The sequence below is a fragment of the Shewanella goraebulensis genome (genome assembly GCF_030252245.1).
In the GTDB taxonomy this organism is placed as follows: domain Bacteria; phylum Pseudomonadota; class Gammaproteobacteria; order Enterobacterales; family Shewanellaceae; genus Shewanella; species Shewanella goraebulensis.
The window spans coordinates 2,537,548-2,595,218 of the sequence record NZ_CP126972.1; the positions used below are offsets into that span (position 1 = coordinate 2,537,548).

The following is a 57,671-nucleotide window of genomic DNA, read 5'->3' on the forward strand; positions in this document are numbered from 1 at the left end:
GATTGAAATAGCCCGAATTGCTCGTGAAAACGGCGCTGCGGTTATAGGTATTACTGCTCGTAACTCCCCTCTTTCTCACGAATGTACGCTTCCAGTGACCATGGAAGTACCAGAGGACACTGACATGTATTTACCCATGGCATCACGTCTTGCACAGCTAGTAACGATAGATGTACTTGCTACAGGCTTTACACTTCGTCGAGGCCCGCGTTTCCGTGATAATTTAAAGCGTGTAAAAGAGGTTTTGAAAGAATCTCGTGTAAATAAAGACCTTACTATTTAAATATTGCTTTAAAATGACAGGTCTAAAAAGCCGAACAGTATTGACTGTTCGGCTTTTTTTATTCTAAAGATCGATTCTGTCACAAAAATAAAACACAAAAAGCGATCATTTTGTTTGTAACTTTCCTACATAATGACGAAATCTCTGTTAATATAGTTTCATTATTTGTACCGAATTCTTTTTCTTTAAATTAACGGAGTATCTTATGTTCCGCAGAACTAAAATCGTTACTACACTTGGCCCAGCAACTGACCGTGATGACAACCTACGTAAAATCATCGCAGCTGGTGCAAATGTGGTACGTCTCAACTTCTCACATGGTTCACCTGAAGATCACCTTAAACGTGCAACAGACGCTCGAAACATCGCTAAAGAGTTAGGTGTTCATGTTGCTGTATTAGGTGATTTACAAGGTCCTAAAATCCGCGTTTCTACTTTCAAAGATAACAAAAAAATTCAATTGAATTTAGGCGATACCTTTGTATTGGATGCGGCGCTTGGTAAAGGTGAAGGCGACGAAAAACAAGTTGGTATTGATTACAAAGAATTACCCCACGATGTTGCTATCGGCGATATTCTGATGCTTGATGACGGACGTGTACAACTACGTGTCGATTCAGTAGATGGCCAAAAGGTCTTCACTACAGTGACTGTTGCTGGTCCTTTATCAAACAATAAAGGCATCAATAAGCAAGGTGGTGGTTTAACCGCTCCTGCATTAACTGAAAAAGACAAAGCAGACATTTTAACTGCCGCGCAAATTCAAGTTGATTACTTAGCTGTTTCTTTCCCACGTACAGGTGCTGATTTAGACTTAGCACGTCAACTTGCAGAAGACGCTGGTAGCTTCGCGTTAATTGTATCTAAAGTAGAGCGTGCTGAAGCCGTTGGTACAGACGAAGCAATGGATGATGTGATTAAAGCATCGGACGCTGTAATGGTTGCACGCGGTGACTTAGGTGTTGAAATTGGTGATGCTGCATTAGTTGCAGTTCAAAAGAAACTAATCAAGCGTTCACGTCAGCTGAATAAAGTTGTTATTACAGCGACGCAGATGATGGAATCTATGATTTCAAGCCCTATGCCTACTCGTGCTGAAGTTATGGACGTTGCTAACGCAGTACTTGATGGTACTGATGCAGTAATGCTTTCAGCAGAAACTGCTGCAGGTGACTTCCCTGAAGAAACTGTATTAGCCATGAGCAATGTATGTAAAGGCGCTGAACAACATCCATCAGTGATGTCTTCAAAACATAGATTGGATCAAAAGTTTAATACTATAGAAGAAACTATCGCCCTTTCGACTATGTACGCAGCTAACCATCTTGAAGGTGTTAAAGCAATTATCAGTTTAACTGAATCAGGTGAGACAACTAAGTTAATGTCTCGTATCAGTTCTTCACTACCAATCTTTGCTTTATCTCGTCACCAAAAAACATTAGCCAAGCTTGCGTTATTCCGTGGTGTTATGCCAGTTCAGTTTGATTCAACAGCTGTTGCTGCTGATGCATTAGCAACAGAAGCACTTAAAGCTGTAGCAAAAGCTGGTTACCTTAAATCAGGTGACATGGTATTAATGACTAAAGGTGATGCTATGGAAACTGTGGGTGGCACTAACACTTGTAAGGTATTAGTCGTAGCTTAAAGTTGTGATATTTTTACTTTAACTTTTAAATTGGTTATTCACAATTTATTGGTTATAAAAAAACCACCTCATTGAGGTGGTTTTTTATTGGGTGTGTTTTAAATAATTTTTAGCCTAAGTCACTTGGTGCAACTATGCCCGAATAAAAACTAACGTGGCGATTACATAGCGTGTAATCAAAGCTAGCAATTATAAAGACTCGAAATCATTAACATGAATAGCAGCTAAACGTTTAGCGTCTGCATCAATCAACAAATCATACTCTTGTTGGTTAATAATATTGTTTTCTAATGCTTCACTAAATGTCGCTAACGCTGGTAGTTTTGGTGTTAACTCGCCAGCCTTCTGCGCTTTTCTAATACGAGCATATAACTGTTTACAGTTAAGCTTTGCAAGAAATGCATTTTCAACTTCAGCTATTCCACTCTTATCACCTTCAAAATCAGCACATAAGAAAGTAATTCGATCACGGGCTGGTGAAGACTGCAGGAAGTTATCAGCTAACGTCGTAGCCTGTTTATCCGTTGGCGCATTGAAATGGTTACCAATTGGGAAAATAATAACTTTAAGTAAAACACCCACCATTTTATTAGGAAAGTTACGAGCAGCCTCTTCCAATGCCTTAGCAGCGAGATGTAAACGCTCTGTCATCACATAATGAACAATGGGTAAGTCATCTTGTTGACGGCCATTATCTTCAAATTGTTTTAACGTAGCAGACGCCAGATATAATTGGCTTAACACATCGCCCATTCTTGCAGAGATCATTTCTTTACGTTTTAAATCGCCACCCATAATGAGCATTGATAAGTCGGTCATGATAGCTAAACCAGACGAAAGACGACTCATATCTTTGTAGTACTGTTGAGTTGTGCCACTAACTGGTGAAGCATTGGTTTTACTTGCCGTTAATGCATTAAAAAACGCCATCACACCATTTCTAGCAGCATACCCCATATGACCCATTAACAAAGAGTCAAAACGATTTATAGCCGCTTTTTGATCTTCCATAGCTGCTGTTTCCATTTCAGCAAGCACATATGGATGACAACGTGTGGCACCTTGACCAAAAATCATCAATGAACGAGTCAAAATGTTAGCACCTTCAACCGTAATCGAAATTGGGCTAGACATGTATGCATGTCCTAAATAGTTTTTAGCACCTAGCTGAATACCTTTACCTGATTGGATGTCCATCGCATCCTCTACCACATCACGACCAAGTTCAGTCATGTGATATTTCGCAATAGCCGTAACAACAGACGGTTTCACTTTTAAATCGATTCCTGTTGTCGTTAAGCAGCGAGCAGCTTCAAGCTGATAAGTGTTAGCAATAATACGTGCTAAGGCTTCTTGCACTCCTTCAAACTTACCAATTGGCATACCAAATTGTTGTCTAACATAACTGTAAGCTGTGGTTGTTTTGGTCGCCATTTGTGCCGATGCCGTTGCTAAAGCAGGTAATGAAATACCACGACCAGCAGACAAACATTCAACCAGCATACGCCAGCCTTTACCTGCAAACTGAGGACCACCAATAATCCAATCTAACGGAATAAAGACGTCTTTACCGCTTGTGGTACCGTTCATAAACGCCATCATTAATGGATTGTGACGACGACCGATTTCAACACCTTCATGGTTTGTCGGGATTAGCGCACAAGTGATACCGATATTTTCTTCATCACCCAATAAACCATCAGGGTCACGCATTTGGAATGCTAAGCCAAGTACAGTGGCAACAGGTGCTAGCGTAATATAACGTTTGTCCCAGGTTAAGCTTAAACCTAAGGTATCTTCACCATTAAACTCACGGCGACAAACAACGCCTACATCTGGAATAGCGCCTGCATCTGAACCAGCTTCAGGTCCTGTTAAAGCAAAACAAGGTAACTCTTCACCCACAGCTAATGGCGGTAACCAGCGATCTTTTTGCTCTTGTGTACCATAGTGAGTCAGTAACTCGCCTGGACCTAAAGAGTTTGGCACCATCACAGTCACAGCTGCACTAATACTTCGGGTAGCTATTTTACTTACAATCGTTGAATTGGCATATGCAGAAAATTCACGGCCGCCAAACTTCTTAGGAATAATTAGGGCAAAAAAACCTTCTTTTTTAAAGTAATCCCATAACTCTGGCGGTAAGTCTTTACGATGATGAACAATGTCATAATCATCAATCATAGTGAGTGCTGTCATCACTTGATTATTGATAAAATCTTGTTCTTCAGCCGATAGTGTTGGCTTACCGTAATTATGTAAGGTATTCCAATTAGGATTCCCTCTAAATAATTCACCTTCCCACCAAACATCACCCGCTTCCATTGCTTCTTTTTCAGTGCTAGAAAGTGGCGGTAATACTTTCTTAAAGAAACTAAAAATAGGACGCGTGATAAAACGCATCCTTAAATTACGTACACCAAATAACACTATTAGTGCTATTAATACTAGTATTAGGACAGTCATGTTAATCCCTTATTCCTTTGCTAAAATGGGTACTGAAACGCCAGCAGCCATATAAGGTATTACTTTACGAATAATTGCTTCTGTATCGTTGTGTTCACCGTAATCCGCAGCAGCAATCTCATTTAATGCATCAGCAGAAGCCATAGTGAAAACAATTGTTCCTAAGGTAAAGTGTAGTCGCCAAAACATTTCAGCTGGAGGAATATGTGGCGCACTTGCTGACACAGCTTTTACAAACGCTTCAAGGTATTGACCATAATGCGTGGTAATAAACCATCTTAAATGGCCTTGGCTCTCGATATAGCCACGACCTAGTAATTGTAAAAAGATAGTCGTGCCGCCTTGGCGAACTTGGTTTAATTCTAGTAACGGTTTAATTAGCGATGAAAATATTTCATTCAAATTTGCCAGTTCTGGATTTTTAAACAACCTTTGTATTTCAGCAGCTGCACTCGGCATGAATACATCTAAGTATCTGGCAAGTACGGCTCGAATTAGTTCTTTCTTTGAACCAAAATGATAGTTAACAGAAGCTAGATTGACTTCCGCTTTGCTAGTTATTAATCTTAACGATGTTTCTGAAAAGCCTCTTTCGGCAAATAATTTTTCAGCGGCATCAAGAATTCTTGTTTTTGTATCTGTTCTGCTTGCCATTCCATGACCCATTTCAATTTAAAACACTCGTTTAAATTAAACATTGAGCGCACAGTTGTCAATCTTATTTACCTAAGTTGCACTAAAGAAACCATATGATTCCTAGTACCATAGCTAGGTAGTTTAACAAAAATGCAATAAACACCTTATTTATGTAAACTGACGACGACAATAAAAATAAGGAAACCTGTAAGATGAAACACCCTTTTAAACAGCCGTCTAAAATTGCTCTTATTATTTCAATCGCATTAGGGCTTACAGCTTGCCAGCAAGTTGAAGAAGAAATCATCGTTTCAACAGCAAAAGTAAGTGAAACAACAAATGCATCAGCTGCTATTGATAATGCCCCTATTGACTCGAACTCAGCGATCAACTTTATAAACAATGCAGAAGCCGAGCTTGCAAAGCTTTCCGTGGAAGGCGCAAGAACAGAATGGGTTTACAGTAATTTTATTACTGAAGACACAGCAGCACTTTCCGCTGCAATTGGTGAAAAAATAACTTCTCGTTCAGTGAGTTTTGCAACAGAAGCGGCCAAATATGCCAATGTAGCATTGGATCCTGTAAATGCACGAAAGTTGCACATATTGCGCAGCAGTCTAGTGCTACCAGCGCCATTAGATCCGATTAAAAATGCTGAACTAGCTCAAATAAGCTCTGAATTAAATGGCTTATACGGTAAGGGGAAGTATTGCTTTGATGACGGACGATGTTTAACACAACCTGAACTTTCTACATTAATGTCTGAATCTAAAGATCCTGCAGTGTTGCTTGAAGCTTGGCAAGGATGGCGTGAAATAGCTAAACCTATGCGCCCTTTATTTGAACGTGAAGTTGAACTTGCTAATGAAGGTGCAAGGGATCTTGGTTTTGCTGACTTGTCAGAATTATGGCGAAGTCAGTACGACATGAAACCTGATGATTTTTCGGCAGAATTAGATCGATTATGGGGCGATATAAAACCGTTATATGATTCATTGCACTGCTACGTACGTGGCGAACTAAATGAGCAATACGGTGATGATGTAGCACCTAAACAAGGCCCTATTCCCGCGCATTTACTTGGTAATATGTGGGCACAACAATGGGGAACCATATATAACTCAGTCGCTCCTGCTGATGCCGACCCAGGTTATGATGTCACCGCCCTATTAGCTCAAAATAATTATGATGAAATAAAGATGGTTAAACAAGCTGAAAGCTTTTTCTCATCACTCGGTTTTAATGAATTACCAGACACATTTTGGACTCGTTCTCTTTTTGTACAGCCTAAAGATCGCGATGTAGTGTGCCATGCTTCAGCTTGGGATTTAGATAACGAAGATGATATTCGTATTAAAATGTGTATTCAAAAAACCGCTGAAGACTTCACTGTTATTCATCACGAATTAGGCCACAATTATTATCAACGCGCTTACAAGAACCAACCTCACCTGTTTAAAGGTTCGGCTAATGATGGCTTCCACGAAGCCATTGGAGATACGATAGCACTATCAATTACACCAAGTTATCTAAAACAAATTGGATTACTTTCTGAAGTTCCTGATGAATCAAAAGATATTGGTTTATTACTCAAGCAAGCATTAGATAAAATTGCCTTTATGCCTTTTGGTTTAATGATAGATCAGTGGCGCTGGAAAGTATTTAATGGTGAGATCTCGCCTGAGCAATACAATCAAGCATGGTGGGATTTACGCGAAAAATATCAAGGCGTTGCAGCTCCTATTGAAAGAACGGAAGCTGACTTTGATCCAGGTGCTAAATATCATGTCCCAGGAAATGTGCCATACACGCGTTACTTTTTAGCTCACGTACTCCAATTTCAATTCCACAAGGCATTATGCGACATTGCTGGCAACGAAGGGCCTGTTCACCGTTGTAGCATATATGGAAACAAACAAGCAGGAGCAAAATTGAACCAAATGTTGGAATCAGGCTTAAGCCAACCTTGGCCTGAAGCGTTAAATATTGTGACTGGCACTAAATCAATGGATGCAAAAGCGGTACTTGATTATTTTGCGCCGTTACACGTTTGGTTAGACCAACAGAACAAAACAGAAAATCGTCAGTGTGGTTGGTAATCTTATAAACTATTTCATTCCAAATATCTGATATATCAAAGAGCATCTATCTAGCCAAGTGGATGGGTGCTCTTTAAAAGTTTAATGATATTTATTAACTCGCAATTAATCTTAGAAACGTCAAATTACCCACACTTAACGCAACAACAACACCAAACAAACACTCTTAAAACATCTTATTAAATAGTCGCTAACGTCAAAAATATAACACATGTCAAAATTCTCTCACTCGTGATCCAGCTCACATTAAATCCACTTTCTGTGATTAAAAAATATGATAATTTACGCCCGTACACAAAGTGAATGGAGTTACTTGTACCGTTATTTGTATTTAATACTCGCAAGTCAAAGTTGTCATTGAGATTGTTTCCGTAAAGCTGTTTCGTATCTAATTTAATCAAACAGCGCGATTTCTTTCACCTTTCTAATTGCTCTATAAATACACTCTTCATCATTTTTGTATAGCTTCTGAGTATTCATGAGGCTCGGGAGTAAACTATGAAAAAAAGAAATTATAAGAAACTAAGAAACGGCAGAGTTAAACGGATCCGTAAAAGTTCAACGTTAAATTACAACACCAATAAAAATACTATTCATTTTTTGTTTATTGCTATAGCCATTTTGTATTTTGTCATGTGAACAATAAACAGACTGCACAACCCGATCAGTTATAGTCAAACGTTAGCCAATACCTAATTTGTATCAGACAAGCTAAAACCCAATCAAGTAACTGTTTAAAAACAATTTATTAAAGTCTTTAAAGTTTTTATTACTATAATTTATTTTTCAAAAAATTAATTTTTATAAAAAGATTCTAAGCTCACAATTACGATCAAAACTTAGTTCTTTTTACGAATAGAAATGACAAAGTAACTTCTTTATCAACAAAGCTTGCTAACAACAGGATCTATAAACTGTTACTGCACACATCAACAAAAATTAAATTCCAATCACTCGCTGGAATTACAACATTTGTAAAAATGATGAACTGTGATAATTGATATTAGATTTTTGTAACATCATCTATTAGTTCGGTTTTCTTGGATGAAAATCAAGGCATCATATGAAAAAAAGTAGTTATATAAAACATCGAAATGAACGTTCAAAACGGCTTAATAACGAAATAAGTCCAAGGGATAATAACTTACCTACTGTCGCAATATTTGTCGTATTAATTTTTGTTCTTGCATATTTATTGATTTAGTAAAATACCCGCAAATCTGGCCTTTTTCACTATCTCAATTTATATCAGCTCTCCTTGATTTGAGGCATTGTTATTTGTGAAACACACTAGATTTTTCATTTATAAGATTATCGAAAGCCACTACCTTTACGGTTGGTTTCGCTTGAAATAACTCTTTGTTGATCATTTTTAACTAACATAACAAACAAAGCGCCTGTTCCACCTTGTTCACGGGTCGCACTATGAAATGCCTGCACTTGCTCTAATTGAACTAACCAAGTATTCACTGCAGATTTCATTAGGGCTGGAAATGGCCGACTTTTAAACCCTTTACCATGAATAATGAGTAAATTGCGCTCACCTCTTTCATAAGCCAATAGAATGGCATTTATCAGCTCTTCACGCGCCTTTGATAATCTATAGGCGTGTAAATCTAAGGTTGTTTTTGATTTATATTTCCCAAGACGTAAATGACGAAACACTTCCTCTTGAACGCCATTTATTTTATAACTAATGATTTCTTCTGGTTCTACTACAGTCATCATGATTGGATCAATTGTTAACTTTTGTAAGTACTCGTTCTGCGCTGCAGCCGCTCTTCTTGCTAATTGTCCCTCTGTAACAGACTGGTTTTGAATATTAAAATGATTGTCGCTTGCCTTTAATGGCTTTACATCGGCCATTTCTGCTAAAAATAAATCATTATCTTGTTCCTGCATAAACCACTCCTACACACTTTGTAAAGATTCGTTGCTTTTGATACTTGATGGAATAATTTATAGTGTTATCCATATTATGAAGTGCACCTGCATTCATTTAACACGCATTATATTTAAGAGCATTCTATTTGCATGAGCCATATCAAACTATTTTTTATCAGCTTCTTCTCTTTTATGAGCTTTTTCGTATCTGCCGATCAATTATCGGATAATGATGTAATCAATGCTAACTATAAAGTCTTCTCTAGTGGTTTCGAAAATTTAGATCTTGATAGTATTGACACCATTTACGCTGATGATGCTGTTTATATATCAGAAACACTAGATAAAGAGATAGTGACAGGTAAAGACGATATTCTAGCGCTATATAGCGTTTTTTTTAAGAAAATCGCTAAAAAGTCGGCTCATATTGATGTTGATTTTAGAATCATCAACCGTAAACTCACTGAGAAAACCGCTACTGATGTTGGTTATTACCTAGTTCGCTTTCACCCTCGTAAAGAAACCGGTGAACCTACTAGCGTATTTTCAGGAAAGTTCGTTTTAGTCTCACGCAAAGTGGGCAAACAACAATGGCAGTTTATTGTTGACTCAAATACCAAGGCTAATCCAGACTTTTATTTCACAGCAAAACCAGTATCCAATCTATATTACGGTCGTCAATTTAATCCAAAGCTTAATCAATTAAACGAATCAGTAAATAGTGTTGAAGTGGAAATTGATGTTCATAATGAAACAGATAGCCATAATCATTAATCACAAAATTAAATCTTTAAAACATAAATCGAAAAATGAAAATAGAAGTTCAAAGTCCATGCCCTTGTGGCTTAGCGAAACAATATCAATATTGCTGCCAACCTTATCACCTAAAAATTCAATCAGCAGACAACGTAGAGTCACTGATGCGCTCGCGTTATTGTGCCTTTGCACTGCAACAGTTTGAGTATTTAATTGAAACCCATCATCCTCAATTTTTAAATGGGCTAACCATCAACTTGCTTGCACAAGGCGCTGATGATACTCAATGGTTAGGTTTAGACGTTGAACAAACTACAGAGAACTATAACGCTCAAACGGGAACTGTCACGTTTAAAGCTTGGTATCTAAATGGCGGCGAGATTGATGCAATATATGAATGTTCGCAATTTCAATATTTAGATGGTAAATGGTATTACACAAATGGAACACAAAAGGTTGCACAATTACCTAAACGAAACGATAAATGTATTTGTCACAGTGGCAAAAAATTTAAAGCCTGTTGCATGAAAAAGATGGCCTAGTGACTTGGTAGACTAATGAATTAGTGGACCACTTCATTTTGGTCAAAAATGAACTTTGAAAACTCATTTTCTCGAATAGCTGGACTATACAAATAACCTTGAGCATGGTGACAGCAGCTATCTTCTAAGAACACTTCCTGCTCTTTAGTTTCAACTCCTTCTGCAGTTAATGAAATGTTCAGTGCTTTTGCCATGGCGATGATAGCACTGACAATTTCACGACTTTCATGACTTGTCGTTAAATCAGAAATAAACGAGCGATCGATTTTTAATTTACTGATTGGAAATTGCTTTAAATAACGCATAGAACTGTAGCCTGTACCGAAATCGTCAATAGCCAGTCCGACACCTAAATCGGCCAACTCTTGGCATAAACGTGTCGCATGGCGGATATCGCCCATTAATTCAGTTTCAGTAATCTCCAGTATTAAACTTTGCGGCTTTAAACGATAGCGAGTGACTAAATTCCAAACTTGTTCAAACAAATTACCACTGAAAAACTGTCTTGCAGCAACATTAACATGCATAACGATATCAACGTTTTTGTGTTGCCATAAATTAAGTTGTTTACAAGCAGCCTCAAGCACCCAATCGCCAATAGCGTTTATCATCCCAGATTGTTCTGCTATTTCTATAAAAGCACCTGGGTATAGCACGCCTTTTTTAGGGTGGTGCCAACGAATAAGCGCTTCTGCACCAATAAACTTATGGTTTTTTAAATCCATTAATGGCTGATAGTAAAGTTCAAACTGTCTGCCACGAATTGCAGACATTAAATCACGTTCAATATCTGCATTATTTTTGAATGTAGCTAACAAATCATCATTAAAGATTTGATAATTCAACATAGCCTTCTTTTTAGCATACTGCAGAGCAATATCGGCACAAGATAAAGGCGAAAACTGTTGGGCAACAGCGCCAACATCTACAACAGCAATAGCAGCTTTAGGATCCACTTTCTCACGGCCAATGACTGATGGTACTGCCAGTTTTTGATATAATTTAAATACCTGCTCTTCAAGAATATCACTCGAAACTATTTCTGGCAGTAATACTGCAAATTCATCACTACCAACACGTGCCACATCAATAGCAGCATTGCTTTTCGCAAAATGTTTTAAGCGTCTAGCGACTTCAGTGAGTAGTGCATCGCCTTGTTCGTGACCGCTGGTATCATTAAAGCGCTTAAAGCCCATTAAATCGATAAGAAACAAAACACCTGAGGTCGCACGTTCGAGTTGCTGGGTAAAATGAAGTCGATTATGTAATCCTGTTAATGAGCAGTTCCATGCTAAATTTTCTAACTCATTTTTATGGTATCGTTGTTCTGTTACATCAATACAAGACACCAAGGCATAATAATTCCCTTGTTGCGTAACAAACCGGCTTGCTTGATATTGAGCCCAATATTTAGTGCCATCAATTCTTTCTAATTCAGCTTCGCCTTGAACCATATCACCAGCTATAAGTTTTTCAGTTAACTCATTAGCTAACTCTCGTTTACCTCTAAAAAAATCTAAAGTAATCAGTTCATTATCTTGCACAACGTGACGACTTAAACCAGTCATTTTTTCGTGTGCAGGATTAATGTACTCAATGATCTGTGTTTTAAGGTTCACTAACATCAATACATGCTGTGCTTGTTCAGTAGCACTATGAAATAAAGTTAAACGTTCATCATTATCATAGGCATAACGAGTAGCCAATGTCAGTGCAAGCTGATCAGCAAATTGGCAAGCAAATTCAATTGTTGGAATAGATAATTCAACATGACTGTCAAATTCAATACATAACAAACCCTCGATATGACCATTAATTCGAATGGCAACATCGAGATTAGATTGAATACCTGATTGTTGATAATAATCTGAGAAACAGCTGAGTCGTTTGTCAGTAGCAGAGATACTACTAGCGATATGTCGGTAACAACGAATTTCTTCTAAATAACTTTCTGATGTTAAGTGATTATGTCTTAGTTGCTTAATAGCATCACTAACCTCAGCATTAGGAGACAGACAAGCAACAACCTTTTGCTCTAACGCTTCATTGCGTAATGAAATAACAGATACACTAGTAGCATTAAAATATTTTAGTAACAATTTACATGCTAATTCAGAGGTTTGGGTAAAATCCCCTTTCTCTTTAGCCACGGAGTTAACTATCAACTCTAATAAATGTTGTTGCTTACTTTGTTTCATTATTATTCCCAACAAGACTGCTCAGCAATCGGGTTGACCTCGTTCTTTGGAGGTTCTATCGCTCAAAATCAGGGTAAATAAATTTTACCCATTTAAAATGACAGTAAAATACTGCAATAGAAACAAGCAAAATAGCTCATTTCAAAAAAACTTCTGTAACGCAGGTTACACTTACAACGAAAAAATGCAAGATGTAACCATCAAATACACATAATAATCAACGGCTTTACTGTCTAAAGACTATTTTCTAACTGGAATATCATTTTCTCAGCTGTAAATTCGAATTCAAGAAAAATCGTATAATGCTTGTCAGATTTATCAAAGCTTGTTTTCACTGACTCGAAGCGTTGTTGTGCTTTTTGAATAATATTTTGTGTATCAACATCTGCGTTTTCACCTTCTACTTGAAGGATTAAATGCGTATCCTGCTCATCAATCACAGTGCCAATATCCACGAATGAACCGCAGTCGTTGCAACTATCACTAACTTGAACTTCTTGCTTAGTAATTGTTTTAATCATCTTAATCGCCTTTCACTGCTATAAAGCGTCAGCATAACGTAAAAACTGAAAATAATTAATTAGCTAGTTCACACAATTAGTAGAGCATGATATTCAACAATTGTGACAGCCATGTTTTTTATATTTTAAATTATCAAGCAACTGCATGAAGTTGACTTGCTAAGGTTTCACTTATTTTACGCTGAGTGGTTAATTGATCTAAAAAGTGGATTTGATTTATCTCAGTGATTTCAGGTACAGACTGCTTATGTTTAAGTTTGGTTAACTCATCACAGTTGGCCAATACTCTTTGCATGTCATCTTGATACTGACCACGGGTGACTAACGCTTCAGGTCGTAGTGCTTGAGTTAAATGAAATTGCGATGCGCCACCTCGCTGAAACTCTTCTGCATTATTAATTGCTTCTTGTTGTGATAAGTCACAAACCAATTGCTGCTCTTTAGGTAACTCAAATGTTTTGTGCAGTTTTTCATCTATATTGAGTTCTTTATCTAATTGAAATTGAGACATATCACGTGCATCAATAGAGAGCATAGATAAAAGAAGGCCAAATTCACCACGACGATCATGCTCAATCGCATCATTTAAGCGATTGCCAAGTTGTAGTTCATTGACTAAAGGAAACTCAATTTGCATATAAAAACATCATTAAATACTGCGATTGTTATTTTATCGACCACTTGAGCAAATACTTGAGAGTTATTTTCGATTTTGGCTTTACTTATATTTAATTCGTGACTATTATTCTCGCCGCAATTGAGGAGGGGTTCCCGAGTGGCCAAAGGGATCAGACTGTAAATCTGACGGCTCAGCCTTCGAAGGTTCGAATCCTTCTCCCTCCACCATTTGCACCATTGATAAATATACCGTTTCGTGGAGGGGTTCCCGAGTGGCCAAAGGGATCAGACTGTAAATCTGACGGCTCAGCCTTCGAAGGTTCGAATCCTTCTCCCTCCACCATTTATCGGAATGTTTATCATTAAAAAATATATTGTTGTGGCCAACAATATAAGCAGTAAAAAGTAAGAAAATGTGGAGGGGTTCCCGAGTGGCCAAAGGGATCAGACTGTAAATCTGACGGCTCAGCCTTCGAAGGTTCGAATCCTTCTCCCTCCACCACTTCTTATTTTTATTAATGAATTCTTCAATACAAGAAGTCATTAATGATTAACTCCGCTATATCCTTCAATCTTTAGATTTAATCTTCCCCCTATTAAGTATTGCTTATTTTATCTATCCAAATTTTCTAAATCTGTTTATCAAACAATAAATTATCTTTACATACAATTTTCACTGTTCGGTTTTAAGCAAACAATTAATTGTTACCTACTTGTAAATTAATGATTTTTTACATTAATAGAGATTTATGCCTCTTTAAGCAGCTTATAAATAAGACTATGATGATGACCTCTTTTCTAGTTAAGGTTTCATTATGTCCAAGCAATGGGTTAATCAAGCAATCGCCAAAATCGAAGCTGACTTCCAGCGAAGCGCTGACACACATTTAATTAAATTAGACCTTCCTCAGCTTGCTGGCATAGATATTTATCTAAAAGATGAAAGTACGCACCCTACAGGTAGCCTTAAACATCGTTTAGCACGCTCATTGTTTCTATATGCCTTATCTAATGGCTGGGTAAACGAAGAAACAACCATTATAGAAGCTTCATCAGGAAGCACTGCCGTTTCAGAAGCGTATTTTTCTCGTTTATTAGGACTGCCATTTATTGCAGTTATGCCCTCTTCTACTGCTAAAACCAAAATTGAGCAAATTGAGTTTTATGGCGGACAATGCCATTTTGTAGATCACAGCTCTAAAATATATGCTGAATCTCAACGTTTAGCGGACGAATTGAACGGTCACTATATGGATCAGTTTACCTTTGCTGAACGCGCAACCGATTGGCGTGGTAACAACAACATTGCTGATTCCATTTTTAATCAAATGAAAAAGGAGCCACATCCGATTCCAGCTTGGATTGTGATGAGCCCTGGTACCGGTGGCACCTCTGCGACTATAGGTCGTTATCTTAATTACCAGCAACTCCCCACTCAATTATGCGTTGTCGACCCTGATAATTCAGTGTTTTTTGATTATTTCCATCAAGGAGACTTATCAATTACTTGTGAGAATGGCAGTAAAATTGAAGGCATTGGTAGACCAAGAGTCGAGCCTTCATTTATAGCAGGTGTGGTTGATGACATGATAAAAATTCCAGATGCTGCGTCACTAGCAACAATGAATTGGCTTGCTTCTTTAATTGGCCGTAAAGTGGGGCCATCTACTGGCACAAACTTATTCGGTGTATTGCAACTTGCTTGCAAAATGAAACAACAAGGTCAGCAAGGTTCTTTAGTGACTTTGTTATGTGATTCAGGTGAACGCTATTTAGATACTTATTATAATGATAGCTGGATTGAAGAGAATATTGGTTCTACAAAACAATATGATGATTTACTGAAAAAATTCAATGATTCAGGTTGTTTGAAATAGCTTGGTAACTTTCTAATAAGTAAAAAAACCGCTATTACAGCGGTTTTTTATTGTCAGTAATTTATCAGCTATTAAAACAAATGCTTTAGTCTATATCGAGATATTTATGTGTTTGAATTGATAAACGCCAATTTCTTGCGATGCAGGTCTTCATCGCAAGTTCAGTCGCCCTTGCTTTTTGGCTGATAGGTTGCAAGCAAATAGTCTTATCATTGATATCAATTGGTTCAAGAAGCATATCAAGCTCATCAATATGTTTTTGAGTTGCAATCGGGTGCTTAATTTCATTTGCACGCACCAAGGCTTGTTCAAGAACGGCATAGCCCCCCTTCATATTAACTTTAGGTGAAACTGTCACCCAAACATCTTCGTGGCAAATCACTTCAAACGTTCCACTTGTTTCAATCTGAATGTCATATCCGGCAGCGATAAAGTCGTTAGTCATTGCTGTAAGATCATATAAACAAGGCTCGCCACCAGTTAACACAATATGTTTTGCAGTGAATCCTTTTGCTTTAAAAGCAGCAATTAAGCTTAAGCCGTCATGTTCAGACCAACGACCAATTGTGCCATCCACTTGAATAACTTGTTCTTGAACAACATGGTTTTCTGCTAGTACTTCCCAAGTTTGCTTAGTATCACACCAAGAACACCCCACTGGGCAGCCTTGAAGACGAACAAAAATAGCCGGGACACCAGTAAACGTTCCTTCACCTTGAATTGTTTCGAATACTTCGTTTACAGGATAATTCATTGCCTAGCCTTATTGTCAAAATAGCACTTTATCAAAAGCATACTTGTTAAATTAATAGATTTAAATTGAAAGCGCCTCTAACCTAGCTCGCTTCAAGGGCGCATTTATAGATGATTTTCAATTCTGCTGCAAGTTTTTGCTATCAAGACCTGCAATAAGATAAAATATACTAATATTGATAATTATTTGACTCATAACTGTTTAATTTAACAACTCTGAGTGAATACATCCCTCAGCAGCCAACAGTTATGATTTTTACGGTGAAATTAATGTCCAAAGCAATTGTTGTATTTAGTGGTGGCCAAGACTCCACAACTTGTTTAATTCAAGCACTTACTCAGTATGATGAAGTCCATGCTATTACCTTCGATTACGGCCAGCGCCATCGTCAAGAAATTGAAATTGCACAATCATTAGCAAAACAATTAAATATTGCGAGTCATAAAGTCATGGATGTCAGCTTACTTAATGAACTGGCTATTTCATCCCTTACCAGAGACGCAATACCAGTATCCCATGAACTGATGGACAATGGGTTACCAAGTACTTTCGTGCCAGGCCGAAACATTTTGTTTTTAACTCTCGCGGGCATCTACGCTTACCAATTAGGTTGCGATGCTATTATCACCGGCGTTTGTGAAACAGACTTTTCTGGTTACCCAGACTGTCGAAATGAGTTCATTAAATCTATAGAGCAATCACTAGTTTTAGGTATGGATAAACCACTTAAAATTGTGACGCCATTAATGTGGCTAAACAAAGCTGAAACATGGGCTTTGGCTGATAAATACCAATCTCTTAAATTAGTCACTGAAGAGACATTAACTTGTTATAACGGCATTAAAGGAAGTGGTTGTGGTGACTGCCCAGCCTGCCATCTCAGGCAACGAGGTTTAGATGATTATCTTGATAATCAGCAAACAATAATGAATGCACTAGAATCAAAAATGTAAATACGCCCATTAACTTGCAAGATTCTTGATAACAAATTAAACGGATTTTATTTATGGCACGAAGTAGCCGAAGCAGTGCAAGTACATATTACTTTGCAATTTTGATTAGCATTGCTTCCTGTGTAATGTTTTTCATGTCGTTGACACCACTAGGTGCTAATAATATCGACAATATTTTAAGTTATCGCTATGTCAATATTCAGGCTGGTGAGTACTGGCGGATTATTACAGGTAACCTGCTTCATACTAATTTGTGGCATTTATTAATGAATTTAGCTGGCTTTTGGGTAATTTTGTTTCTTCATGAAACGCATTACAAATCCCAAGCCAGCCAATTCATTGCCTTATTCATCAGTTTATGTATTTTGGAAGGACTCGGGCTTTATTGGTTTTTCCCAGAACTAAAAGGTTATGTCGGCCTTAGCGGATTATTGCATGGCCTTTTCACCTTTGGCTCGCTTTTGGATATACGAAAAGGCTACTTTTCTGGTTACCTTCTTTTGCTCGGAGTGTTTGTTAAAGTTGGTTACGAGATGTATTTTGGCGCTAGTGAAAGTGTTAGTGCCATCATCAATGCCAGAGTAGCCACAGAATCCCACTTTATTGGGGTTATCAGTGGATTGCTTTGTGGTCTTGTCTGGATACCTTTGATTAGGTTTATCAAACAGCAGAACAGATCAGCTAAATAGCATGACAATAGTTGTCCTACATATCGTCAATTAAAAAAGGGAGCATTGGCTCCCTTTAAATATTAGTCCTTTTTAACGTAAGCTAGCATCATCAACAACGCCAGCACACCAATCAGACCAATCGGTAACCAAGTGTTAATTTGCAGTACGGTATCCACGCTTGAGCCTGTATGGATGCCCGTTGAATTGATAAATCGTTCTATTTTATTCAGGCCTAAATAGTCACTCCAAATACTGATTAAACCAAGTATCTGAATACAAGAGATAATAAATAAAATCTGATTTTGACGACGATTAGCTTGCTCAGCTTTTCTTGCATAAGCTCGCTCAAGGTAATCTTTAAAAAAACTAACGTAAGTTTTAGCATGCTCAAGGCTGCTTTCAACATTCCACTTACTTTCTATTTTTTGATAAACATCTTCATTGTCAGACTCGATAGCCAGCTTAAAGTTTTCATTATTCATCCGTAACAATTCAATTTTATTAATATATTCATCAATAACATTACGTTTTGAATTGAGTGTTTTCTTAGAATCATTAGCCAGAATATGACTATTTAACTTATCTAAAACACGGCTATAAAAACTGACATAGTACCAAGTCGATTGAATATGATGTTGAATAGGCGCAAAACGATAATATCGACCAATATCTTTAGTGATGATTGTGTGAAATCGACTAAAGAAAGCATAATGAACACAGTCATTATCAATAATGGTGGTGTTATTACCCTTTACTCTTTCAGCTATTGCATTGCATTTTAAGAACTGCTGTTTAACCGCTTTTTTCTGTGGGCTTTCATCCACAAAAAAAGTGAGATTTCCAGAGTTATTACCAATATAAGCAAGCGGACGTGCGCTTCCACGTAAAGAAATATGGCTGATGCTTTGAATTTTTTTACACACAGCTAAACGCACTGCATTGCCCCACTCGCTTAACTGCGAGTCATCATGCTCTTTGACTAAAAGGTTTCTTAATGTGTTGTAAAAATCTACACCGCCTTCAACTAAATCAGTCGCTAAAATTTCCTCAATTTTTTCATCTGGTATAGCTAAATGCAGTTCTACAACTAGTACAAAATTAAAAAAACGCTGGTCGAAAACCAATTCATATGTGGTATTTTCTAAATCAACATATTCACTTATGTCATGTTGACCATTCACTAAAAATCTTTGTTGTGTTAAATCATTTTTAAGTAATTCATTGGAAATTTTAGTGTCTTGAGCACCGTAGATACTTTTATAGTTTGATAAATCTCGGTGTAATTTATTGAATTGTTGTAACCACTCAATTTTGAAGTCGTTTTTATCAAAAGTACCAATTAATCGGCCTATACGACTCTTTTTACTGATGAGCTGTTCATACTGCTCTGCATCAACCTCAATAGGCTGAACGCACATAACACGTAATTTAGGCATATCTTGTTCTTATTATTGTAGTGATTGACTGTAAGATTATAAAAATTGTTTCTCAGGATTCGTTAGGTAATCATCCGATAATTGTTCTTTTCGATAATCAATCGTTAACTCATCACCGATAGCAATATCACTAAGTGTCACTAACCTCATAGGGTGATATCTAATCTCAGTATTCGGCGTTCTAGAATGGTTAATATAACTGTATTTGGTTCTAAAATTTCTTACCAAAAGCGTTTTATTGTTAAGGTAATTACATTCCATAAAAATATAATTTTTATAAGGTTCAATTTGTTGAGCCATCAAGTTTTCTATTTTTTCATAATCCTCAATCGATACAACTTGACCATCAAATAGATAAAGAATTTGCTCGCTGTTCATTGTGCCAGTGGCAAACAAACCAAAACCATGAAGATCACTTTGTTGAATATCCGTTTTCGCTATCGTGTTTAATGTTGCTGCTTTTACGAAATCTAAATCTTGAGTTTTATCTACCAATTGAGAAGCTGACATATCGTAACCTGATAAATTATTTAACATGTTTAATAACTAGTTAGCATACTGTAACGGATCAATTGATGCTTTTAAATATCATTAGTTTAGATGCAGAAAAAACAACCAGCTTTATTGATAACTGACATTAAACTAATTTGATTATGGCTGTTGATTATTGGCTGTTGATTATTGAGAGTTAACTATTAGCAGATGGGAGATAGAGATGTGTTGGTAGCTCTAGCAGTTATAAGAATTAGCCTTTGGTAATGGAATAAATATTAGGCTGCCAAATCTGCATTAGAATTTCTGGATTATCAATAGGTAAAAAACCAAATTGAGCATACAAACCATGTGCATCACTGGTTGCTAGCATCATTCTTCTCAAGCCGGTAGTTTCAGGATGACTGACAATAGTCTCAATTAACCATTTACTTAATCCTTTACCTCTATGCTCATCCACAACAAATACGTCCGCCAAGTAAGCAAATGTCGCCTTATCTGTAATGAGTCTGGCAAATCCTACCTGTTGATTATCTTGTGCTAGCACACTAAAACATAACGAGTTTTTAATTGCTTTTTGCAACACGTTAAGCGGAATGTTTTTTGCCCAATAGGAAGATGCAATAAAATGATGAACAACCTTGATATCAATACACGTTTTGTCAGTGGTAATATTGTAGCCATCTATGGCATTCACATTGTCAGTTTGAAGGTTATTAGTACTTTTCATCATTTCATTACCATTGTATTCCAAAATGTGTCAGTTATTTTATCTATGTCGTTTGGTATAAGCTAACAAGGCTTTATCATCAAATCGTTGAGAAAGTGATAATCCTGTAATAACACCTTGTTGATCGGCATCAGATCTGTGTTGCCCAAGTTTGAGCTTTCCCTCTATTTCAGTGATGGTAATTTTAAAGCCAATAATCGCTTTCGATAACTTATCTTTGTAATCTTCCGGGATAAAACCTTGTTGCTCTGCATCTGAAGCATCTAACGGTGTTAATAAGTTTGATTCGTAAGTTTTGACAGTATCAGTCAATATTTGCAAAGTAGTCTCTTCATCAGTCAGGGTCACTTCACCTTTAATATGAACAGCTGCATAGTTCCAAGTCGGCACCGCAGGATAAGAGTCATACCATGTAGGTGATATATAACCATGTGGGCCTGAAAACACCACCAGTAACGTTTGCATATCCATTGACTTCCAATGGTTATTGGCTTTAGCAAGGTGACCATATAAGGTGCCAAACTCGCCTTCTTCACGTTTTAACAGTAATGGCAAATGAGATGCTGTTAAATCTGCGGTTGTTACCACGGCAAAACTAAATTCATCGATAAAGTCGTGCATCTGTTCAACTGATTGAATCGCCAACTTTTTGGGTATATACATTGTGCTTCCTGCTTATGTTTATTGGTTCGACAAAGACGATTTATATTGGATTCCATTCTCTTTGGGCTTTGCTTCAAATTGCTTTTGTCAAAATCTGTGCTTATCAAGCTTAAATGTCGCTAATAGTCTCAAGATAAACCCTCAACCGTTGCTGTAAAGGCAATATCGCTTCCTCACATTGCAGATACTCAGCAATTGGCATCAGTCGCCAATATTGTCCTTCGTCGCCAAATTGAATTGACTCAATTTCTTGTTTATTAGCTTCAGCTACGTAGAAATATGACATACCATCTGCTGTCTGATTAGCTCCACCTTGTTTATATATCAATCTATCTTGCGTCAGCGCAATTGAGAATTCTTCATCCAGCTCTCTTAGTACACATTGCTCAGGACTTTCATTTCCTTCTCGCCCGCCACCAGGAAAGTCCCACAGGTTTGGAAATGGGATTGATGAGATATTGTCTCTGCGATACACCACTAATTGGTCATGAAACAACAATGCCAATTTACAGCCAGTAAACAATGGTGAGCTCGGATTCTGCAGAACTGTCATCCTTGTTATCCTCTAAACAAAAAACCAGTGAAAAGCACTGGTTTTATTTATATTTCATTGATATATGTTAACTCAACATTATCACGCAATAACAATGAATCCTATGAAGGTTATTACTGCTGCGATTAGTGTATAAGGTAACTGTGTTACGGCATGACTTACTAAGTTACATCCAGCACCTTGAGCAGCAAGCACAGTAGAATCACTGTAAAAACAAGCCTGGCTACCAAATGATGACGCAGAGAGCAGCGCACCGATAACTAAAGGAATGTCAGCATTAACAGCTTGAGCCAATGGCATCACAATTGGAATCGACACAGCGAATATGCCCCAACTTGAACCGGTTGCAAAAGCAAGTAGCGCCATGGCGACAAAGACTACAGCAGGTAAAAGAGAAGCAGTCATATAAGGGCTTAAGCTTTCGATCACAAATTGCGGTAGCAGCAGTTGATCGCAAACATCTTTAAAAATAAATGCAGCAATAACAGTGCCGATTGCAGGTAGCATACTTTTAAAACCATCGATCATTTGCTCCATCATTTCTGCGAAAGGCATTAATTTTTGTACGGCATAATAAGGAATCGTAACCACCATTGTAGCCAATAAGCCGAGCCATACATCAATATCAAAGTAAACGGTAAACCCCACTAACATGACGATAGGCACTAAAAAGTTGTGCAGCTTACCTTGATGGTCTGCAGTCTTAAATTCATCTTCGATCGCTTTCACAGCGTAATCATTACTAGTTTGAATGTCAGTAGATTCGTCAACGGGTATTCCAATCCCTTGCTTCGCTTTTAACTCAGCCTTTTTCATAGGTCCAAATAGAGGAATAACTCCCATCACCACTAACGGCACCATAATTACAGCAACCCAAGCGTATAGCATGTACGGTATTGCTGACATATAAACCGAAATAGCTTCGCCCGTACCTGCGATACCGTTATCCACTAGCAAGCCTCCAAAGAACACAGCCCAAGTAGATAAAGGGACAAGTACACAAATAGGTGCTGCAGTTGAATCAACAACGTATGCCAGCATTTCACGGGAAATACGAAACTTATCAGTGACACGTTTCATCGTTTCACCAACGGTTAATGCATTCAGGTAATCGTCGATAAATATCGCGACACCCAATACATAGGTCATCATCAAAGATGACTTAGGTCCTTTAGCGATTTTTAAAGCATTTTTACCAAAAGCAAAAGCGCCACCAGTTCTCACCAGTAGAGCAATCAAAGCGCCAAAAGTACCACACACTAAAATAAGCCAACCAATGGTTTCGTCAGCCATCACTTTTAATGAAATTTCTGAAAAGTTATTCAATGCTTCAGTAGGATCGAGCATTAATAAACCCACAACAGCACCTATCACCAAAGCGAGGATAGGTCTTCTTAATAATATTGCTAATATCAAAACAACCACAGGCGGGATCAAGCTGATCGCAGATGGTTCTGTCATGACGTCTTTCCTTGTTTAAAATAGAGTATGAAAATGGATGTGCAAAATAATGTCGTTATGTCATTGAGTCAACATAAATTAAACATGAACAAGAAATAAAATAAAAATTTTTGACAGATAAATCAACTTTGAATATTTCAAGATGAATCATTTAAAGAATAATCAGTCTCATTAAGCGCAAACATTAGAAACCTGTTAGTTTGGTTACTTTTCAAAACAACAAGATTATAATCCATTCATTGGAAGCAATAGCTCATTGCAAGCAACACTAAAAGGTCTCGCATGAACGAACTGACACTAGATAAAATCGATTTTGCGATTCTTACACACTTACAAGAACACGGCCGATTATCAAATCAAGAACTGGCTTTAAAAGTTGGATTATCCCCTTCACCTTGTTCTCGTCGGGTTAAAGCTTTAGAAGATGCCGGGTATATTGCAGGTTATTCAACTTTACTCAACCCTGAGCACTTTAATTTAGCATTAACTGTTTATATCCAGGTTCGCTTAGAAAAGCATACCAGTGTAATTTTAGAAGCATTTGAGGCCGATATTACGCGCTATGAGGAAGTGCAAGAATGCAGTTTAATCACAGGCAGTGAGGCTGATTATCATCTTAAAGTGCTGGTTAAAGATATGCAGGATTACAAGCTATTCTTACTCGACAAACTGACAACTAACTCGCATATCGCTGGGGTTCACTCAAGTTTTGTACTTAAGAAAGTCAAAAGTAGCACTGCGATACCACTAGGTTAAATGTGCACTTGATCAAACTTTACTATTCAAGGTTTTAAAATATAAGATTGCGCAAACCGTTCACATGGTTACTCTTAGCAGTTTAAATCTCAATTAAAACCCTATTTTTGAGATTTAATTTCACTATAAACCAATATAACCATGAGTTATCCCACTAAAAAAGCCTAACCCGCAATTAATCATTATTGACGAAAGTTCTCAAATCACTATTATTCGCGCTCTTTTACATTTCTAACTCATCAGAGAGTCATAATGAGCGCACAAGCAGACGGACATTTCAGTTCACGTATCGGATTCATCATGGCGGCAGCGGGTTCTGCTGTCGGTGTCGGCAACATTTGGGGATTCCCTACGCAAGCGGCTACTCACGGTGGCGGCGCATTTTTATTAGTGTATGTGCTGCTGATTGTATTATTAGGCTACCCAATGTTGATGGCTGAGCTTATGGTCGGTCGCCATGGACAAACCAACCCTGCTGATGCTATGGCAAGACTTGGACATTCAGCTAAAACAAAAAATATCGGTAAAGTTATAGGATTTATTTCAATTATTACCGCGACGTTAATCTGTACCTTCTACAGCATTTTATCGGGTTGGTTTATTAGTTTTGCTATAGCACCAGTTGCACAAATAGCAAACAAGCCTGAAATCGCCAATTGGTTAACTGACTTCTCTGTTTCTCGTAATTTTGTCTTTACCCTAGTGTTTATTGCCTTAGTGATCCTAGTCATCAGACAAGGAGTACAACAAGGCATCGAGCGTTGGTCAAAACGTTTAATGCCCATGTTATTACTTATGCTAGTTGGCGGCGCGTTCTACATATTAAGTCAGCCAGGTGCGATTGAAGGTTTAAAAGTGTTATTGGTGCCAGATTTTTCAATGGTATTTCATACCGATGTTTTAGTCGGCGCATTGGGCCAAACCTTCTTTTCTTTATCCGTTGGTACCGGTGCCATGATGGTGTATGGCGCTTACTTACATAAGCAAGAAAGCTTAAGCAAATTAACGGCATTCGTAACACTTACAGATACTATGGTGGCTTTTCTAGCAGCGTTAATGATCATTCCTGCAATGTACGTAGCACAACATAATGGAGTGCAGATATTTGCAGAAGATGGCAGTTTGCTTAATTCAGACACTTTAGTTTTCAGTGTTTTACCGGCATTATTCGACTCGATTGGCGGTGTTAGTCAATATATTTTAGCTATTGTGTTTTTTGTATTAATGACGATTGCAGGACTGACATCTGCGATGTCGATTGTCGAAGTTCCGACCAGCTATATCGTTGAAAAAACATCAGTGACTCGCAGTAAAGCAACCCTTATGGTTGGCGCTGTGATTGCGGTAATTGCTTCAGTAATAGTATTTAACTTCAGCAGTTTATTTGGCTTAATTATTACTCTAACGACAGAGCGTGCACAACCTTTAATCGCCTTAGGCATTGCTATCTTTATGGGCTGGGTATGGCATAGAAATGAATTACTTGCAGAAATTGCACAACAAGATGGGGTTAATCAAAATAGCTTATTCTGGCGTATTTGGCCTGTGTACGTGAAGTTTGTCTGTCCGTTCTTGATTGTTGTAATTATCATGCAGGTTTTTAGCTAAGCTAAAAAAGTACGTTTAGTTATAAGTATTAGCTAAATAACTTGAATTTAACCTGTAATAGTCACATTAGTGACTATTACAGGTTCATCGACTTGTTTTGGTTATTTAAAGCTTTTACTTAATAGCCTTATTTAACTCTTGTGCTGATCCATTTAGACATGGGCTTTGCTGAAACGCCATGGACAATTAAACTAATAAATACAGTACAAATCACCGTCATCGCCATAAAGTCGCCACCAGGTAAATCTCGTTCAAGCATAATGATGACAAAAACAATTGATGCTAATCCACGTGGGCCAAACCAACCAAGAAATATCCGAGTTGGAATATTCTCCCCCTTCCTGCCTAATGCTAAAAATATCGGCAACATTCGTACTAAGGTCAAACTCAGTAATGCGTATATCAACATCGTCCATGTAAAGGATTCAAAAGCAGAACCAATAACAATAGCGCCAAATAACATCCAAGTAAGTAGCGCTAAGATTTCACCTATACCTTCAGTAGGCAAAATCATTTTGTGCTTAACGTCTTTCATCAAGTGTCCAAAAAGCAAGCCACCTGAAAATGCTGCAATGTATCCACTTCCATGGAGTTCTTGTGAAATAGCAAAACAGCACAAAGCTAAACTGAGTACTATATTTTGACTCCAAATATCGGTAATCCAGTTTTTTTGATAGCTATATTTTATTAATTTAGCCGCAATAAAACTGGCTGACAGACCAACCATTAAGCCAATGCCTAATTCTTCAAGTAAATAGGTAAATGCAATATGTGACACTTGCCCTTCTGCAACACTACCTGCTGCTAGTGCCAAAAAGACAAACAAAATCGGCACACAAATACCGTCATTTAATCCACTTTCAATGTTTAAACCTTCACGTAATTTCGATGGCACAATTGGACTTGAAACCACAGCCTTACCCAGAGCAGCATCGGTAGCAGCGAGCATGGTTGCTAAGGCTGCTATCTCATAAACGGTTAAATTAGGAAACAGGAGATAACCCACCAAGACCCCCAAAGCGATAGCGCCTGGTAAACCATACAAGAGCATACGAGTAGGAATGCTGATATATTTTTTTAAAACAGATAAATTACTGTTTGACGCATCACAAAATAACACGACTGCCAAGGTTAGATCGGCAAATACTCGCATGCCGTTATTGCCAAACTCACCACCTAGCCAGCCAAGCACAGATGGGCCCAAAATGAATCCAACAACCACAAATACCATTGGTCCTGAAATCATTGAGGTTTCTACGCGGCCTGCAATTAAACTGTAACTAAAAGCAAAAACTGCCAAAATGGCCAACTCTAAATACATTGCTCAATCTCCATATTGAGTAAATGACTCACTTGCTACCGTGATATCGAATTTATTAGGTGATATCTCATTATTTACTACGGATTTAATAAAGTATATGTATTAACAACATTAAAACTTAATACGTCATAAACCCAGACTGAATTATTTGCCCTCCCGTTCACTGACTTGTCGTTTTTATTCAATATTACTTTCTAGCTAATCCTTAAAATGAGCTCCATTAAAGCAACTTAATCCTATGTATGGGATTAAAAACATCAAAATTAGTAATATGAACATAAAAATCAGACAGTACCGAGATACAGATTTAGCAGAAGTCATGGCTGCTTGGGAAAGTGCTTCAAAAGTTGCTCACCCATTCATGAACAAGGATTTTTTTGAGCAAGAGCGCCATAACATCCCTAGCCTCTACTTACCTAACGCTGATACTTGGGTAGTTATTGATGAAAATAAAGTGGTGGGGTTTATCGCACTCATTGGGAATGAAATTGGCGGGCTATTTGTAGATGTTAACAGTCACCGAAAAGGGTTTGGCAGAGCATTAATGAACAAAGCCGAACAAATTCATGGAGACTTACAAGTAAAGGTCTTTAAACAGAACATAATTGGACGTAAGTTCTACCAATCATACGGTTTTGCATTTGACAGTGAGTTAACATGGCCTGCAACTGGCGATATTATTTACAAATTGAATTATCTAACCCAATAAACTAATTTTTACTCAAAAACAGGCATTAATCATTAAAGGTCAATTTATGCATTCTTCACCTCTTTCGTTAGCACAACTAGGTTGGCGACCTTATTTTCAACAACAACTTTCGTTAGAAGAGGTTGAATTATTGGTTTCGAATTCAGCGAACGAACGCCTATACCTTGGAAGAGTTATTGAGCAACATCGAAGTGGTGTTGTCGCAATAACAGAAACTGGTGTTTTCAAATTGTCACAAACGCCAATTCAAGCTTCTGAAACGGATAAACTTTGTGTCGGTGATTGGGTAATATTTAATCATGAAAATAGATTTATGCGTTTATTAGATAGGCAGTCTTTATTTGAGCGAAAAGCACCTGGAAGCAAAGTTGATACTCAGCTTATCTCATCTAACGTCGATAGCTTATTTATTGTTTGTTCTCTAAACCAAGACTTTAAATTAAATCGAATTGAACGATACCTTGCGTTAGCAAAAGAAGCCGAAGTTGAGCCTATCATTGTGCTGACCAAAGCTGATCAATGTATCGACTCAGATGATAAACGCCAACAAGTTCAGGCTCTTGATCCTTTCATGATGGTTCATGCACTAAATGCTTTAGATACAAGCGATTTAACTGAACTCAGTGGTTATTGCAAACAAGGTAAAACTATCGCACTGCTAGGCTCGTCAGGCGTGGGCAAGTCTACCTTAGTGAATGGGTTAATGGGTGTAGATACGCAGCTAACAAGTGCAATCCGTGAAGATGATAGTAAAGGACGCCATACGACAACTTCCAGAGCATTAAGATTATTACCACAAGGTGGTTTAATTCTAGACACCCCTGGTATGCGAGAACTGCAACTAAGTGCTTGTGAGCAAGGCGTAAGTGAAACCTTTAGTGAAATCACAGAACTAGCAACACAATGTCGTTTTGCTGATTGTCAGCACGGTGATGAACCGGGTTGTGCTGTTCAAAAAGCGATTCTGCAAGGAAAAATAACCGAAAGGCGTTTTATAAGTTATCAAAAACTAATGAGAGAACAAGCTTTTAATAGTGCAACTTTGGCGCAAAAGCGTGCTAAAGATAAGGCCTTTGGGAAAATGATCAATACTGTCCAGACAGAATCACGTAGCCGCAAAAAAGGCAGTTATTAACCAGCGTTTTACCCTATGGGCTGGCGAGTAAGCCAGCCTTTAACTCTCTGCATGAGTCGTTAATCATAATGTTTAAATAAGAAATATTGTTCAGGACAGCCTGGAAAACCAGGCGCGGTGCCGATGATAGTAAAGCCATTCTTTTGATAAAAGTCAGAAGCTTGGAATGCCAAAGTATCAACTTGTGCAGCACGGCAGCCTCGCTTTCTGGCTTCACTTTCAGCGAGCTCCATAAGTTTATAACCTAGCCCTTCACCTCTTAGTTTTTCATCGACCCACAATACATTAATCAAAAACTTATTATAAATTGTTCTTCCAGCTAACCCTGCAATTACATTATCTTTGTCATCTTTTATAACAACAGTCAGCGGCTTTGATGTTTCATCCCCCATATGCTCATGATTAAATGAACGCACACCTGTAATCAACTGCTCAACAATTTGCTCAGCTTCTGTATTTATCAGTTCAATCTTCACGCTTATTTCCTTCAACATTCAGTTTGTCATTGGCGCCTGCAATTTGTTAATAGAGTCGCTATTAGGCAAAAAACACATACTAAAAATAAGCACATTTAAAGTTGAATATTTTTCACTATAAAAACATATTGCTTCAGTTCACTAATGAATAAACCAACAAAAAGACCGCTAATTAAAGAGCGGCCTTTAAATTTCTTATATGAATTAAAATCAACTTACCTTTAGAAATCGATTAAAGGTATTGCTTAAGAAAAACCAAATACTTATTTGAAGCACTAATTCGATTATCCTTTTTACTGAATCCATGACCTTCATCATCAAAAATCAGATAATCAACATGAGTTCCACCAGCACGAATAGATTCAACCATTTCATCACTTTCGATTTTTAATACTCTTGGATCATTGGCCCCTTGCACTACTAGAACAGGACTTTTAACTTGATGACCAAAAAATACTGGAGAGATGTTGTGTAATCTTTCTCCATCGATTGCAGGGTCGCCTAATTCATCATATAAGCTTTTTCTGAATGCTTCCCAATATGGTGGAATGCTTTCTAGGGTTCGAACCCAGTTGGTTACACCAAAAATATTGATCCCAACTTTAAACTCATCGGTGAATGCCATTGCAGCCATTGTTAAATAGCCACCATAACTGCCACCCATAACGCCGATTTTATCAGCATCAACCCAATCTAAGCTTTGTAGGTACTTTTTGTTATATACCACATCTTGTAAATCATCTTCGCCATGGCGTTTATCATCTAAGTGAAAGAATGTTTTACCGTAACCGCTTGAACCACGATTATTGATTTTAACGATCGCGTAGCCATTATTGACCAAATGCTGAACTGTGGCAGAGTAGCCCTTACGTGATTGCCCTCCTGGCCCGCCATGTATATAGATTAACGCAGGCACTTTGGTAAACTCAGCTTGTTTAGGCTTATATAAAATAGCAGGGATCTCAACACCATCGAAGCTTTTGAATCGAATCACTTCGCCCGCCACTAAATTTTCTTCTTTAATCGCTGGATTGCCTGAGTTAGTCAGGCGCAATACTTTATCAGTGCCTAGTTTATGACTATATAAGTTAGATGGTGAGGTGTCAGAATTGATATAGAACACCATTGATGAGGAGTCTTGAGAGAAATTAACTCCACGTAGATCGCCACTAGGCAACGCAGGTAAAGACAGCGCTTTATTATTACTCACATCAGTAATGGTTAACTGTGTTTGAGCATCAGCATTGATACCGGTAATTTGATAACGGCCATCTTTAGAAAAATAGCTAAAGCTGACGTCCCAATCTGCTTTATAGTTTAACTCACTTTCACCTGTAGCAATATCATAGGTCCAAGCTTGGTTAAACTCGCCAAACTCATTGGTCGCATATAACAGCTGCTTATTATCTTTGGTAAAGGTATAGGCATAATAAGAAACATCACCAGTATGCTCTGTGATTAATCGAGGCTTAGACATCTTTAAACGTAAATCTACTAAATATAAATCGGTGTTGCTATTAGAATGATTTTTACTTAAAGCGATAAAACGTCCATTAGGACTTATGCTCTCTACAGTGAAGCCAGAATCATTTTTGTATATTAACGAACGACTATATTCAGCTGTATTATATTGATAAACATCAAAATATTTTGGGTCACGCTCATTAGTCATTACAAAAAATGACTCATCACCTTCATGCCATGACAGCATCATTGCTTTAAGACCTTCACCAGGCGTCAAATCTATTTCTGACCCATCATAGTCTTGAACAAATAAATGGTTTAGTTCATCTCCACCTTTATCAGCGCTATAAAGAAAACGATCATCTTTAGGAAACCAAGACTCAACAAAGATTGACTCTTCTGTGGAAAAAGTTAATTGAGTTGTTTTTGAACCGTCTACAGGCACCTTGTAGGCATTAAAAATACCGCTATCATCATTACTGACCAGCACAGCACTACCAGAGTGATTTATCGACGAACCAAATACACTGGTGGTTTTATAGAACTCTTCTGCGCTATAACTTTTAAAATTGCTTTGTGCGGGAGGTGAAATTTGAGGGGCTGTTTGTACTTGTTTATCTGCAGTGGAGCAACCTGTCAGCACTAGCGCAATAACTGCGCTACTCATCAGCGTCTTAAGCATAATATATCCTTATTTGCTTTAAATTGATTTTCTCAATAAATTGACAACTCAACAGCTTACTAAGAAGTTGAACACAAATTAAACTAACATTTACATGGTTTAATGGCTAATGTGTTTACTGTTTAAATTCCGTTAAATTGTAACGCTTTAATTTGCTGTATTTCATCACTGGTTAATGCTTGATACCCTCTTGGGTATGGCCAACCATAACCCCATCGATAGGTCGTAGGGAAATAAGGGCTTCCACCAAGCCTAACACCTACAAGCATAATGTTAGCAATATATCGCTCACCAACTGCATCTACACATTGTTTCAAACGTTTATCAGATTCAAGTCGCTGCTTAAACGTCCCGCCTTGCCAATAATCATAATCATGGGCGGTACAACACGCTAACCACAATTCGTTTTGAGCAAACGTACCATCAGGAAAAACACTACAACCATCTGACGTAAATGGCTTAATCTCGTTAGCATTAACACCGAATGAAATAAATAATAGCATTGAAATTAAGATTAAACGCATTGATTAGCCTTTAAATAAAAATGTGAATTGACTGTGCTATCAAATTTATTTTCAGGTACGTGATAATCAATTAATACAGCAATGACAAACATCACTAAAAAAGTCACAGTAAGTGCAGCAGTAACAATGGCAATAAAGCGAAAAAAAGTGGACATAGTCACCCTAATTTATATCAAGTGTCGATTCATTTTTATCAAGCTTGCTAGGCTTTAACAGCCTAGCGAAAGGATACTAAGCTCACCAAAATCATGAATGGGGAATGCCCTAAAAAAGAGGCTTGCGCCAAGTTTTGATAAACTCACAGTTAGAGCAATTATATAAGAATATTCACTCTCACGCTTAACATGCATTCCAGTTTAATTATCATTAAATTCTGCTATGCGTTCTATACGAAACAGCGCATCTAATTGGGATTAATACCCCCTTCCAAAGTGCTCAACCACCTGTGTTTTTTACAATTTATTATGCTAATTTTATAACACAAGAAGAGTATTAATTTTCTCACACAATCATAGAGTTACTTGGGGGGCATAAAATTAATCATACTTACAACTTTGCATATATCTTACTCATATGACATGGCTGTGACAAAGAATACACCAATATTAAAGCTAAAACTTTGTTTAAACCTTTAAACACTTTAAACCTTCTTTCCCCACATCATAGCGTCGGGTAAGAAAATATCTGGCTGATTTTTGATTGCTAACAACATGGCTTATTCGCCATCCAGTGCTGTTATGATTTTATAAGTGTCATTTGAAATGTCATTTTAAAATGCAATGGTGAAATTTAACTAGAGAATAAAGAAAATAAAGAGCGTGTTACGTTAACCTTAAAAGTAGCACGCACTAAGGTATTTAATACAAAGCCAGACTGCTGATAATATATCGCTGGCTTATCTTTTTTGTCTTAATTTTTTAGCTTAGTTATTTAGCTTAGATTTGATAGCTTCAATTAAATAGCCTAAAAATTCATAATCTCGACAGTACTCTGATTAAACTCAAATCGATTGATTTTACCGCATTGAGCAACATGATTACTTGATTGATATGGTGTATTACTCTGATTAATATCAGCTTCCCAACCTTGGCCATTTTTAACAAACGCTTTTACTTCAAAATAACCTGACACCGTTTGGCTGCAATCCATCACTATATCTAACATCCAATAATGTGCGCCCCAAGTATTTAAAGGCTCAACACCAAAACCGTCTGCAGCAACCGTTTTTTCATCGCCCCAACTCGATGGCCAAGAATTAGTTGTCCAATCTAAAGGTGTACCTTCTGCTTCCGAGCTTTGATTCGCCTCACTTCCGTACCAATCCAGATATGACTCATTCGTTTTCCAAGGCGCTGTTGTGGCATTATTAAGATTATTATGTGAAATCGCGATCGCACATTCAGTATTACTAACCTGACAATTTTTACCTAAGTTATTATTGGCATAATCATGATCAATACCACCACGGATAAACATATCCTGACCCGATTCTGTTTGCGCTTGAATAAAGATAACAGTTCGTTGTAAATCACCTTCATCAATCACTGTTGTCACTTTTGAATCTTGATGAATCGCAAATGCATCCCATGGTGCTACATTCGCAGCTATCTTCCCACTAGAATCAACAACTATGGTTTCACCGCTACAAGACTGCCCATTAGCTGCCAGTTCACCTTTTAGCACATTACAATAGGTACCCGCTGCCATATCGGTATTAAGTAATACTGTTAAATTGCCGTCTTCTTTGTTTATCGCAACGTGGCCAGAACTGCCACGACCAAAAGCAATTTGGTTATTGCCGTTATCCCACCAATGAGTAGTAGTCCAGTTATCTGCGGTGTGGTTTCTAAAATCAACCGCACCAGATATATAGCTCCAGCGATGTTCGCATTTCCACTGTTCAGCAAAACAAGCTAACTCCCCATTATTATGAACTGACATATTAGGAGCACCAGCATCTGTATCACCATGGAAATCATAGCTCGACATCACCTTAGGGTAGCCATACGGGTAAGCCAACATAAATATATTGGCTAAATCATATAGGCGTCCATCTTCGAAAGTAATCACGTTGCCGCCACCGCCATGGCCGCGTTGATTATCATGATTATCAACAAACACTACCGCAGAGCTACTTGGCATAAAGCCCCAACCTTCACCAAAATTACTTAACCATGCCAGTTTTCCATCGCGAAAAGTATCTCCAAGCTTAGTTGTGTATTTGAATTCTGTTACCAAGCCTGCACTAAGGTATTCACTTGAACTGATGACGTCTTGCCCCTGATCAATCACTTCTTGGAAAATTAAAGGTGAAGAATTTACTCGGGCCAACACGCCTTGTATATCTTCAACGGCCATATGCTTAGAGGCATCAAGTCTAAACCCCGCTACGCCCAGTGATGACAGTTCATTTAAATAACCAGCGAGTGTTTGCTGCACATATTCATTACTGGTATTAAGATCGGTTAAGCCTAACAATTCACAGTTTTGCACTTCCCAACGATTATCGTAATCATTTAACTCACAAGTTGAATGGAAGTCTTGTGGGCTGTACATCGGATAGCTTTTGTTGCCAAATGTACTTCCTGCAACACCAGTTCCAGAGCCAGCTGCCATGTGGTTGATGACGGCATCGACATAGATTTCGACCCCTACCGCTTTACACCGGTTTACCATATCAACAAATTCACCCCGATTGCCCCCGCGACTTTCAATCTGATAGCTAACAGGTTGATAACGAGTCCACCATTGGCTGCCCTGTATATGTTCGTTAGGTGGAGACACTTGCACGGCCGCATATCCTTTAGGCCCTAGATACGTTTCACATTCGGTTGCGACATCTTGCCAACTCCATTCAAATAAATGCACGAAAGTGGTTGGTTGCGACGCTGCTTGAGCGCAAGTTATTGTCCCCATCAATAAGCCTGCACTGAGTAGACTGGTTGAAAATTTCATTTTGTATTCCCCAAGGTAAAAAATTGTTGTTATTTTTTTGTTAAAACATACTTATCATTGCTCACTTTTTAGGCTGTAGCATGGTTAAAATCATTGAATACGTATGCAAAAAAATGGAGATTTAAACCAACTTAAGGAAATGCTTAACTAATTCAGATTGTTACTTTAAAAGATTTTTGATGTAGCTTAATTGATAAACTTTCAAGGTGTGTAAATGAAAACCGCTGGAGGGTAATAATGGGCCGCGAATAATATGAGTTGTAACAATTAAATTTTTTTAAATGGCTTAACCCTCTAATTTAAATCAATATTATACGATGATTTTGTACTTGATTTAAAATATTGATAAGTGTTATTTACAGGAATATAAGCAAGTAATTGCTCAAACTCCGCTGTAGTCATAGGCGTTGTATCACCTTCGGAATACGCTTGGCTTAGTAAGCGTTTAATCAATGCCGTTTGATGACTATCAGCATTAAATACTTTCCTAAGCGAGTTAACGACAGTCGTTTGTTCATGTGATTCTATCGCGCTGTTTGGTGCTATTTTGTAATTCAGATTTAATTCAATCTTATAATCAGTTTTTAATTGAAAGTAACGATATAGAAGCAAACACACACTTGTATAATCACCGCTATGATACTGTTTACGAAGCTGCAATTTAAGTTGCCTGACTTCATTTTGCGTCAAAGATAAATAATATTTTTTAATACTCGCAGTTGGGAATACACCTAGTTTTAACAACAAAAAAATGGACAGCAAACCTATAGCTATCAACCCGATTATAATCTCGTTTGGCAACAAGGGGGCACTTCTATCTTTGTTATTATTTTTTGCTGCCCCGCCAACAGACCAAGACATAGCTGGCACAACCAATTCTATAACGTTATCTTTATCAGTGTTGTACCAATATATTATCTGCTTAGGAATATTGAATATGCCCGAGGTCTCAAATATATAACTACTGGTTTGCTTTGCTGTTCCGGTTAGTGCTCCACGATTTGTTCTATCATTTAATTGAGTTGGTTGCTGATAAATACTTAAGCCTTCTACTTGGTAATGTTCGAGCACAGGCAGCATCATAGCGGGTACATCTTTCGCTGAAATATTAATGGTTTGGGTAACAGCGTCACCCACCTTAAATGATCTTTTCAGATCTATTTTATCGAGAGGTTCATTGCCAACAGTTTGGCTCACAGAAATATCGACCTTTGACGAAACAATTAATTTTTCTTCAATTAGTGATAAGTCATTTGAATAACCAAGCTCTGTAATTCCTTTTGGCATTAGCGCTGTAAACTCAAAACCAGCAGTATTTATTACGCCTTCAACTACACCATCGTTTTCAGTATTCACCGAAACAAAAACTTGAAACGCTGGCAGTTCAAATGCACCTACATGCATTGGGTACAAAGTAATCTCTCGGATCAAGTAACTCCAAGACTCACCATTGACCTTTTTTGTCCCAGTAATAGCAGAGCCTGTAATAGGTAAAAATACAATATCGTTAAATGCGGGTGGCGTGACTTGAACGCCTTTTGCAAACCAACGAGGTGTTGCCACTTCAACTTGAATGACAATAGGCTGTTTGACGATAAAAGGTCCTGTTGTTTTCATCCGGATATCAAGGGTTAATTGATTAGTATCAATTAATGATTCGACAGTTGCACTGTAACTATGAGGGCTCAAAAACAAACCGAATAGAACGCAGCATATGAACAGTAATGTTCGAAAGTTTTCAAATAAAACAAAGCGAATTAGAGAAGTGACATTCGTTATATTGCTGAGCAATGACATTATTTGCCCTCCTCTACAATATTGTTATTCTCATCTGCGATATCACGAGAATTAAGGTTGTCATCTACATTGATTTGATGAGTTGCAAGGCTTTGCATTTGAAACTTATTGGCCAAAAATCGAGCTGGATCTTTTTGAACTTGTCTTAACCACATTTCATTTAATTTTGGATCAAGTAATAATTGACTCGCGTCATAATGCTCAGCCACCTCTAACACTATTTCATTTTTCTTTGCGCCTTCTCCAGTCTGTGGATCATCCCCTAGCTCTTGCGGAGAATCACCTGCTTCACTTTGCTGGCTTTCAGCAATACGATTCACTTCATCAATGATATTTTGAACAATGGCTAAATTGTGTTGTGCTTGCTCATTGTTTGGATATGTATCAAGCACTTGTTGATAAACGTTTCTTGCTGCGACATACCGCCTAGCGTGCGCTAATGCATTTGCTCTCGCAATTTGATCTGCTTCACCTTCGAACTGGTTATATAAAATTGCCGATTGATCAAATGCTTCAGCGCCATACAAACTGTATGCTTGCCAACGTACAAGGTTAAACTGGTTTGCAGCTTGTTGAAAATGACCCAATTTAAACAGCAACATACCTTGCTGATCTCGCGTCAGCCAGAGATCAGCAAAAGATTGAGGCTTAATAATGGCAAAAACAGTGCAAGCGACAGCGACGCCAATCAGTAATCTTACTCGCCATTTTTTACACCAAAAAGTCAGTTTTGCCCAAGGTTTTGAGATAACCAATATGATGTTATTAACGAGTAATTTTGCTTGAGTCATTACCATTGCAATGTCCACCCTCGCCTAAACCAGAGTAAATACAGCACGGCCACTAAATACACCAGCCAATATCCAGCATCTAACCAAGGCCGGCTTTCATCTTCACTGACCGCAAGATTATTATCGATATAACGATTGACCTCTACGACATCCTGCTTATCGTCTGATAGTAGTATCATGCGACCATCAGCTAATTCGGCAAGAGTTTGTAATCGTTCGAACTGCATCGGAATAATAATTGAACCCACCTCATCAGATTCACTGTTGTTTCGCCCAATTGCCCAAACTATTAACTGATGCTGAGCCTGAGAAAAGTATTGCTCAAACTCATTTAACGCATCATCACTGGTGCCATCAGTAATTAATAAAATTGTACCTGGTGTATTGGTCGCTTGAAGCAAAACGTTGGCCAGCGGTAACACGCTTTGTGGCTGCTTTCCGGAATGAGGCATAATCTTATAACTTAGCGAGTCTAAGAACTGCTTAATCATTTTACTGTCATTGGTTATCGGCATAACGGTGTGAGCCGTTCCTGTATAAGCAATGAGGGCCGTATTCGCATCACCACGTATCGTTAGTAATTCAATAATCTTTTGTTTCGCGCGAGTTAGTCGAGTAGGAAGTACATCCGTCTGCTCCATGGTTTCAGATAAATCAAGGGCAATAATCAAGGCTGATTTATCTTCAGTAAAAGGACTTTGTTGTTGCTGCCAAGTTGGTCCTATAAGCACTAAAAGACTTAAAATACCCAATACTAATGTTAAGTTTAACGGTGAAATAAATTTTTGTTTGTCGCCATTTACTGTCAATGTCTGCAGTATTGTTGGTGACATATGTTTACGCCAATCCACCAAGTTGTCCTGTCGCTGCTTTAAACGATAAACAATATATCCCAAAGGGAAAATGACTAATAACCACCAAGGCCTCAGTAGATGAAAATGCTGCATCTGAATAATCCACACATCCATTATCGCGTTTCCTTAATTTTTCTAGGAAAACGAAATGTGACAATGAGCAATGATATTAAATAAAGGGATAAAAACAATGCGATAGGTATGAAGTGAATGCTGGTTCTTGGCCTGAATGTTTGCGACTCAAATAATTCTGGCTCAAGTTGATTAATCTCGGTATAAACATTTTCAAGTGCCTTAGTATCAATTGCTTGAAAGCTTTTTCCGCCAGTTATATCTGCAATACTTTGTAAAACGGCCAAATCCACCTTCTCTTCGTCAGCAGCGGCTGGGTCGCCGATCGCAATCGTGTAAATTTTGATATCTGACGCAGCTGCGACTTTAGCCGCTTCAACAGGTGGAACTTTAGATGCGGTATCGTTTCCATCAGTTAATACGATTAACACACGATTTTGGGTATCATGATGACCAAATACGCTGATTGATAAGCCTATGGCATCTCCAAAAGCAGTACTTTGCCCCGCCATACCGACTTGGGTGTCATTTAGTAAGGTTAGCCAAGTGTCCAAATCATTAGTAAACGGTGCTTGTAAATAAGGCGCATCACCAAATAGGATGAGTCCTAATCGATCATTTTCTCGTTGGCTAACAAATTCACGCAAGACTTGTTTTACCGCCGTTAGCCTATCAACACTATTAGTCTGATTTCCGCCTTGATTTGGCAAGTAAAAATCTTCAACATCCATGGAGCCAGATAAATCCACCGCTATCATTAAGTCTCTGGCAGACTTTTGTTGCGTAACGGCTGCGCCGATCATTTCAGGTTTGGCCATTGCAACAACTAAGCAAAACCAAGCGAGCACTAAAAGCAGTTTTTGGATGTTTTTACGCGTTAAGACCACTGCCCCTAATTGAGGTTTTTCGCCAGTAATATCGACTAATTGCTCAAAGTAAGGCACTTGAACAGAACTGCGCTTTTCTTTGTAAGTAGGCGCTATCAAATAAATTATTATAGGTGCAAACAACAAAATAAAGCACTGTGGGTACGTAAACTCAATCATACACACCTCGATGATGTTCAATCCACAAACGCACTTTCTGAGTCAATGAATCCATCTGATCAGACGTCATGCTCCAGTCTGAATCATAAGCTAAACGATGCAGCATGAATGCGCCATCTTCACCAAAGCTAGATTGAGTGCACTGCTCATCGAGCCATTGGGCCCATGAATTACCTGACAAGTTTGCTATCTCAGTGCGCTGGTATCCCCCAAGTGCAGTTTTACGCAATAGATTAGGCAGTTGTCGAAAAATAGGTTGAGTTGACAATTTCTCAAATGGCGGTAATTGATTTAACCAAGCAATTGCATCACGTCGATACACATTATGCTGATATAAACGCCACCTTAAATACAGTTTACGTAAAAAAATAATAAATAGAAAAAAAGCAACGACTTGCCAGCCCAGGGTTTGAGGCCACCAGTTAATAGCTTCTGGTGGCGTCGTTTCAATTAACTCTTTAACAATATTACTGCCCCAAGTGTCATTGAACTGACTCATTCACCACCTCGTCTAAATGCATTACGAAGCTGAATATTCACAGGTTTAATAGTATTAATGGTTAATAAAGGCACACGATACTTTGTTGCAGTTTTCGCATATAGAGTCTGCTGCGACTCGATACGCTGCTGGTATTGCTGCTGAGTTTTACCCAGAGCATCAAATTGAATTTGTAGCTCTCCGTCACTGACCACCATTTGCGCCATGCTGGGTAACTTTTGTTCTAAAGCATCAATAATATTACAGGCAATTACTTCGTTATGACGACGGATATTTTTCATTAGATGGGTGGTTTTTTCATTCCAACCGTTACCGTCTCCCACATAGATGATTAATGAATCGTGACCACATACCTGCGCGATTTTTCGCCAACCTTTATTTATACTGTCGCTAGCATTGTGACTGTTATTTCCTAAACCTAATTGATGATTAAACTTCACTACAGTGTGTAAAATTTGTGCTAAGTGCTTATGACCTCGTTTAGCTGGCAGCACAGTCTCATTGTCATCGTTAAAAATTAGTGCGCCAATTCTATCGCCTGCAGCAACAACTCGCCAACCAATCAAGGCTGCCAACTCAGCACCAATGACGGATTTCATTTTGCCTTTACTACCAAAAAACATCGATGCGCGCTGATCAACAATCAGAAATACATTACGTTCACGCTCTTCGGTAAAAACCTTTATATGCGGCTTTCCTGTGCGTTTAGTGACTTTCCAATCCATGTAACGTATATCATCACCTGCACGGTAGTGACGAAGTTCTTCAAAGTTTAAACCCCGTCCTCGTAACTTAGAGGCATAACGCCCATTTAATACGCTATTAACCGCTTGACGGGGCGAAAAGTTAATACCCTCGCCCTTAAACTGCAGCTTTCGTAGCTGATCAATATCAACGTAAATATTATTATCAGTTTTATTCATCATAAAACTCAGTTAAGCCGCTATGACTTGACGTAGAATTTCATCAATCACCTGATCGGGCGTTATTCCGTCGGCAATAGCGTCATAACTTAAAACTAAACGGTGACGTAATACACTATGAACAATACTGCGAACATCATCTGGATCAACAAAGGTTTTTCCTGCTAACCACGCCGCTGCACGCGAACATTTATCCAGTGCTATGCTTGCCCGAGGGCTTGAACCAACGGTTAGCCATTGAGCTAAAGGTGAGTCTGGATATCCCGATGGTTTACGCGTAGCCATCACAATTGCAACGATATAAGTCGTAATCGCCTGACTCATATGAATTTGATGAATTTGTTCACGAGCCGTGAATATATGGCTAGGATCGATAGTGAGCGAATTAGACTTAGTTACTACCTCTTCGGCGCGTACTAATTCAATAATGTTAAATTCTGCTTCAGCATCGGGATAATCTAATAATATCTTCATCATAAAGCGGTCCATCTGCGCTTCAGGTAAAGGGTATGTGCCTTCTTGCTCAATGGGATTTTGAGTAGCAAGTACCATAAATAACTTTGGTAATTTATGGGTTTTTCCGGCAACGGTTATTTGCCTTTCTTCCATTGCTTCAAGTAATGCAGCTTGTACTTTAGCTGGCGAACGATTGATTTCATCTGCTAACAATAAATTATTAAATATTGGACCAGGCTGAAAAGTAAGGGTCTGTTTGCCCTCCACCTCTTGATAAATTTCAGTGCCTGTCACATCAGATGGTAATAAGTCTGGGGTAAACTGCACCCTGCCAAGGCTAACCTCGAGCGCCTGTGCCAGTGTTTTAATAGAGCGTGTTTTTGCCGTTCCTGGCAAACCTTCTAGCAATACATTACCGCTGGTCAACAAAGACAATATCAGCGCATCAACCACATGAGTTTGGCCAATTACTGAAGATTGTATGGTTTGCTTAAGCTGCTGAATGTGATCGAAGCAATCGCTCATAGATTATCCTGTTGGCTTGAACTAATAATGGGATTAAAAAGAAAGAGTTGTAATAACGAAAGGTGGCTACGTAGTGTGTTTTGATATACACGCAGAGTCAGTAACAGCAGACTGTAAGCAAAGGTTGTCGATATATTAGTTGTCGACATATTAAGTGTCGACAAATTGATAATCGACATGCATAACATTAAGCCCATTCATTATCCTTATGATGGTACGAGATTATCGAAGAATCCATTTGAGCCAGTATTTTACTGAATTTACTTATGATTCATCACTTACTCATATAAATTCATCACTTGCTCATATTAAAAGTATGATAGTTATACGAGTACTGTCAATACAGCAATAGTTTTAAAACATCTGTCTTATCAATATTTATGTAACCCGTTGAAAAGCCTCTTTCAGGTCGAGTAGCTCATATCTCATTTATCAAAAAGGATAAACTTAGTTATTTGACGCAAGGTTTTTTATTAATTCTTATCGCGATGGTACTGAAAAGTGCAATGCCCAGCGCATCAGCGGCTAAGTCAGTCATATCAAAAGTTCGCGTCGTAATAAATATTTGGCTGATTTCCTCAAACAACACAACACTACTCACTACGAAAATCGCATAATAAACACGGATCTTGATAGATTTATTGACCAAAAACCGTTCACTTTTACAGTTCGCTTTTCTATTTAAATCGTTAGCCATGTTTGGGTTTGAGTTAAAGCGTAGGCTTGAGTTTACGGAAAAGCGTTGACGGTAATAGCCAATGTCTAAATAACTAAATTTACTCGCAAATAATGTAACGGCGGTAAGTAAACCAAACAAAAGAAAGTGAGCGAATTTATCGCCATAAGGAATAATCTTAACGATATCGAATAAAACATTGTTGCCACCCATATTAGCAAGATATACCGCCCAACTAATAAATAAGAAAAAGCTCACGGCAATACAAAGTGAAATGTAGCGGACGAATTTATTCATTCCCTAGCCTTTTGGTAATCCTTTGGTTAAAAAGATTACAACAGGCTGAACAAAACCAGCAAGTTAACAAATATTAAAACAAATTATCTAGTCAATGAAAAATACAGATAATTGAATGTAGTTAGTTATTAAGTGCTAATTCAACAGCCGCTTTAGCATGAATAGTCGTAGTGTCATATAAGGTGATATTGGTGTCGGATTGATTAATCAGTAGTGCTATTTCAGTACAGCCTAAAATAATAGCTTCCGCACCTTGTTCGAATAACTTATCAATAACCGCCAAGTACGCAAGTTTTGAATCAGCTAATATTTTACCTTTACACAGTTCATCATAAATAACCTTATGTACCATTTTCTGTTCTGAAGCACTTGGAACGATAACGTTTATGTTGTATTTATCCCGTAAACGCCCCTTATAGAAATCCTGCTGCATGGTAAACCCTGTACCCAGAAGACCAATGGTTTTAACTCCATCAATTGTTAATTGTTCAGCTGTGGCATCAGCAATATGAAGAATGGGTAAAGCGGTTTTATCTACAATATCGTCATAGACGTTATGCATAGTATTAGTGCAGATTAATAAAAAATCTGCTCCTGCTTTTTCAACATTCACCGCAGCATCGGCAAGAATATTCGCAGCCCCCTTCCAGTCATCTCGATGTTGTAGCTTCTCTATTTCATCAAAATCAACACTAAACATAACTATTTTAGCAGAGTGCAGCCCACCAAGTTGTTGATTAATACCTTCATTAAGCGCCTTATAATAACTGGCTGTCGATTCCCAACTCATGCCACCTAACATGCCGATTGTTTTCATTTCCCCCTCCAATTTCCTTACGTCTAAATGGCAAATAACATCTTATCTGTAGCACCCAATAATACACATCAACCTGAGGTTCAATCATCTATCTGCTGGATGGCTTACTCCATCATACAAGGTAACATCTGATATTTTTAATGAATTAATTCCAACTAAACAGCCAATATTAAAACCAAACTGATTAGGGTTTGAGCGACGTTGATGATGAGTATAAATGCCACAGTCTCGGCAGAAATAATGACTAGCGGTCATGGTGTTAAATTGATAGCAGCCTAATGATTCTTGTCCTTGAATAAAGCGAATATCATCTAAACAAATAGAAGCGACAATGGCTCCTCGTCTGCGACACATACTGCAATCACAGCGCCGAACATCGACTAAACCATTAGGTAATGACAACTCCATTTGTACTGCACCGCAGTGACAACTGGCTTGATGTTTTGTAAGTATTTCGACCCCATCGACTTCCGTTAATATAATCATTTCACATCCTTGATAAGCCATCTGAAAAGTCTCTTGAAAAGCTAGGTTGAAATTTAGTCTACAAGTAGCTCATAAATACTCAAACTTAGATAGAAGCAAAAGCTTTAATAAAACAAAATTTAGTAAAACAAAATTTAGTAAAACAAAGAATAACTTAACATGGTTTTTAGGCTAAATTGTCAAATTAACTCCATTAAAAAAGGAGCCTTAGCTCCTTTTAAACTCTATTTATGCAGGCTAATAACCTAGACATTTTATTCTAAGTGCTGTGTTTTAGCCTACTGCTTATAGACTTTACCGCCCTTCATCACAAAGTCGACATCTAGTAGCTCCTCGATATTTGTAAGTGGGCTGCCATCTGTAGCAATAATGTCAGCATATTTGCCTACTTCAATCGTGCCTAACTTATCAGACATATCAATTAAATCAGCAGCGTTAACTGTTGCCGATTTTAAAATATCACTATTGCTCATGCCCGCTTGATGCATTAACACTGCTTCTTGAGCGTTTATTCCATGTTTAGACACACCAGTATCGGTACCAAAAGCGATCTTAACACCTGCTTTATAGGACTTTTCAAAGTTAGCAAGCATATCAGCACCAACCCGAATGGCCTTGGCTTTAATAGGTTTAGACATAAAGTCTGAAGTTTCAGCCATATCAACCACTGTAGCTCCGGCTAACAATGTTGGCACTAGGTATGCGCCTGTTTGTTTGAACAGTTTTATTGTTTCATCATCTGCGTAACTACCATGTTCAACACTATCAACACCTGCACGAAGAGCAGCATTGATCCCAGCAGTTGCATGGGCATGGCTAGCCACTTTTCGCCCTAACCCATGGGCTGTTTCGACAATTTCTTTAAGCTCTAAATCTGTCATTTGTTGTCCTGTACCTGTATCAGTATCAGACAATACTCCGCCAGTAGAGGCGACTTTAATGGCATCAGCGCCATACTTAATTGCTTGTCTTGTCATTTTGCGGCATTCGTATGGCCCATCACAAAGCGTTTTCGGGGACTTCATTGCCAGTAAATCTGGAGCCATACCGTCTGCATCTAAATGCCCTCCAGTTATAGAAATACCTGCAGCAGCAATAATACGCGGCCCTTCAATCCAACCCTTTTCTACTCCATCACGTAGAGCATACATTTGCTCTGGCTCGCTCAATAAATCACGAACCGTTGTAAAACCAGACATCAGTGTAATTTTAGCGTAGTGAACACTTTTCATTGCCACATCTGCATCTGATAATTTTACCGTATCTCTAGTGTTATCTGGCCCTAACTCCATTTGTAAATGTACATGCATATCCATTAAACCCGGCATCACAAAACTATCCGACAAATCAATTAATCGGGCATCTTTGGCAATACTTTTAGCAGCAACGAAGCCTTTTTTAACCGCAATAATTTCACCATCTTTAATGACTACAGTTTGTTTTGTGAGCGGTGCTTTACCCGCAATAGTCAGTAATTCACCTGCATGGATGACTTTAGTTTCCGCCATTGCAGTGTTTGTCAGCAAACTACTCAATAAACTGGCGAGCATGATTGCGCCTAAGTTTGTACGTTTAGAGAATGGATTTTTTGATCGACAAGTGGTTAGATTTGCACAAGGGTTTACGGTCATAATTTGGTTCTTATCGTTATGTATTTATCAGTTTAATATACCGCAAAAGACACAAATGTAAATCTAGATTCACATACATTTATTATTGATTCATGTTATGTTAATTTATTCAATCAAATAAAAGTAACCCACCAATTAAACAATAAAGGGTTATCAAGCCTTAACAAATCGCAAACGTTCTACTTTATAGTCAAGGAATACTCATGAACAAAGGCATTTACCTGGTGTTAATGTTGACGCCAATGGCAGCAGCCATAACCTCTACAATGGCATTAGCCGACAACTCGGCTCCTAAATTGTCAAGCAAAGCATCAACCTCCTCTAGCGCCATCAACTCATTACAACTAGAAGATATTTTCACTCTCGAATATGCCTCTAACCTTGAAATAAATAACGATGGTGATGAAGTTTATTTTGTGCGAAATTTCATGGATATTCAAAGTGATAAAAAGCTTGGTAATATTTGGAAAGTCGATAAGAAAAAACGTTTAACGCCGGTGACCAACGGTTTACATGTGGATTTTTCACCTACTTTATCTCCTGATAACAGCAAATTAGCCTATATATCGACAGCCAGTGGCTCACCACAAATTCATATTAAATGGCTAGAATCTGGAGAGGTAGGCCAAATGAGTCACTTTAGTCAATCACCAGGTAACCTTACTTGGTCGCCAGATGGCAAAAGTATTGCGTTTACCAAGTTTGTTCCAAGTAAACCTAAATCTGTGGTGTCACTACCAGGCAAACCTCAAAATGCAGAATGGGCAAAACCAGCCATCTTTATTGATGATATGTATTATCGATTTGACGGGGCTGGTTTCACTAAACCAGGTAACAGCCATATCTTTATCATGTCAGCAGATGGTGGTGCAGCGAGACAAATCACTCACGGTCAATTTGATCATCGCAGTAATATCAGTTGGTCAAAAGACGGCAAACAACTGATTTACTCGACTAACACCCGAGAAGATAAAGAGCTTGAATGGACAGATAGCAATATCTTCAGCATCGATGTTCAATCTCAAAAAGTCTCTCAATTAACCGATCGCCTCGGGCCGGATAACGCACCTAATGTATCACCTAATGGTAAGTACATTGCTTATCTTGGTTACGATCAACATCATATGAACTACGAAAACACCATGATATACGTCATGGATATTGATGGCAGTAATAAACGTGCGATAACAACAGACTTAGATCGCTCAATTAACAGCATTCAATGGGCTGACAACAGTAAAGCGGTTTATATGAGTTACCACGATAAAGGTGAAACCTATGTGGCATATCAACCACTCAGTGGCAAACGTAAAATCGTTGCTCAAAACCTTGGAGGCTTAGCCTTTGGTCGTCCTTATACTGGTAGTGAATTTGATGTTGCTGAAAATGGCACTATTGCTTTTACATACTCAAACCCGCAGCGTCCAGCTGACATAGCTATCAGCCGAAAAGGTAATACTCAACAGTTAACAGATTTAAACAGTGATGCTCTTGATTACAAAACATTGGCAAATATTAAAGAAATCAATGTTAAATCAACCTATGACGGTCGTAATATACAAGCGTGGGTAGCTTATCCTCCGGGATATGAAGCAGACAAAAAAGCAGGTAAAACCTTTCCATTGATTTTAGAAATACACGGTGGCCCTGTTACCAATTATGGACCTCACTTTTCAGCAGAAGTGCAGCTAATGGCAGCCAGTGGCTATGTGGTGGTCTATGCTAACCCTCGTGGCAGCGACAGTTACGGTAAAGAGTTTGCTCAATCCATACATAATAATTACCCAAGCCAAGATTATGATGACTTAATGTCTGTGGTTGATGGCGTTATTGCTCAGGATGCCATTAACGAAGATGCACTATTCGTTACTGGCGGATCGGGTGGCGGCGTGTTAACCGCATGGATTGTAGGTCACACTGACAGGTTCAAAGCCGCAGTAGTGGCAAAGCCTGTTATCAACTGGTTTAGCTTCGTGTTAACCACTGACATCTACCCGTTTGTAGTTAAAAACTGGTTTGAGAAAATGCCTTGGGAAGATACTGAACACTACATGAAGCTATCGCCAATTAGCTATGTTGGAAATGTCACTACCCCAACTATGTTACTTACCGGCGAAGCGGATCAACGCACCCCAATCGCAGAAACTGAGCAATTTTACCAAGCGCTAAAACTACGTAATATTGATACCGCCATGGTGAGAATACCTGATGCCCCACACGGTATTTACAAACGGCCAAGTAATTTGATGTCGAAAGTTGCTCATATACTTTGGTGGTTTGATCAATATCAGCAGCCAAATAATTAACACACTTTAAAATACATAAAGCCAGAGCATCGACTCTGGCTTTTTATTAGCTAGCTAACAATCATTTTTCTCAAACCACCACCTTTTTTACTACGCTTGGCATCCGTTCATGTTCTGCTCATATTCAAACCGCTAAAATGCAGTTATTGCAATTCATTAAGCCGTGTTGTCAGTACATTTAAATTTGTATGGAGCTGAAAATGTTGAACTATAAAACCTTTTATCATCAAACAATCCAAAAGATAAAAACGAGCTTGCCCTTATTTATATTAACAAGCCTTATTATTGTTAGCACAGGTTGTACTACGGTTGTTCGCACCTCACCAGCGCACAAAGTCGTAAATCATGCTCCCGTTAAAAAAGTCGTGGTTGTACAACCGGTAAAAAAAGCCAATGTAGTTGTGGTAAAAAAATATCGTTAAATTATTTGACGACTTTGAAAGCTTGAAAGTAAAAATATATGCTGTGTTTCACCAGTTTTTAGATGGCAAAACGCTTGGCTTATAGTAAATCAAAAAAATGCTCAGGATGTTTTTATTATTGTAAGCTTCTCTGCTCTCTGCTTTCTTCTCTGTTCTCTGTTCGTCCTATTATTTGATATGTCTGTCATCGTTAATTATAAACATAGTTTTTGACGCGTTGATTAAGGATAGCGAAAACACAGGTTTCAGTTTATTACACAGCCACTGTGCAAAAATTTAAATACTCTTTTACTTCTAAAGTTCGGCAATCTATCAAGTTCTACAGCAAGGTAACGTTACTATTACTTTGCTAGCTTTAATTTAGTCAAAACTTAATAGCATTGACTAGATTCGATAGCCTGACTCTTAGTTCTAGAACTATAAATTTAATTGCTTCTTAACAGGAAACTAGAGGTAATATTAAATTTTAGGCATAAAAAAAGACGTCCTAGGACGTCTTTTTTTAAGAATTTGGCGGTGACGGAGAGATTCGAACTCTCGAAGGGTTGCCCCTTACACACTTTCCAGGCGTGCTCCTTCAGCCACTCGGACACGTCACCATTTTGATGCTTGGCATTTTACGTGAGAGCAACACGGTTAACGATACTGAGTTCAATTAAGTATTGATATCAAGATGTTCGTGAACGGACGGTACTTTACGCAAATGCGCATTTGGGGTCAAGGGAAAATCCCCTATTCCAGTCCTATTGCGCATTTGCTGTGCAAAACTTTAAAAACAATGACTGTCGTTACTAATATAATGTACAAATAATGCTGTTAGGTCATTGCCCTAAGGCTAAAAACTCAGGCTTATAATCTGAAAAAGCTAAGCCATTAAGGTTGGAAACAAGCCTTTTAGTCCTGCCGCTATTACTTCAATACCAATTGATAGCATCAGTAGACCCATTAAACGAGTAATGACGTTAATACCTGTGGTACCAAGTACTTTAAAAATCACCGGCGCTAATCTGAATAATCCCCAACTCATTAATCCAAATACAATTACCGTAACTGACATGCCAATCATATCGATCATTGAATCATGAGTTGAAGCATAAACAATCACTGAACTAATCGCACCGGGGCCTGCCATTAAAGGCAATGCGAGTGGTACAACCGCAACTGACTCCATGCCTGATGCTTCACGATCTTCTTCTTGGTTACGCTTTACTGGGCTTAATTTACCTTGCAACATCGACATAGCAATAATTGCAATCAAGCTACCGCCTGCAATTCTAAATGCCGATAATGAAATGCTGAACATGTTGAGAATGTGCTGACCAATAAATATAGTCACCACTAAAATGACTACCACAGCAAAATTCGCGACCTTACCAGTGTGGTTACGCTCAACTTCAGTTTGGTGACTGGTTAAGCTTACAAATACAGGCAATAGTCCTACAGGGTTGATAATAGCCACTAAGCTTAGAAAAAACTTAACGTAAAGCATTAAATCCACAAGAAAATCCTCAAATTAAATGTTTTGTGGTGCAAAAAATAATCGCGCAACTTTACTGATTTTTTGCTTTTTATCAAATGAGATTTTTTAAAACTTTGAGCCAGTTAATAATATTTCTAATCCTTGATTCATTTTGCTTGTTCGGGTTAGATTTACTTATGAAAAAGCATGCTTCACTTCACATTTTATCGGCTAATAAATGTCTTAAAAAAACATTCAAATATAATTAATGAAAGTTAATTTCATAATTTACCTTAAATGAATATTTCTCAGCCCATATGTGGCAACATTTGTTATAATGCTGTCTCATTCTGAATATAAATTACTGTTTGCATTCTGTTTAATCAAAATAAAAACAGTTAATTGAGGTTTCCCATGGGTAAACGAAATAGAATTAGCCTTAAAAACGGCCAACGTAAAATTACAGGCTCTAGAAGAAGGTTAGCTTATTTTCTGTGGATAACAAAAACCGGCCGTAAATGCCCGCCTACTGAGCTTAAACTTGCTGACGGCAATAACTAATTGCATCTAGCTGACAAACCTAATATCAGCTTGTATATCAAAGTTATTAAAATCGAACATAAAAAAAGAGATGCTATCAAGCATCTCTTTTTGTTTTATTAAACGTTAATCAGCGGTAGCTATTACTTCTTTTCAGTCCAACGATCCATCCAACCTAGTACGTTTTTGTACCATTGTTGTAGATTATCTTGGTTAAGGATCCAGTGATTTTCATCTGGGAACATTAATAGCTCAGATGGAATATCATTACGTTGCATGTATGTGAATGCAGCTAAACCTTGGCCGTATGGAACACGGTAATCTTTTTCACCGTGGATCACTAACATTGGCGTTTTCCAGTTTTCAACATAATTTACTGGGTTAAACTTTTCATACAGCTCTTTGTTTTCAGTGTATGTGCCACCAAACTCATATTCAGGGAACCAAAGCTCTTCTGTTACATGATACATAGAGCGCATATCAAACAAACCAGCGTGATTAACTAAACATTGGAAACCATCACTCCAATTACCTTGGAACCAGTTCATCATGTAGCCACCATATGAGCCACCTAATGCGCAAGCGTTTTCAGTATCTAACCATTTTTGTTGCTGACCAACGGCTGCTAAGCCTTTTTGTAAATCTTCTAAAGGTTTGCCACCCCAATCTTTAGAGATTGAATCTGTAAATGCTTGACCGTAGCCAGTAGAACCATGGAAATCCACCATCACGACACCGTAGCCAGCACCAGCCCAAAGTTGTGCATTCCAGCGACCACTAAATGAATTGCCAAATGAGCCTTGCGGGCCACCATGAACTAAATATGCGACAGGATATTTTTTACCAGACTCGTAGTTAGCAGGTTTAATCCAGTAACCATGTACAGTCTCATTATTCCAACCTTTAAAGTTAAACTGTTGAAATTCACCAAATTGAATTTCAGCTAGTTTTTCTTTGTTGACGTTGGTTAAACGCGTCAGGTTCTCACCTTCTAAACTGATTTTGTATAAGTCACCAGGTTCAACAAGTGATTTATTACTGAAGATAATGCTTGAGTCAGTCACGGCAACTAAACTATTGCTACCGTCATTATAAATAGGACGTACATCACCAAATTGAGTATTCACTTCGAAAATGCTCACTTGGCCAACATCTTGAGCTGTGACATATAAAGTACGGCCATCATCACTAAAAGTGAGTGAGTGCGGGCTGCGATCCCAAAGTGGTGCGACTTCTTTTTCTGCGCCTGTCACTGTATCACGTAACATTATGCGGTAACGGTCAGCTTCAAAACCAGGCTTACTCATTGCAAGGTAAGCTAATTGACGCCCATCTTTAGAATATGTCGGCTGTGCATCCCAAGCTAAATTTTCTTCAGTTAAGTTTTCAGCATCACCACCAGTAACAGGGACTTTCCACAAATCGTAGTTAGTCGTCCATGCTTGGTCTTTACTTGGCGCTTTTGCGCTGTATACGATATGTTTGCCATCAGCAGTAAAGGTCACTTCTTCCATGCCAGAAAACGGCTTTGGCGGTGTTTCAGTATCTAAACCCAAAGTGACGTCAACAACTTCGGTGACTTGTTTGCCATTTAACTGACCAACAAATAAATGATTACGAGCATGATCTTCCCATGTATCCCAATGGCGAACCATCAATTGCTTGTATTCACGACCAGTGGTCTTTTTGTTCTCTTCTGCTTCAATGCGATCCACTGTACACGCCAAGTCTTTACAGTCTGGAAAAACGCGCATATTCATAACAACTTGTTTGCCGTCATTAGAAATTTTGTAGCCATTCACATCTAATGGTAAGTCTGTTACTTGCAGCGCTTCACCACCTGATAATGACAAGTTATACAGCTGACTTGAGCCATTACGTGCCGCTAAGAAGTAAATTGATTTGTCATCAACACTAAAATTAACGTCGTGTTCTGTGCCTTTGTGCGAGGTAATTTGAACTGGCTTTGCATTTTTATTGCTTAAGTCCAGCAAGTATAAATCTGAGCTACTCTCGCCATCTGCATCAATATTTTTAACGGCATAAACTAATTGCTTGCCATCATTAGAGACTGCAGCTGAATGTAACTTATTTAAGTTAACCAATTGCTGAACATTAAAAGGGGTTTTAGTTGAATCGGCTGCTTGAACTGACAGTGCAAGTCCTGCTGCACCAAGTGCAAGTAATAGCGATGATTTTTTCATGGGATGAAGTTCTCTTGTTATTTTTTGTTGTTAATAGCAATCACGCTACTTTTAAAATCTACCCTATTCTTCAAACCTCATCACACTTTGGTGCGATGCTGTTAGATATCAGTTATTCAACTGAAATGACACTGTTTAAAAAATACTGATAAGCACATTACCCAAACAAAAACGCTCAGGCAATAGAGCAGTTCAAAAAAATGAACCATTCTATTTCTGAGCGTTATTTTTTCGTCATTTTGCCCATTTTGAAAGCGATTAAACCTCTATCGCAATAGTTAAATTAAGCCCTTAGATAATGAAGCCTTAATAACAAAAGATTGCTAATGTTTAAGCTTATCCCTTAGCGTTAGCAATATTGACTTTCCAAATTGCTGGGCCTGTTTCGTGGGCATTAACACCTTGAGTATCAACTGCTACTGTTACTGGCATATCTTTCACATCAAACTCGTAAATCGCTTCCATACCTAAATCTTCAAATGCCACAACGCGTGACTTTTTAATCGCTTTAGAGACTAAATAAGCTGCGCCGCCTACTGCCATTAGATAAACCGCTTTGTGTTTCTTAATTGACTCAACCGTTTGAGGGCCACGCTCTGATTTACCAATCATGCCCATTAAGCCCGTTTTTTCGAGCATTAAATCAGTAAATTTGTCCATACGAGTCGCAGTTGTTGGGCCTGCAGGGCCAACAACTTCGTTGCCAACAGGATCAACTGGGCCAACGTAGTAAATAAACTTACCAGTAAAGTCGACGCCTTCGGGCAAGCCTTCTCCCGATTCAATTAAGGTTTGAATGCGCTTATGGGCTGCATCGCGGCCTGTTAGCATTTTACCGTTAAGTAATAAGGTATCGCCGCTTTTCCATGTTTCAATTTCAGCTTGTGTAACATTATCAAGGTCAACACGATGAGTATTCTCACCTGCTTCACGAGTAATTTCAGGCCAATCAGACAATGATGGAGGAGATAAATCAGCAGGACCTGTGCCATCTAAGTGAAAATGAACGTGACGAGTTGCTGCGCAGTTCGGGATCATAACCACAGGTTTAGATGCAGCATGAGTCGGAACTGATTTTACTTTAATATCAAGTACAGTGGTTAAACCACCAAGACCTTGTGCGCCAATACCGGTATTATTGGCACGCTCGAAAATATCTAAACGTAATTTTTCTTCAGTGGTTTCTGCGCCCCGTTCCATTAATTCATGGATATCAACAGGGTCCATTAATGACTCTTTTGCTAATACTGCGGCTTTTTCAGCCGTGCCACCAATACCTATGCCTAGCATGCCTGGAGGACACCAGCCAGCACCCATTGTTGGTAAGGTTTTCTCTACCCACGCTGCGATATCATCAGACGGATTTAACATGACCATTTTAGATTTGTTCTCTGATCCACCGCCTTTAGCTGCGATCATCACTTCAATATGGTTACCTGGCACCATATCGATATGGACTACTGATGGCGTGTTATCACGAGTATTTTTACGAGTACCAGCAGGATCGGCCACAATTGACGCACGTAATGGATTATCAGGATTGGTATACGCTTGACGAACACCTTCATCAACCATTTCCTGAACTGTCATGTCAGTTTTATCCCACTGAACTGCCATACCAATTTTAACGAAAGTGGTCACAATCCCAGTGTCCTGACATAAAGGACGTTTACCTTCAGCCGACATACGTGAATTAATCAAAATTTGTGCAATTGCATCTTTTGCTGCTGCACTTTCTTCGCGATCGTAGGCTTTAGCCATCGCATCGACGAAATCTTTCGGGTGGTAATAAGAGATATACTGCAAAGAGTCAGCAATACTTTCGATAAAATCAGCTTGTTTCATCACGACATTCGCAGAAGAATTTGTAGACATATAGGGGCGCTCCAGCAGCCATTGCGGCATAACTTGTTTTATTTTTATATGAATGCAGTCTAATCGTTTATAAATAACGCTAAACTTTAAAAAGCATTCAATTAGCTATTAATCCTTTCAGGGACAATATGATACTCTTTCCAACCTTTTTGGGCTACATCACTTTTTAAATAGGCTATAAAATGCGTAACTTGGGTCATCAATCTCTTGCTGTTACTTCACTCGACTGGGATGTTGATACTCATAGCGTTTTTAGTGCCTTTAGTCAGCAACCTTGGGCAATGCTACTAGATTCAACTAATAGCGAACATCAAGATGCCAATGTCGACATTATTGTATTCAATCCTATCGCAACGGTTGTCAGCGACAGTAACAACCGCGCTTACACTTTTCATGGTGATAATGCAGACAACAATAGCCATAATTTTGTACCCGATGGTTGTTCATCTGTCTTTAAGCTACTACAAAAGCTTCAGTCGCATTTGTATCCCGTAAAGCACTCAAGTGAGTTACCTTTTAGTGGCGGGTTAATCGGTAGCTTTAATTATGATTTAGGTAGAGTAATTGAAAATCTACCTCAGCAAGCAATGAAAGATATTCAACTTGCGGATGTGAATGTAGGCTTTTACGATTTTGCCTTAATTTTTAATCATACAAAACAGAGCTGGTTCGCAGTACATTATTTAGGTCAAACCGCGCTTGATACTGAGCTGGTCGATGTGGCTAATCTACTGGCTAAAAATGGTGTCATTAAGTCAAAATCTAGCCAATCATTTAAGTTGAATAAAATTGATTCATTAAATCAAAACAAACAATACCAAGATAATAAACACTCACAAAAGTCTAATTTCAAATTAACCTCGCCATGGCGAAATCAAACGTCTAAAGAGCAATACAGCGCTAAATTTGAAAAAGTGCAACAATACCTTCAGCAAGGCGATTGCTATCAAATAAATTTAACCCAAAGGTTTGATGCTGATTATCAAGGCTGTGAATGGCAGGCTTACTGCGCTCTTTCTGATGCCAATAAAGCACCCTTTTCTGCATTTATTCGTTTAGAAAATCATTGCATTTTATCAATATCACCAGAGCGATTTATTCAGCTTAATGGCAATCAAATATCAACTAAACCTATTAAAGGGACTCTGCCCCGTGATAAGTCACCAGAGCAAGATAAGCTTAATGCACAGCGTTTAAGAACCTCTGAAAAAGACTTAGCTGAAAATGTGATGATTGTAGATCTGCTACGAAATGACATTAGTAAAGTTGCCACTGCAGGTTCTGTTAACGTACCTAAACTTTTCGATATTGAAAGTTTTCCAGCAGTGCATCACCTAGTGAGTACTGTAGAAGCTATAATGGCTGAGCAATATGACGCCATCGACTTATTAAAAGCGGCGTTTCCTGGAGGCTCTATTACAGGAGCCCCCAAAATCCGCGCCATGGAAATCATAGAAGAGTTAGAACCTTCAAGACGAAGCATTTATTGCGGCAGTATTGGTTACATCAGCCAAGATGGACATATGGACACCAGTATTACAATTCGCACTTTGGTGACTCAGAATAATACTCTGTATTGCTGGGCTGGCGGTGGTATCGTTGCTGACTCAAATGTTGAGGCAGAATATCAAGAGACGTTTGATAAAGTCAGTAAAATATTACCAGTGCTTGAGCAAGTTAATTGCTAAATATTTGGTGAATGGCTCACTTTTGTACTTATAAGCTATTCCAGTTACATCCAATAAAACTTGTTTTAGTTGCTATGCCAAGTAAGGAAAGTCTACTTAATTTCCAATTCTGATTCATCAATAGATAATTTGAGCAGCTATCCTCATAACGCACTTTTGGCATTTTAATATTTACAATTCCACCTTGAGCAGAAATAATAACGGTCTTATTGTTTTCTATTGAGTAAATATGTCTAACAGCAACAAAATCGCGATCTTTTCTAAAGCAGAGCAAATATGCCAAGCCAATGGCGTTAAGTTTACTGCTAAAAGGCAAAACGTTTTTGCTGTACTTTTAGACTCAACAGTTCCTTTATCTGCTTATGATATTGTTGATAAATACCGTGAAACTTATCAAGAAACACTAGCACCCATGTCTGTTTATCGTATGCTAGATGTCCTTATCGAGTTGTCGTTAGTGCATAAACTGTCTTCTGAAAATAAATACCTCGCCTGCTCTCACATCACTTGCGATCACAAGCACGAAATACCACAATTTTTAATTTGTAATAGTTGCGGTAAAGTGGCAGAAAAAGGGATTCAAAAAAGTGTGATAGAAGCGCTGAAAAACAGTATTGAACAAGCTGATTTTCAACTGATTAATTCGCAAATTGAATTACAATGCTTGTGTAAAGACTGTGCCAAAACAACTAAAGATTAGCTATCAGCTATAACAACATTCTGATGGAATATTAAGCGTTCCTCAAATCAGTGCAAGCCCTAATCTATATCACTACTCACACTTGAAAGCTCGCTTATTTACAACAATTGAGCTTTCAGTTTCTCACTACCTATATCTAAATTATTGATATAATAAATTATTTAACCTATTCACCATATAACTTTGACAGATATTGTTTCGCAGCATGATGCCAAGTAAATCTCACCTCACTTGCTGACTGCCTCATCAATAAATATTCAGCGGCTTTGTCATTGTGTAGCGATAAAGCATTTTTCATCACTAACAAAAGTTGCTCTGATTGGTGTTGTAAATTGTTGCCTTCAAACAACCAACCATTTTGCTTATCTGCGATGGTATCTCTAAGTCCACCTACACCATGAGCAATACATACCTGACCGTGTTTCATGGCTAGTAACTGACTAATGCCGCAAGGCTCAAAACTACTTGGCATCATGAATAACTCGCCAAATTGATAAAGAGTGCTCGATAAAGCGTCATCGTAGCCATTAAGAAAAACAAAGTTGTCGTTATTGGCTGCCACTTTTTGAAACTCAGCTGCAATTTGTTTATCGCCGCTACCCAAAAGAATAAACACGGCTTTGGGTTTAAGTTGCTTTAAATTATCTAACAAAGCCTGCAAGGTAGAACTAGAATTAGCGCTAGAACTTGAACCAGAATTAGCATGAGGTTGACGCAGTAACAAGACTTTTTGATCGGT

The 57,671-nt window shown here is 38.2% G+C and carries 51 protein-coding genes and 4 tRNA genes (2 of these 55 only partly in view); 20 read left to right on the forward strand and 35 right to left on the reverse strand.

All coding sequences use genetic code 11. The annotated features are described in order from the left end of the window. Both QPX86_RS10675 and pyk read left to right on the forward strand, forming a co-directional pair. Positions 1–283 carry the 3' end of a MurR/RpiR family transcriptional regulator gene (locus QPX86_RS10675; RefSeq protein WP_076541003.1) on the forward strand. Its footprint begins 572 nt before the window's first position, so the window shows 283 of its 855 coding nt (coding positions 573–855); its start codon lies beyond the left edge, outside the window; the stop codon is at positions 281–283. Between the two features lie 205 nt (positions 284–488). Beyond that, on the forward strand, positions 489–1,928 hold the full coding sequence (pyk, locus tag QPX86_RS10680) for a pyruvate kinase (protein WP_285162615.1): 1,440 nt from the start codon (positions 489–491) through the stop codon (positions 1,926–1,928). Between the two features lie 189 nt (positions 1,929–2,117). On the opposite strand, the gene QPX86_RS10685 is transcribed toward pyk, so the two are convergent. Both QPX86_RS10685 and QPX86_RS10690 read right to left on the reverse strand, forming a co-directional pair. After that, entirely contained in the window at positions 2,118–4,394 is a 2,277-nt protein-coding gene (locus QPX86_RS10685) for an acyl-CoA dehydrogenase (protein ID WP_285162616.1), read from the reverse strand. A 9-nt stretch (positions 4,395–4,403) separates the two neighbouring features. Further along, positions 4,404–5,048 (reverse strand): TetR/AcrR family transcriptional regulator, encoded by a 645-nt coding sequence (locus QPX86_RS10690; RefSeq protein ID WP_220754483.1) that lies wholly within the window; start codon positions 5,046–5,048, stop codon positions 4,404–4,406. Between the two features lie 194 nt (positions 5,049–5,242). On the opposite strand from QPX86_RS10690, the gene QPX86_RS10695 reads away from it, so the two are divergent. Beyond that, positions 5,243–7,129: a M2 family metallopeptidase gene (locus tag QPX86_RS10695; RefSeq protein ID WP_285162617.1), complete on the forward strand. Its 1,887-nt coding sequence runs from the start codon at positions 5,243–5,245 to the stop codon at positions 7,127–7,129. Between the two features lie 1,311 nt (positions 7,130–8,440). Here QPX86_RS10695 and smrA read toward each other — a convergent pair. Next, a complete protein-coding gene (gene smrA / locus QPX86_RS10700) occupies positions 8,441–9,031 on the reverse strand; it encodes a DNA endonuclease SmrA (protein ID WP_285162618.1) in 591 nt (196 codons plus the stop codon). Between the two features lie 132 nt (positions 9,032–9,163). On the opposite strand from smrA, the gene QPX86_RS10705 reads away from it, so the two are divergent. Together QPX86_RS10705 and QPX86_RS10710 are read left to right on the forward strand one after the other, a co-directional pair. Beyond that, a complete protein-coding gene (locus QPX86_RS10705) occupies positions 9,164–9,787 on the forward strand; it encodes a YybH family protein (protein ID WP_220754605.1) in 624 nt (207 codons plus the stop codon). A gap of 35 nt (positions 9,788–9,822) precedes the next feature. Then, entirely contained in the window at positions 9,823–10,311 is a 489-nt protein-coding gene (locus tag QPX86_RS10710; RefSeq protein WP_285162619.1) for a YchJ family protein, read from the forward strand. 20 nt (positions 10,312–10,331) lie between these two features. On the opposite strand, the gene QPX86_RS10715 is transcribed toward QPX86_RS10710, so the two are convergent. The 3 genes from QPX86_RS10715 to QPX86_RS10725 form a co-directional block, all read right to left on the reverse strand. Next, positions 10,332–12,509 carry a putative bifunctional diguanylate cyclase/phosphodiesterase gene (locus QPX86_RS10715; RefSeq protein WP_285162620.1) on the reverse strand — a complete coding sequence of 726 codons (2,178 nt, stop codon included), beginning with the start codon at positions 12,507–12,509 and terminating at the stop codon, positions 10,332–10,334. 233 nt (positions 12,510–12,742) lie between these two features. Further along, positions 12,743–13,030 (reverse strand): DUF406 family protein, encoded by a 288-nt coding sequence (locus QPX86_RS10720; RefSeq protein ID WP_220754608.1) that lies wholly within the window; start codon positions 13,028–13,030, stop codon positions 12,743–12,745. A gap of 133 nt (positions 13,031–13,163) precedes the next feature. Beyond that, positions 13,164–13,667: a VC2046/SO_2500 family protein gene (locus QPX86_RS10725; protein WP_220754609.1), complete on the reverse strand. Its 504-nt coding sequence runs from the start codon at positions 13,665–13,667 to the stop codon at positions 13,164–13,166. Between the two features lie 124 nt (positions 13,668–13,791). Between QPX86_RS10725 and QPX86_RS10730 the strand changes: the two genes are divergently transcribed. The 4 genes from QPX86_RS10730 (at position 13,792) to QPX86_RS10745 (ending at position 15,525) form a co-directional block, all read left to right on the forward strand. Then, positions 13,792–13,876, forward strand: a tRNA-Tyr gene (locus QPX86_RS10730). Between the two features lie 30 nt (positions 13,877–13,906). Then, a tRNA-Tyr gene (locus QPX86_RS10735) sits at positions 13,907–13,991 on the forward strand. Positions 13,992–14,065: 74 nt separating this feature from the next. After that, a tRNA-Tyr gene (locus QPX86_RS10740) sits at positions 14,066–14,150 on the forward strand. Positions 14,151–14,463: 313 nt separating this feature from the next. Further along, positions 14,464–15,525, forward strand: coding sequence for a PLP-dependent cysteine synthase family protein (locus QPX86_RS10745; RefSeq protein ID WP_285162621.1), 1,062 nt, complete (start codon positions 14,464–14,466; stop codon positions 15,523–15,525). Between the two features lie 85 nt (positions 15,526–15,610). Here QPX86_RS10745 and queE read toward each other — a convergent pair whose 3' ends face one another. Continuing rightward, the gene (gene queE / locus QPX86_RS10750) at positions 15,611–16,279 is read right to left on the reverse strand and encodes a 7-carboxy-7-deazaguanine synthase QueE (protein WP_285162622.1); all 669 of its coding nucleotides are present in this window, start codon (positions 16,277–16,279) and stop codon (positions 15,611–15,613) included. Positions 16,280–16,527: 248 nt separating this feature from the next. Here queE and queC point away from each other — a divergent pair, with 248 nt between their 5' ends. Continuing rightward, positions 16,528–17,232 carry a 7-cyano-7-deazaguanine synthase QueC gene (gene queC / locus QPX86_RS10755; RefSeq protein ID WP_374758509.1) on the forward strand — a complete coding sequence of 235 codons (705 nt, stop codon included), beginning with the start codon at positions 16,528–16,530 and terminating at the stop codon, positions 17,230–17,232. Between the two features lie 53 nt (positions 17,233–17,285). Beyond that, positions 17,286–17,921 carry a rhombosortase gene (gene rrtA / locus QPX86_RS10760; protein WP_285162623.1) on the forward strand — a complete coding sequence of 212 codons (636 nt, stop codon included), beginning with the start codon at positions 17,286–17,288 and terminating at the stop codon, positions 17,919–17,921. A 62-nt stretch (positions 17,922–17,983) separates the two neighbouring features. Here the strand turns inward: rrtA and QPX86_RS10765 are convergent, their stop codons facing one another. The 6 genes from QPX86_RS10765 to QPX86_RS10790 all read right to left on the reverse strand — a co-directional run bounded on the left by QPX86_RS10765 (position 17,984) and on the right by QPX86_RS10790 (position 23,238). After that, positions 17,984–19,339 carry a hypothetical protein gene (locus tag QPX86_RS10765; protein ID WP_285162624.1) on the reverse strand — a complete coding sequence of 452 codons (1,356 nt, stop codon included), beginning with the start codon at positions 19,337–19,339 and terminating at the stop codon, positions 17,984–17,986. A 36-nt stretch (positions 19,340–19,375) separates the two neighbouring features. Beyond that, a complete protein-coding gene (locus QPX86_RS10770) occupies positions 19,376–19,849 on the reverse strand; it encodes an SET domain-containing protein-lysine N-methyltransferase (protein ID WP_285162625.1) in 474 nt (157 codons plus the stop codon). Between the two features lie 235 nt (positions 19,850–20,084). Next, positions 20,085–20,564, reverse strand: coding sequence for a GNAT family N-acetyltransferase (locus QPX86_RS10775; RefSeq protein WP_285162627.1), 480 nt, complete (start codon positions 20,562–20,564; stop codon positions 20,085–20,087). A 36-nt stretch (positions 20,565–20,600) separates the two neighbouring features. After that, a complete protein-coding gene (locus tag QPX86_RS10780; RefSeq protein ID WP_285162628.1) occupies positions 20,601–21,224 on the reverse strand; it encodes an FMN-binding negative transcriptional regulator in 624 nt (207 codons plus the stop codon). A gap of 109 nt (positions 21,225–21,333) precedes the next feature. Next, positions 21,334–21,777 (reverse strand): NUDIX hydrolase, encoded by a 444-nt coding sequence (locus QPX86_RS10785; RefSeq protein ID WP_285162629.1) that lies wholly within the window; start codon positions 21,775–21,777, stop codon positions 21,334–21,336. Between the two features lie 81 nt (positions 21,778–21,858). Next, entirely contained in the window at positions 21,859–23,238 is a 1,380-nt protein-coding gene (locus QPX86_RS10790) for a Na+/H+ antiporter NhaC family protein (RefSeq protein WP_220754617.1), read from the reverse strand. Between the two features lie 282 nt (positions 23,239–23,520). Here QPX86_RS10790 and QPX86_RS10795 point away from each other — a divergent pair, with 282 nt between their 5' ends. Further along, entirely contained in the window at positions 23,521–23,994 is a 474-nt protein-coding gene (locus tag QPX86_RS10795; RefSeq protein ID WP_220754618.1) for an Lrp/AsnC family transcriptional regulator, read from the forward strand. A gap of 252 nt (positions 23,995–24,246) precedes the next feature. Further along, positions 24,247–25,602, forward strand: a complete 1,356-nt coding sequence (locus QPX86_RS10800; protein ID WP_285162631.1) for a sodium-dependent transporter — start codon at positions 24,247–24,249, stop codon at positions 25,600–25,602. Between the two features lie 127 nt (positions 25,603–25,729). Here QPX86_RS10800 and QPX86_RS10805 read toward each other — a convergent pair whose 3' ends face one another. Further along, on the reverse strand, positions 25,730–26,923 hold the full coding sequence (locus QPX86_RS10805) for a cation:proton antiporter (RefSeq protein ID WP_285162632.1): 1,194 nt from the start codon (positions 26,921–26,923) through the stop codon (positions 25,730–25,732). Positions 26,924–27,194: 271 nt separating this feature from the next. Here QPX86_RS10805 and QPX86_RS10810 point away from each other — a divergent pair, with 271 nt between their 5' ends. Next, positions 27,195–27,632, forward strand: coding sequence for a GNAT family N-acetyltransferase (locus tag QPX86_RS10810; RefSeq protein ID WP_285162634.1), 438 nt, complete (start codon positions 27,195–27,197; stop codon positions 27,630–27,632). A gap of 46 nt (positions 27,633–27,678) precedes the next feature. Beyond that, the gene (rsgA, locus tag QPX86_RS10815) at positions 27,679–28,767 is read left to right on the forward strand and encodes a ribosome small subunit-dependent GTPase A (RefSeq protein WP_285162635.1); all 1,089 of its coding nucleotides are present in this window, start codon (positions 27,679–27,681) and stop codon (positions 28,765–28,767) included. Positions 28,768–28,826: 59 nt separating this feature from the next. Here the strand turns inward: rsgA and QPX86_RS10820 are convergent, their stop codons facing one another. The 16 genes from QPX86_RS10820 to QPX86_RS10895 form a co-directional block, all read right to left on the reverse strand. After that, entirely contained in the window at positions 28,827–29,243 is a 417-nt protein-coding gene (locus tag QPX86_RS10820; RefSeq protein WP_285162636.1) for a GNAT family N-acetyltransferase, read from the reverse strand. Between the two features lie 232 nt (positions 29,244–29,475). Further along, on the reverse strand, positions 29,476–31,389 hold the full coding sequence (locus QPX86_RS10825) for a S9 family peptidase (protein WP_285162638.1): 1,914 nt from the start codon (positions 31,387–31,389) through the stop codon (positions 29,476–29,478). Between the two features lie 122 nt (positions 31,390–31,511). Further along, a complete protein-coding gene (locus tag QPX86_RS10830) occupies positions 31,512–31,913 on the reverse strand; it encodes a hypothetical protein (RefSeq protein WP_285162639.1) in 402 nt (133 codons plus the stop codon). Further along, entirely contained in the window at positions 31,904–32,068 is a 165-nt protein-coding gene (locus QPX86_RS10835; RefSeq protein ID WP_220754626.1) for a hypothetical protein, read from the reverse strand. Before QPX86_RS10835 ends, QPX86_RS10830 begins: the two co-directional genes overlap by 10 nt. An 808-nt stretch (positions 32,069–32,876) precedes the next feature. After that, on the reverse strand, positions 32,877–34,868 hold the full coding sequence (locus tag QPX86_RS10840; protein ID WP_285162640.1) for an alpha-amylase: 1,992 nt from the start codon (positions 34,866–34,868) through the stop codon (positions 32,877–32,879). Between the two features lie 294 nt (positions 34,869–35,162). Continuing rightward, positions 35,163–36,557 (reverse strand): hypothetical protein, encoded by a 1,395-nt coding sequence (locus QPX86_RS10845; protein ID WP_285162641.1) that lies wholly within the window; start codon positions 36,555–36,557, stop codon positions 35,163–35,165. A gap of 107 nt (positions 36,558–36,664) precedes the next feature. Next, positions 36,665–37,456, reverse strand: coding sequence for a hypothetical protein (locus QPX86_RS10850; RefSeq protein WP_285162642.1), 792 nt, complete (start codon positions 37,454–37,456; stop codon positions 36,665–36,667). After that, a complete protein-coding gene (locus tag QPX86_RS10855) occupies positions 37,456–38,424 on the reverse strand; it encodes a vWA domain-containing protein (RefSeq protein ID WP_285162643.1) in 969 nt (322 codons plus the stop codon). The genes QPX86_RS10850 and QPX86_RS10855 overlap by 1 nt, the downstream gene beginning before the upstream one ends. After that, the gene (locus tag QPX86_RS10860; protein WP_285162645.1) at positions 38,424–39,428 is read right to left on the reverse strand and encodes a vWA domain-containing protein; all 1,005 of its coding nucleotides are present in this window, start codon (positions 39,426–39,428) and stop codon (positions 38,424–38,426) included. Before QPX86_RS10860 ends, QPX86_RS10855 begins: the two co-directional genes overlap by 1 nt. Beyond that, positions 39,421–39,927 carry a DUF4381 domain-containing protein gene (locus QPX86_RS10865; RefSeq protein WP_285162646.1) on the reverse strand — a complete coding sequence of 169 codons (507 nt, stop codon included), beginning with the start codon at positions 39,925–39,927 and terminating at the stop codon, positions 39,421–39,423. Before QPX86_RS10865 ends, QPX86_RS10860 begins: the two co-directional genes overlap by 8 nt. Beyond that, on the reverse strand, positions 39,924–40,853 hold the full coding sequence (locus QPX86_RS10870; RefSeq protein ID WP_285162647.1) for a DUF58 domain-containing protein: 930 nt from the start codon (positions 40,851–40,853) through the stop codon (positions 39,924–39,926). Before QPX86_RS10870 ends, QPX86_RS10865 begins: the two co-directional genes overlap by 4 nt. A gap of 9 nt (positions 40,854–40,862) precedes the next feature. Next, positions 40,863–41,831: an AAA family ATPase gene (locus QPX86_RS10875; RefSeq protein WP_285162648.1), complete on the reverse strand. Its 969-nt coding sequence runs from the start codon at positions 41,829–41,831 to the stop codon at positions 40,863–40,865. Between the two features lie 451 nt (positions 41,832–42,282). Then, positions 42,283–42,804 (reverse strand): VanZ family protein, encoded by a 522-nt coding sequence (locus QPX86_RS10880; protein WP_285162650.1) that lies wholly within the window; start codon positions 42,802–42,804, stop codon positions 42,283–42,285. 121 nt (positions 42,805–42,925) lie between these two features. Beyond that, entirely contained in the window at positions 42,926–43,621 is a 696-nt protein-coding gene (locus tag QPX86_RS10885) for an aspartate/glutamate racemase family protein (protein WP_285162651.1), read from the reverse strand. Between the two features lie 84 nt (positions 43,622–43,705). After that, on the reverse strand, positions 43,706–44,107 hold the full coding sequence (locus tag QPX86_RS10890; protein WP_220754637.1) for a GFA family protein: 402 nt from the start codon (positions 44,105–44,107) through the stop codon (positions 43,706–43,708). Positions 44,108–44,385: 278 nt separating this feature from the next. After that, positions 44,386–45,657: a metal-dependent hydrolase family protein gene (locus tag QPX86_RS10895; protein WP_259651350.1), complete on the reverse strand. Its 1,272-nt coding sequence runs from the start codon at positions 45,655–45,657 to the stop codon at positions 44,386–44,388. Positions 45,658–45,941: 284 nt separating this feature from the next. Between QPX86_RS10895 and QPX86_RS10900 the strand changes: the two genes are divergently transcribed. Together QPX86_RS10900 and QPX86_RS10905 are read left to right on the forward strand one after the other, a co-directional pair. Then, positions 45,942–48,044: a S9 family peptidase gene (locus QPX86_RS10900; protein WP_407696585.1), complete on the forward strand. Its 2,103-nt coding sequence runs from the start codon at positions 45,942–45,944 to the stop codon at positions 48,042–48,044. Positions 48,045–48,244: 200 nt separating this feature from the next. Further along, complete coding sequence (locus QPX86_RS10905; RefSeq protein ID WP_285162652.1) at positions 48,245–48,466, forward strand: hypothetical protein; 222 nt, start codon at positions 48,245–48,247, stop codon at positions 48,464–48,466. Positions 48,467–48,977: 511 nt separating this feature from the next. On the opposite strand, the gene QPX86_RS10910 is transcribed toward QPX86_RS10905, so the two are convergent. Together QPX86_RS10910 and QPX86_RS10915 are read right to left on the reverse strand one after the other, a co-directional pair. Next, positions 48,978–49,065 (reverse strand) — tRNA-Ser (locus QPX86_RS10910). A 266-nt stretch (positions 49,066–49,331) separates the two neighbouring features. Next, a complete protein-coding gene (locus QPX86_RS10915) occupies positions 49,332–49,964 on the reverse strand; it encodes a YchE family NAAT transporter (RefSeq protein WP_220754639.1) in 633 nt (210 codons plus the stop codon). Between the two features lie 375 nt (positions 49,965–50,339). On the opposite strand from QPX86_RS10915, the gene QPX86_RS10920 reads away from it, so the two are divergent. Beyond that, positions 50,340–50,486 carry a hypothetical protein gene (locus QPX86_RS10920; RefSeq protein ID WP_285162654.1) on the forward strand — a complete coding sequence of 49 codons (147 nt, stop codon included), beginning with the start codon at positions 50,340–50,342 and terminating at the stop codon, positions 50,484–50,486. 122 nt (positions 50,487–50,608) lie between these two features. Here QPX86_RS10920 and QPX86_RS10925 read toward each other — a convergent pair whose 3' ends face one another. Together QPX86_RS10925 and QPX86_RS10930 are read right to left on the reverse strand one after the other, a co-directional pair. Then, a complete protein-coding gene (locus QPX86_RS10925; protein ID WP_285162655.1) occupies positions 50,609–52,669 on the reverse strand; it encodes a dipeptidyl-peptidase 5 in 2,061 nt (686 codons plus the stop codon). A gap of 336 nt (positions 52,670–53,005) precedes the next feature. Then, positions 53,006–54,544: a fumarate hydratase gene (locus QPX86_RS10930; RefSeq protein WP_220754641.1), complete on the reverse strand. Its 1,539-nt coding sequence runs from the start codon at positions 54,542–54,544 to the stop codon at positions 53,006–53,008. A gap of 182 nt (positions 54,545–54,726) precedes the next feature. On the opposite strand from QPX86_RS10930, the gene pabB reads away from it, so the two are divergent. After that, a complete protein-coding gene (gene pabB / locus QPX86_RS10935; RefSeq protein WP_285162657.1) occupies positions 54,727–56,232 on the forward strand; it encodes an aminodeoxychorismate synthase component I in 1,506 nt (501 codons plus the stop codon). Between the two features lie 229 nt (positions 56,233–56,461). Beyond that, on the forward strand, positions 56,462–56,932 hold the full coding sequence (locus QPX86_RS10940; RefSeq protein ID WP_285162659.1) for a Fur family transcriptional regulator: 471 nt from the start codon (positions 56,462–56,464) through the stop codon (positions 56,930–56,932). Positions 56,933–57,098: 166 nt separating this feature from the next. On the opposite strand, the gene QPX86_RS10945 is transcribed toward QPX86_RS10940, so the two are convergent. Continuing rightward, on the reverse strand, positions 57,099–57,671 hold the 3' end of the coding sequence (locus QPX86_RS10945) for a glycogen synthase (RefSeq protein WP_285162660.1). Its footprint extends 1,176 nt past the window's final position; only the last 573 of its 1,749 coding nucleotides appear in the window; the start codon falls outside the window, past its right edge — the gene reads right to left on this strand; the stop codon is at positions 57,099–57,101.

Bases quoted from the DNA above. Each gene is read 5' to 3' on its own strand.
- QPX86_RS10895 (WP_259651350.1), bottom strand. From the start codon at position 45,657: ATGCTCGCCAGTTTATTGAGTAGTTTGCTGACAAACACTGCAATGGCG.
- QPX86_RS10780 (WP_285162628.1), bottom strand. From the start codon at position 21,224: ATGTATATACCCAAAAAGTTGGCGATTCAATCAGTTGAACAGATGCAC.
- QPX86_RS10795 (WP_220754618.1), top strand. From the start codon at position 23,521: ATGAACGAACTGACACTAGATAAAATCGATTTTGCGATTCTTACACAC.
- QPX86_RS10860 (WP_285162645.1), bottom strand. From the start codon at position 39,428: ATGATTGAGTTTACGTACCCACAGTGCTTTATTTTGTTGTTTGCACCT.
- QPX86_RS10865 (WP_285162646.1), bottom strand. From the start codon at position 39,927: ATGAGTCAGTTCAATGACACTTGGGGCAGTAATATTGTTAAAGAGTTA.
- QPX86_RS10870 (WP_285162647.1), bottom strand. From the start codon at position 40,853: ATGATGAATAAAACTGATAATAATATTTACGTTGATATTGATCAGCTA.
- QPX86_RS10790 (WP_220754617.1), bottom strand. From the start codon at position 23,238: ATGACAGAACCATCTGCGATCAGCTTGATCCCGCCTGTGGTTGTTTTG.
- QPX86_RS10850 (WP_285162642.1), bottom strand. From the start codon at position 37,456: ATGACTCAAGCAAAATTACTCGTTAATAACATCATATTGGTTATCTCA.
- QPX86_RS10785 (WP_285162629.1), bottom strand. From the start codon at position 21,777: ATGACAGTTCTGCAGAATCCGAGCTCACCATTGTTTACTGGCTGTAAA.
- QPX86_RS10830 (WP_285162639.1), bottom strand. From the start codon at position 31,913: ATGCGTTTAATCTTAATTTCAATGCTATTATTTATTTCATTCGGTGTT.
- QPX86_RS10710 (WP_285162619.1), top strand. From the start codon at position 9,823: ATGAAAATAGAAGTTCAAAGTCCATGCCCTTGTGGCTTAGCGAAACAA.
- QPX86_RS10690 (WP_220754483.1), bottom strand. From the start codon at position 5,048: ATGGCAAGCAGAACAGATACAAAAACAAGAATTCTTGATGCCGCTGAA.
- QPX86_RS10905 (WP_285162652.1), top strand. From the start codon at position 48,245: ATGTTGAACTATAAAACCTTTTATCATCAAACAATCCAAAAGATAAAA.
- QPX86_RS10930 (WP_220754641.1), bottom strand. From the start codon at position 54,544: ATGTCTACAAATTCTTCTGCGAATGTCGTGATGAAACAAGCTGATTTT.
- QPX86_RS10705 (WP_220754605.1), top strand. From the start codon at position 9,164: ATGAGCCATATCAAACTATTTTTTATCAGCTTCTTCTCTTTTATGAGC.
- queC (WP_374758509.1), top strand. From the start codon at position 16,528: ATGATTTTTACGGTGAAATTAATGTCCAAAGCAATTGTTGTATTTAGT.
- QPX86_RS10940 (WP_285162659.1), top strand. From the start codon at position 56,462: ATGTCTAACAGCAACAAAATCGCGATCTTTTCTAAAGCAGAGCAAATA.
- smrA (WP_285162618.1), bottom strand. From the start codon at position 9,031: ATGCAGGAACAAGATAATGATTTATTTTTAGCAGAAATGGCCGATGTA.
- rsgA (WP_285162635.1), top strand. From the start codon at position 27,679: ATGCATTCTTCACCTCTTTCGTTAGCACAACTAGGTTGGCGACCTTAT.
- QPX86_RS10695 (WP_285162617.1), top strand. From the start codon at position 5,243: ATGAAACACCCTTTTAAACAGCCGTCTAAAATTGCTCTTATTATTTCA.
- QPX86_RS10685 (WP_285162616.1), bottom strand. From the start codon at position 4,394: ATGACTGTCCTAATACTAGTATTAATAGCACTAATAGTGTTATTTGGT.
- QPX86_RS10885 (WP_285162651.1), bottom strand. From the start codon at position 43,621: ATGAAAACAATCGGCATGTTAGGTGGCATGAGTTGGGAATCGACAGCC.
- QPX86_RS10745 (WP_285162621.1), top strand. From the start codon at position 14,464: ATGTCCAAGCAATGGGTTAATCAAGCAATCGCCAAAATCGAAGCTGAC.
- queE (WP_285162622.1), bottom strand. From the start codon at position 16,279: ATGAATTATCCTGTAAACGAAGTATTCGAAACAATTCAAGGTGAAGGA.
- QPX86_RS10720 (WP_220754608.1), bottom strand. From the start codon at position 13,030: ATGATTAAAACAATTACTAAGCAAGAAGTTCAAGTTAGTGATAGTTGC.
- QPX86_RS10800 (WP_285162631.1), top strand. From the start codon at position 24,247: ATGAGCGCACAAGCAGACGGACATTTCAGTTCACGTATCGGATTCATC.
- QPX86_RS10925 (WP_285162655.1), bottom strand. From the start codon at position 52,669: ATGAAAAAATCATCGCTATTACTTGCACTTGGTGCAGCAGGACTTGCA.
- QPX86_RS10725 (WP_220754609.1), bottom strand. From the start codon at position 13,667: ATGCAAATTGAGTTTCCTTTAGTCAATGAACTACAACTTGGCAATCGC.
- rrtA (WP_285162623.1), top strand. From the start codon at position 17,286: ATGGCACGAAGTAGCCGAAGCAGTGCAAGTACATATTACTTTGCAATT.
- QPX86_RS10920 (WP_285162654.1), top strand. From the start codon at position 50,340: ATGGGTAAACGAAATAGAATTAGCCTTAAAAACGGCCAACGTAAAATT.
- QPX86_RS10880 (WP_285162650.1), bottom strand. From the start codon at position 42,804: ATGAATAAATTCGTCCGCTACATTTCACTTTGTATTGCCGTGAGCTTT.
- QPX86_RS10765 (WP_285162624.1), bottom strand. From the start codon at position 19,339: ATGCCTAAATTACGTGTTATGTGCGTTCAGCCTATTGAGGTTGATGCA.
- QPX86_RS10890 (WP_220754637.1), bottom strand. From the start codon at position 44,107: ATGATTATATTAACGGAAGTCGATGGGGTCGAAATACTTACAAAACAT.
- QPX86_RS10875 (WP_285162648.1), bottom strand. From the start codon at position 41,831: ATGAGCGATTGCTTCGATCACATTCAGCAGCTTAAGCAAACCATACAA.
- pabB (WP_285162657.1), top strand. From the start codon at position 54,727: ATGCGTAACTTGGGTCATCAATCTCTTGCTGTTACTTCACTCGACTGG.
- pyk (WP_285162615.1), top strand. From the start codon at position 489: ATGTTCCGCAGAACTAAAATCGTTACTACACTTGGCCCAGCAACTGAC.
- QPX86_RS10900 (WP_407696585.1), top strand. From the start codon at position 45,942: ATGAACAAAGGCATTTACCTGGTGTTAATGTTGACGCCAATGGCAGCA.
- QPX86_RS10715 (WP_285162620.1), bottom strand. From the start codon at position 12,509: ATGAAACAAAGTAAGCAACAACATTTATTAGAGTTGATAGTTAACTCC.
- QPX86_RS10825 (WP_285162638.1), bottom strand. From the start codon at position 31,389: ATGCTTAAGACGCTGATGAGTAGCGCAGTTATTGCGCTAGTGCTGACA.
- QPX86_RS10770 (WP_285162625.1), bottom strand. From the start codon at position 19,849: ATGTCAGCTTCTCAATTGGTAGATAAAACTCAAGATTTAGATTTCGTA.
- QPX86_RS10840 (WP_285162640.1), bottom strand. From the start codon at position 34,868: ATGAAATTTTCAACCAGTCTACTCAGTGCAGGCTTATTGATGGGGACA.
- QPX86_RS10835 (WP_220754626.1), bottom strand. From the start codon at position 32,068: ATGTCCACTTTTTTTCGCTTTATTGCCATTGTTACTGCTGCACTTACT.
- QPX86_RS10855 (WP_285162643.1), bottom strand. From the start codon at position 38,424: ATGGATGTGTGGATTATTCAGATGCAGCATTTTCATCTACTGAGGCCT.
- QPX86_RS10775 (WP_285162627.1), bottom strand. From the start codon at position 20,564: ATGATGAAAAGTACTAATAACCTTCAAACTGACAATGTGAATGCCATA.
- QPX86_RS10810 (WP_285162634.1), top strand. From the start codon at position 27,195: ATGAACATAAAAATCAGACAGTACCGAGATACAGATTTAGCAGAAGTC.
- QPX86_RS10805 (WP_285162632.1), bottom strand. From the start codon at position 26,923: ATGTATTTAGAGTTGGCCATTTTGGCAGTTTTTGCTTTTAGTTACAGT.